The organism is Olsenella sp. Marseille-P4559 (assembly GCF_900605015.1).
Taxonomy (GTDB): Bacteria; Actinomycetota; Coriobacteriia; order Coriobacteriales; family Atopobiaceae; genus Tractidigestivibacter.
On sequence record NZ_LR027575.1, the window covers coordinates 54,690 to 112,360 of the forward strand.

48 protein-coding genes, 1 tRNA gene and 1 pseudogene (1 of these 50 only partly in view) are annotated in these 57,671 nt (G+C 64.0%); 32 read left to right on the forward strand and 18 right to left on the reverse strand.

The window, feature by feature from the left end:
- The 3 genes from E0E00_RS11800 to E0E00_RS11810 form a co-directional block, all read right to left on the reverse strand.
- Positions 1 to 644 (reverse strand): IS30 family transposase (locus E0E00_RS11800; RefSeq protein WP_130813131.1); only part of this gene is annotated, 644 nt, incomplete at its 3' end.
- Between the two features lie 18 nt (positions 645 to 662).
- Entirely contained in the window at positions 663 to 974 is a 312-nt protein-coding gene (locus E0E00_RS15470) for a helix-turn-helix domain-containing protein (protein ID WP_371683404.1), read from the reverse strand.
- Between the two features lie 8 nt (positions 975 to 982).
- Positions 983 to 1,447 carry a hypothetical protein gene (locus E0E00_RS11810; protein ID WP_130812749.1) on the reverse strand — a complete coding sequence of 155 codons (465 nt, stop codon included), beginning with the start codon at positions 1,445 to 1,447 and terminating at the stop codon, positions 983 to 985.
- Between the two features lie 183 nt (positions 1,448 to 1,630).
- On the opposite strand from E0E00_RS11810, the gene E0E00_RS11815 reads away from it, so the two are divergent.
- Genes E0E00_RS11815 through E0E00_RS11825 form a run of 3 tightly spaced genes read left to right on the forward strand, consistent with a single transcriptional unit; the run spans position 1,631 to position 2,759 of the window.
- Positions 1,631 to 2,146 carry a hypothetical protein gene (locus tag E0E00_RS11815; protein ID WP_130812750.1) on the forward strand — a complete coding sequence of 172 codons (516 nt, stop codon included), beginning with the start codon at positions 1,631 to 1,633 and terminating at the stop codon, positions 2,144 to 2,146.
- Between the two features lie 53 nt (positions 2,147 to 2,199).
- Positions 2,200 to 2,475 carry a type II toxin-antitoxin system RelE/ParE family toxin gene (locus tag E0E00_RS11820; protein ID WP_130812751.1) on the forward strand — a complete coding sequence of 92 codons (276 nt, stop codon included), beginning with the start codon at positions 2,200 to 2,202 and terminating at the stop codon, positions 2,473 to 2,475.
- 5 nt (positions 2,476 to 2,480) lie between these two features.
- A complete protein-coding gene (locus tag E0E00_RS11825; protein WP_130813132.1) occupies positions 2,481 to 2,759 on the forward strand; it encodes a HigA family addiction module antitoxin in 279 nt (92 codons plus the stop codon).
- A 623-nt stretch (positions 2,760 to 3,382) separates the two neighbouring features.
- Here the strand turns inward: E0E00_RS11825 and gltA are convergent.
- From gltA to E0E00_RS11865, 8 genes are all read right to left on the reverse strand, one after another.
- The gene (gltA, locus tag E0E00_RS11830) at positions 3,383 to 4,789 is read right to left on the reverse strand and encodes an NADPH-dependent glutamate synthase (RefSeq protein ID WP_130812752.1); all 1,407 of its coding nucleotides are present in this window, start codon (positions 4,787 to 4,789) and stop codon (positions 3,383 to 3,385) included.
- A complete protein-coding gene (locus tag E0E00_RS11835; RefSeq protein ID WP_130812753.1) occupies positions 4,777 to 5,619 on the reverse strand; it encodes a sulfide/dihydroorotate dehydrogenase-like FAD/NAD-binding protein in 843 nt (280 codons plus the stop codon). The genes gltA and E0E00_RS11835 overlap by 13 nt, the downstream gene beginning before the upstream one ends.
- 273 nt (positions 5,620 to 5,892) lie before the next feature.
- Positions 5,893 to 6,465: an aminoacyl-tRNA hydrolase gene (pth, locus tag E0E00_RS11840; protein WP_130812754.1), complete on the reverse strand. Its 573-nt coding sequence runs from the start codon at positions 6,463 to 6,465 to the stop codon at positions 5,893 to 5,895.
- A gap of 118 nt (positions 6,466 to 6,583) precedes the next feature.
- On the reverse strand, positions 6,584 to 7,621 hold the full coding sequence (locus tag E0E00_RS11845; RefSeq protein ID WP_130812755.1) for an asparaginase: 1,038 nt from the start codon (positions 7,619 to 7,621) through the stop codon (positions 6,584 to 6,586).
- 59 nt (positions 7,622 to 7,680) lie between these two features.
- Positions 7,681 to 9,180 carry an alpha-amylase gene (locus tag E0E00_RS11850; RefSeq protein WP_130812756.1) on the reverse strand — a complete coding sequence of 500 codons (1,500 nt, stop codon included), beginning with the start codon at positions 9,178 to 9,180 and terminating at the stop codon, positions 7,681 to 7,683.
- A 7-nt stretch (positions 9,181 to 9,187) separates the two neighbouring features.
- Positions 9,188 to 10,582: a bifunctional UDP-N-acetylglucosamine diphosphorylase/glucosamine-1-phosphate N-acetyltransferase GlmU gene (gene glmU, locus E0E00_RS11855; RefSeq protein WP_130812757.1), complete on the reverse strand. Its 1,395-nt coding sequence runs from the start codon at positions 10,580 to 10,582 to the stop codon at positions 9,188 to 9,190.
- A 428-nt stretch (positions 10,583 to 11,010) separates the two neighbouring features.
- Entirely contained in the window at positions 11,011 to 12,006 is a 996-nt protein-coding gene (locus tag E0E00_RS11860; RefSeq protein WP_130812758.1) for a ribose-phosphate pyrophosphokinase, read from the reverse strand.
- Between the two features lie 224 nt (positions 12,007 to 12,230).
- Positions 12,231 to 12,305, reverse strand: a tRNA-Gln gene (locus E0E00_RS11865).
- Between the two features lie 98 nt (positions 12,306 to 12,403).
- Here E0E00_RS11865 and E0E00_RS11870 point away from each other — a divergent pair.
- The 3 genes from E0E00_RS11870 (at position 12,404) to E0E00_RS11880 (ending at position 15,691) form a co-directional block, all read left to right on the forward strand.
- The gene (locus tag E0E00_RS11870; RefSeq protein WP_130812759.1) at positions 12,404 to 14,020 is read left to right on the forward strand and encodes an alpha-glucoside-specific PTS transporter subunit IIBC; all 1,617 of its coding nucleotides are present in this window, start codon (positions 12,404 to 12,406) and stop codon (positions 14,018 to 14,020) included.
- Between the two features lie 203 nt (positions 14,021 to 14,223).
- The gene (locus E0E00_RS11875; protein WP_130812760.1) at positions 14,224 to 15,033 is read left to right on the forward strand and encodes an HAD hydrolase family protein; all 810 of its coding nucleotides are present in this window, start codon (positions 14,224 to 14,226) and stop codon (positions 15,031 to 15,033) included.
- 22 nt (positions 15,034 to 15,055) lie between these two features.
- A complete protein-coding gene (locus tag E0E00_RS11880; protein WP_130812761.1) occupies positions 15,056 to 15,691 on the forward strand; it encodes a metal-dependent hydrolase in 636 nt (211 codons plus the stop codon).
- Positions 15,692 to 15,853: 162 nt separating this feature from the next.
- Here E0E00_RS11880 and E0E00_RS11885 read toward each other — a convergent pair whose 3' ends face one another.
- The gene (locus E0E00_RS11885) at positions 15,854 to 16,573 is read right to left on the reverse strand and encodes a GntR family transcriptional regulator (protein WP_130812762.1); all 720 of its coding nucleotides are present in this window, start codon (positions 16,571 to 16,573) and stop codon (positions 15,854 to 15,856) included.
- Positions 16,574 to 16,945: 372 nt separating this feature from the next.
- Between E0E00_RS11885 and E0E00_RS11890 the strand changes: the two genes are divergently transcribed.
- The 6 genes from E0E00_RS11890 to glgP all read left to right on the forward strand — a co-directional run bounded on the left by E0E00_RS11890 (position 16,946) and on the right by glgP (position 25,463).
- Complete coding sequence (locus E0E00_RS11890) at positions 16,946 to 18,268, forward strand: ABC transporter substrate-binding protein (RefSeq protein ID WP_130812763.1); 1,323 nt, start codon at positions 16,946 to 16,948, stop codon at positions 18,266 to 18,268.
- 91 nt (positions 18,269 to 18,359) lie between these two features.
- Entirely contained in the window at positions 18,360 to 19,262 is a 903-nt protein-coding gene (locus E0E00_RS11895; protein WP_130812764.1) for a carbohydrate ABC transporter permease, read from the forward strand.
- Entirely contained in the window at positions 19,262 to 20,125 is an 864-nt protein-coding gene (locus tag E0E00_RS11900) for a carbohydrate ABC transporter permease (protein WP_130812765.1), read from the forward strand. The genes E0E00_RS11895 and E0E00_RS11900 overlap by 1 nt, the downstream gene beginning before the upstream one ends.
- A gap of 155 nt (positions 20,126 to 20,280) precedes the next feature.
- The gene (locus tag E0E00_RS11905) at positions 20,281 to 21,489 is read left to right on the forward strand and encodes an ABC transporter ATP-binding protein (RefSeq protein WP_130812766.1); all 1,209 of its coding nucleotides are present in this window, start codon (positions 20,281 to 20,283) and stop codon (positions 21,487 to 21,489) included.
- Between the two features lie 130 nt (positions 21,490 to 21,619).
- Positions 21,620 to 23,128 carry a 4-alpha-glucanotransferase gene (gene malQ, locus E0E00_RS11910; protein ID WP_130812767.1) on the forward strand — a complete coding sequence of 503 codons (1,509 nt, stop codon included), beginning with the start codon at positions 21,620 to 21,622 and terminating at the stop codon, positions 23,126 to 23,128.
- Positions 23,129 to 23,201: 73 nt separating this feature from the next.
- Positions 23,202 to 25,463 carry a glycogen/starch/alpha-glucan family phosphorylase gene (gene glgP, locus E0E00_RS11915; protein ID WP_130812768.1) on the forward strand — a complete coding sequence of 754 codons (2,262 nt, stop codon included), beginning with the start codon at positions 23,202 to 23,204 and terminating at the stop codon, positions 25,461 to 25,463.
- 91 nt (positions 25,464 to 25,554) lie between these two features.
- Here the strand turns inward: glgP and E0E00_RS11920 are convergent, their stop codons facing one another.
- The 3 genes from E0E00_RS11920 to galE are packed head-to-tail and all read right to left on the reverse strand — an operon-like array spanning position 25,555 to position 28,644.
- The gene (locus tag E0E00_RS11920; protein ID WP_130812769.1) at positions 25,555 to 26,478 is read right to left on the reverse strand and encodes a peptidoglycan-binding protein; all 924 of its coding nucleotides are present in this window, start codon (positions 26,476 to 26,478) and stop codon (positions 25,555 to 25,557) included.
- A 43-nt stretch (positions 26,479 to 26,521) separates the two neighbouring features.
- Positions 26,522 to 27,586, reverse strand: coding sequence for a polyprenyl synthetase family protein (locus tag E0E00_RS11925; protein ID WP_130812770.1), 1,065 nt, complete (start codon positions 27,584 to 27,586; stop codon positions 26,522 to 26,524).
- A 2-nt stretch (positions 27,587 to 27,588) separates the two neighbouring features.
- Positions 27,589 to 28,644, reverse strand: coding sequence for a UDP-glucose 4-epimerase GalE (galE, locus tag E0E00_RS11930; RefSeq protein WP_130812771.1), 1,056 nt, complete (start codon positions 28,642 to 28,644; stop codon positions 27,589 to 27,591).
- A 348-nt stretch (positions 28,645 to 28,992) separates the two neighbouring features.
- On the opposite strand from galE, the gene modA reads away from it, so the two are divergent.
- From modA to E0E00_RS11965, 7 genes are read left to right on the forward strand one after another with little or no spacing between them, the layout of a single operon-like run.
- Complete coding sequence (gene modA, locus E0E00_RS11935; RefSeq protein WP_130812772.1) at positions 28,993 to 29,880, forward strand: molybdate ABC transporter substrate-binding protein; 888 nt, start codon at positions 28,993 to 28,995, stop codon at positions 29,878 to 29,880.
- Positions 29,881 to 29,887: 7 nt separating this feature from the next.
- Positions 29,888 to 30,574, forward strand: coding sequence for a molybdate ABC transporter permease subunit (gene modB / locus E0E00_RS11940; protein ID WP_130812773.1), 687 nt, complete (start codon positions 29,888 to 29,890; stop codon positions 30,572 to 30,574).
- Positions 30,571 to 31,695, forward strand: a complete 1,125-nt coding sequence (locus E0E00_RS11945) for a sulfate/molybdate ABC transporter ATP-binding protein (protein WP_130812774.1) — start codon at positions 30,571 to 30,573, stop codon at positions 31,693 to 31,695. Before modB ends, E0E00_RS11945 begins: the two co-directional genes overlap by 4 nt.
- Positions 31,688 to 32,635, forward strand: a complete 948-nt coding sequence (gene moaA / locus E0E00_RS11950; protein ID WP_130812775.1) for a GTP 3',8-cyclase MoaA — start codon at positions 31,688 to 31,690, stop codon at positions 32,633 to 32,635. The genes E0E00_RS11945 and moaA overlap by 8 nt, the downstream gene beginning before the upstream one ends.
- A 3-nt stretch (positions 32,636 to 32,638) precedes the next feature.
- The gene (gene moaC, locus E0E00_RS15475; protein ID WP_130812776.1) at positions 32,639 to 33,601 is read left to right on the forward strand and encodes a cyclic pyranopterin monophosphate synthase MoaC; all 963 of its coding nucleotides are present in this window, start codon (positions 32,639 to 32,641) and stop codon (positions 33,599 to 33,601) included.
- Positions 33,598 to 34,671, forward strand: coding sequence for a molybdopterin-binding protein (locus E0E00_RS11960; RefSeq protein ID WP_130812777.1), 1,074 nt, complete (start codon positions 33,598 to 33,600; stop codon positions 34,669 to 34,671). The genes moaC and E0E00_RS11960 overlap by 4 nt, the downstream gene beginning before the upstream one ends.
- A gap of 5 nt (positions 34,672 to 34,676) precedes the next feature.
- A complete protein-coding gene (locus tag E0E00_RS11965) occupies positions 34,677 to 35,213 on the forward strand; it encodes a molybdenum cofactor biosynthesis protein B (protein ID WP_130812778.1) in 537 nt (178 codons plus the stop codon).
- Positions 35,214 to 35,590: 377 nt separating this feature from the next.
- Here E0E00_RS11965 and E0E00_RS15480 read toward each other — a convergent pair.
- The 3 genes and pseudogenes from E0E00_RS15480 to E0E00_RS11980 all read right to left on the reverse strand — a co-directional run.
- A pseudogene (locus tag E0E00_RS15480) lies at positions 35,591 to 35,872 on the reverse strand (pirin family protein); the annotation flags it as partial.
- A 209-nt stretch (positions 35,873 to 36,081) separates the two neighbouring features.
- Positions 36,082 to 37,308, reverse strand: a complete 1,227-nt coding sequence (locus E0E00_RS11975; protein WP_130812779.1) for a M20 family metallopeptidase — start codon at positions 37,306 to 37,308, stop codon at positions 36,082 to 36,084.
- Between the two features lie 4 nt (positions 37,309 to 37,312).
- Positions 37,313 to 37,963, reverse strand: coding sequence for a transcriptional regulator (locus tag E0E00_RS11980; protein WP_130812780.1), 651 nt, complete (start codon positions 37,961 to 37,963; stop codon positions 37,313 to 37,315).
- A gap of 657 nt (positions 37,964 to 38,620) precedes the next feature.
- Between E0E00_RS11980 and ssnA the strand changes: the two genes are divergently transcribed.
- The 13 genes from ssnA to xdhA all read left to right on the forward strand — a co-directional run.
- Positions 38,621 to 39,976: a putative aminohydrolase SsnA gene (ssnA, locus tag E0E00_RS11985; RefSeq protein ID WP_130812781.1), complete on the forward strand. Its 1,356-nt coding sequence runs from the start codon at positions 38,621 to 38,623 to the stop codon at positions 39,974 to 39,976.
- Between the two features lie 114 nt (positions 39,977 to 40,090).
- Positions 40,091 to 43,084: a putative selenate reductase subunit YgfK gene (gene ygfK, locus E0E00_RS11990; protein ID WP_130812782.1), complete on the forward strand. Its 2,994-nt coding sequence runs from the start codon at positions 40,091 to 40,093 to the stop codon at positions 43,082 to 43,084.
- 80 nt (positions 43,085 to 43,164) lie between these two features.
- Positions 43,165 to 43,635, forward strand: a complete 471-nt coding sequence (locus E0E00_RS11995; RefSeq protein WP_130812783.1) for a 4Fe-4S binding protein — start codon at positions 43,165 to 43,167, stop codon at positions 43,633 to 43,635.
- 12 nt (positions 43,636 to 43,647) lie between these two features.
- Positions 43,648 to 46,446, forward strand: coding sequence for a selenium-dependent xanthine dehydrogenase (gene xdh / locus E0E00_RS12000; RefSeq protein ID WP_130812784.1), 2,799 nt, complete (start codon positions 43,648 to 43,650; stop codon positions 46,444 to 46,446).
- A gap of 74 nt (positions 46,447 to 46,520) precedes the next feature.
- Complete coding sequence (locus E0E00_RS12005) at positions 46,521 to 48,032, forward strand: ABC transporter ATP-binding protein (RefSeq protein ID WP_130812785.1); 1,512 nt, start codon at positions 46,521 to 46,523, stop codon at positions 48,030 to 48,032.
- Between the two features lie 12 nt (positions 48,033 to 48,044).
- Complete coding sequence (locus E0E00_RS12010; protein ID WP_242622262.1) at positions 48,045 to 49,136, forward strand: ABC transporter permease; 1,092 nt, start codon at positions 48,045 to 48,047, stop codon at positions 49,134 to 49,136.
- Positions 49,136 to 50,068, forward strand: a complete 933-nt coding sequence (locus E0E00_RS12015) for an ABC transporter permease (RefSeq protein ID WP_130812786.1) — start codon at positions 49,136 to 49,138, stop codon at positions 50,066 to 50,068. The genes E0E00_RS12010 and E0E00_RS12015 overlap by 1 nt, the downstream gene beginning before the upstream one ends.
- Before the next feature lie 162 nt (positions 50,069 to 50,230).
- On the forward strand, positions 50,231 to 51,355 hold the full coding sequence (locus E0E00_RS12020) for a BMP family protein (protein ID WP_130812787.1): 1,125 nt from the start codon (positions 50,231 to 50,233) through the stop codon (positions 51,353 to 51,355).
- Between the two features lie 77 nt (positions 51,356 to 51,432).
- A complete protein-coding gene (locus E0E00_RS12025) occupies positions 51,433 to 51,930 on the forward strand; it encodes a nucleoside deaminase (protein WP_130812788.1) in 498 nt (165 codons plus the stop codon).
- Between the two features lie 55 nt (positions 51,931 to 51,985).
- On the forward strand, positions 51,986 to 53,074 hold the full coding sequence (locus E0E00_RS12030; protein ID WP_130812789.1) for a BMP family protein: 1,089 nt from the start codon (positions 51,986 to 51,988) through the stop codon (positions 53,072 to 53,074).
- Positions 53,075 to 53,863: 789 nt separating this feature from the next.
- Positions 53,864 to 55,246, forward strand: coding sequence for an NCS2 family permease (locus E0E00_RS12035; protein WP_130812790.1), 1,383 nt, complete (start codon positions 53,864 to 53,866; stop codon positions 55,244 to 55,246).
- A gap of 112 nt (positions 55,247 to 55,358) precedes the next feature.
- Positions 55,359 to 56,642 carry an amidohydrolase family protein gene (locus E0E00_RS12040; protein WP_130812791.1) on the forward strand — a complete coding sequence of 428 codons (1,284 nt, stop codon included), beginning with the start codon at positions 55,359 to 55,361 and terminating at the stop codon, positions 56,640 to 56,642.
- Positions 56,643 to 56,873: 231 nt separating this feature from the next.
- Positions 56,874 to 57,671: the 5' portion of a xanthine dehydrogenase subunit XdhA gene (gene xdhA, locus E0E00_RS12045; RefSeq protein ID WP_130812792.1), read on the forward strand. 1,545 nt of this gene lie beyond the right edge of the window; only the first 798 of its 2,343 coding nucleotides appear in the window; its start codon is at positions 56,874 to 56,876; the stop codon falls past the right edge of the window.

The window sequence follows — 57,671 nt, forward strand, 5'->3', positions numbered from 1 at the left end:
AGGACCCTCCTCGGCCTGTCGTCGATCAGGTCCACCGCATGCTGGACCTCCTCGTCCGTGACCCTGCCGAAGTCGGTGCCCTTGGGGAAGAGCTCCCGCAGGGGCCCGTTGGCGTCCTCCACCGTCGGCTTCTGCCAGGGATGGTGGGGGTCGCAGGAGCAGGACTGCACACCTCCCAAGGCCTTTGTGACATCCGCGTGCCCCGCGGACCCCTTGCCCCCGTCTGGGGTGACCGTCCCGAGGGGGCGTCCCTGCAGCAGCGCGACCTCGGCCCTGCAGACGCTCCCGCTGTCGTGGTGGCATCTCCTCGCGAGGGGCAGCCTCGACGCCCCGTCGGCGGGCGCGGGCAGGCACACGAGCCCGGGGCCGACGACCGTGCCGTCCTCCCAGTCCCCGGGGCGAGACCTCTCATCGGCCTGCTTTGGCCTCTCCTCCACGGTGTGCGAGGCCCTGACCCTGCCCCTCGTCTCGGGCCCCTTCCTGCGCAGGTGGCGCCGCACCTGGCCTTCGGGGCCGGCACCCGGCAGGCCGGGGGCGCCCGCACGGGCCTCCCGGCAGGCCGTCGGGAGGCCCGCGACGCACCTTCCGCCGTTCTCCAGCCTGGGCCTGCCGCCTGTCTCGTCCGGGGACCAGTGGCCGTCCATGATGAGCGAGCGCACCTTCTACGCGAGCGCGGGGCCCGAGAGCCGCCTCTTCGGCCTGCACCTCCCGCGGCGCGCTTCCGCCCTCCCCTGTGCGGCGCATGCCCCATGGCGGCCGTGGCGGCCGTCCCCCTTGGGCTCGCGGCAGACGCTGGAGCTGTCCCTGCCGGTCTCTCTCGCGATGTAGCCGATTGGCCTTCCCCCTGCATGCAGCGTGGCCATGCGGTCCCTCTCCTGAGGGCCAAGATGCCTGTAGTGGCACATTCCTTCCAGCTTCCGACGTTGGCCTGGACAACCAACATCGTAGCCTTCCGGGATGTGCCACGCCTTCATTCGGCGGGCTATCGTGTTGCACTCAGAATGCTAATCCTCCCCTCGCCGGGGCCGGTCTCGTAGCGCCTCCCGCGGTTGCCCCGCGGCTCGGCGGCCCTGCGCTTCGGCGGCACGAGGTCCCTGTGCGCCGCGGCGTAGGTTTTCACCGTCGTGAGGCCGCCCTCGTAGCCCTGCGAGCGGATTCTCTCGAATGTCACCTGCGAGTTGGCGACGCCCCTCCGGAGTAGGTCGTCCACGACCCCGGCGAAGCCGGAGACCACCGTGCTGGCGGCCCGCATGCCCGTCCTGCCGTGGGGGAGCACCTCGAAGCCGTGCCTCCTGGGCGTCCTCGCCCCCTGGCGCGAGATCCCGGTCCTGCGGCAGAGCTCCGCCAGGCTGCAGGTCTGCGGGTCGAAGTCGCCCCCGGCCTCGGTGGCCATCGCCTCAAGGGCCTCGTCTATGATCTCCTGGAGGCCATCGCTCCTGTCAGTCATCGCATCTTTCCCCCCATCGCCGGCGCGTCGACAACACCAGCATAGGAGAGGGCGGGGACGGGGGCGATGGTTGCTTTTCACTGACTGGGATTGGCTGTTTTGCTTCGACTATTCGTGGTTGGAATCACTCGGTGCTAACAGTATGCCCAGAGCACCGCTACCGTCTCGGCCATCAATGCCCATATGCACGATATCAGGCACAAGGTCATGGCAACGCTCCAGGGAGAGGGCGTGGGCGTGACACAGGCAGCAGCGCAGGAGCTCGTGCATGACATCAGCATCTACGATGCTCAGGCCCATATGGGCAGTGCGGCGCTTGATTGCGTGCTGACAGAGAAGAGCTTCATCTGCCAGAAGGAAGGCATAGCACTCACGTGCATGGCAGACGGCAGCATGCTCCGCTTTGTGGCAGACGAGGATGTATATGCCCCCTTCTCCCTCCTGATCGATGCCGGATGCGCTGCTGCATCGACGTTTCCTGCCAAAGACGCCAAGGCCCTGAGCCTTACCACCAGACGGCAGGGCTCCCTTGCTGCGATACACCTCATGGGCAGCTGCACGCCTGAGGCTGATATGGCGCTCCAGGAGGCAGCAGGGCAGCTCTCGACGCTGATCAAACGGTATGGCGGAACAGCGACGGCTGCAGCAGAGGGTAGCAGCTTCTCTATCGACATCCTGTTTCCCCTGGAGCAATCTTGACCCCACCTTCCTATATGTGATACTTCTGTCAACCGGAAGTATAGGAGCCGCCCTTGGAGTTCCGCGACGCTGACATACAGGATTTCTGGGAGGGAACAAACCTCGCGCCCCGAAGGGTTCCCTCTGACGTACGCAGGGCATTGGTGCGCAAGCCGCAGCTTCTGGATGCCGCTCACGCCTTGGATGATCTGAAGGTCCCTCCAGGGAATCGACTCGAGGCGCTCACGGAAGACAGGAGAGGCCAATACAGCATCAGGGTAGATCGTCAGTGGCGTCTACGCTTCAAGTGGATTGATGGCGAAGCGAAGGGGGGGGGTCGAGTTTGTTGACTGCCATGCGTGACCTTATGAGCACCCCAGGCGAGATTCTCAAGGAAGAATTCCTGGGGCCGCTTGGTATTAGCCAGTATCGGCTTGCAAAGGTTATCGGCAAATCGGAATCGGCAGTCTCGGAGATTGTGAACGGCAAGCGCGCCATCACAGTCGAGATGGCATGGCTGCTTGCTGAAGCGCTGGGCACGACGCCCGAGTTCTGGATGAAGCTCCAGACCACCTATGATCTCAAGACTTTTGATCCCTCGGCTCTCCCCGAAGTAGCCGCACTGGCTGTATAGGAAGATGCATTGATCGAAACTGCTGGAGAGCAGGTCTGAAACCGTAGCTTCCCCAGGGAGCTGATGGGCCAGCCGTTACTTTAGAAGGGCAGATTGTCAAGCTGGGTGCGACATCTCCCCGTAGGCCTCGTCGGCCGTCCTGCATCCCAAGGCCTTCCCGGTCTGTCGTTGGTCAGGCCTACCGCATGTCGGACCCCCGTCCGTGGCCCTGCCGAAGCCCGTCTCCTTGGGGAAGAACTCCGCAGGAGCCCGTTCGTGTTCTCCATCGTCGGCTTCTGCCAGGGACGGCGCGGATCGAATCTATCCTGTTGCACTCAGAATGCCAATCCGTCTCCATAAAAAATGATGAGGTTTGGCTGGACATGCTGAGGCTTGGGAACAGTCTCTCTCATATCCACGGGGCTCGCAGAGGATTCGGCTCGCGAGGCTCTGGACGGATTCGTTTCCGCCCTTGCGACTTTCGAGCGGGATGCGTGCGAGGTGGTGGAAAACCTTCCCAGGTAGGTGCCGTGCGGTCTCGATTCCGCGCGTCCAGGACCTTTCCACCACATTGGAGTACGGGCCCGAGGCCGTTTGGCCTCGGGCCCGTACGCGCAAGGCATGCGTTGCCGAGAAGTACCGCGCTACCCTGCGGCGAGCGTCTCGGTGATGCTTGCTGCGGCGGTCTTGCCTGCACCCATGGCCAGGATGACCGTTGCGGCACCGGTGACGATGTCGCCGCCAGCCCAGATGCGGGGGTTGGAGGTGCGGCCGTTCTCGTCAGCCACGATGTAGCCCCACTTGTTGAGGTCCATGCCACCGATCTTCTTGGCGAAGGGGTTGGCGTTGGTGCCAATGGCGGAGATGGCTACGTCGCAAGGAATCTCCTCGATGGCCCCTTCGATGGGCACCGGGCGACGACGGCCGGAGGCGTCGGGCGCGCCAAGCTCCATCTTCTGGACCTTCACGGCACACACGCTGCCGTCCTCGCCGGCGATGAACTCAAGCGGCGAGACGAGTGGCATGACCTCGACTCCCTCGGCCTTGGCGTGGTGAAGCTCGGCGCGACGGGCGGGCATCTCGGCCTCGGTGCGGCGGTATGCGATGATGGCGCGCTCGGCACCCAGGCGCTTGGCCGTACGCACGGCGTCCATGGCGACGTTGCCGCCACCAAAGACCACGACCTGCTTGGCGTGCTTGGTGGGGGTGTCGTACTTGGGGAACTCGTTCGCCTTCATGAGGTTCACGCGGGTGAGGTATTCGTTGGCGAAGAAGACGTTGGGCAGGTTCTCGCCCGGGATGTTGAGGAACTTGGGCAGGCCGGCACCGGTTGCCACGTAGATGGCATCGAAGCCCTTCTCGCCCAGCAGTTCCTCGGCGTTGGCGAGGTTGCCCATGACGGAATTGAACTCGAACTTGACACCCAGCTCCTTGAGGCCGTCGATCTCGCGCTTGACGACCGCCTTGGGCAGGCGGAACTCGGGGATGCCGTAGACGAGCACGCCGCCGCCGGTGAAGAACGCCTCGAAGACGGTGACGTCAAAGCCGTTGCGAGCAAGCTCGCCGGCGCAGGTGATGCCGGAGGGGCCAGAGCCGATGACGGCGACCTTCTTGCCGTTGGCAGGCCTCATCTGGGGCCTGCTCGCAAGTTCCGGCTGGTCGCCCAGGAAGCGCTCGAGCTGGCCGATGGCCACGGGCTCGGACTTCTTGCCGCGTATGCAACGGCCCTCGCACTGGCTCTCCTGCGGGCACACGCGGCCGCAGATTGCGGGGAGCATCGAGTCCTCGTGGATGACGTCGAGGGCGGCGCCAAAGTCCTGCGCACGTATCTTCTCGATGAACTGGGGGATCTTGATGTTGACTGGGCAGCCCTCGACGCAGAGCGGCTTCTTGCAGTCCATGCAGCGCTCGGCCTCGGCCAGCGCCATCTCTTTGGTGAAGCCCTTGTCGACGGGGCGGAAGTCGTGGGCGCGCTCGTCCGCCTGCTCCTCGTTGTCGGGAGTGCGCGGAGACTTCATGTCGGGGGCAAAGCGACCGTTTACCTGTGGCATGCGCACATCGCCTCCTCATAGGCCTTGAGGGACTGGCCCTCCTCGGTACGATATGCGGCCTGACGCGCGCGGAGGTCGTTCCAGTCGACCTTGGTGGCGTCAAAGTCGGGGCCATCGACGCAGGCAAACTTGGTCTCGCCGTCGATTTCGACGCGGCAGCAACCGCACATGCCCGTGCCGTCGACCATGATGGGGTTGAGCGACGCGGTGATGGGGGTGTTGTACTTCTCGGCCGTGAGCGTGGAGAACTTCATCATGGGGACAGGGCCAACGCAGAAGACCTCGTCGACGGCCTTGGCCTGAAGTAGGCGCTCGAGTGGGACGGTGACCACGCCCTTCTCGCCATAGGACCCATCATCGGTGGTGATGTGGATGTGGTCATCGGGCAGGAGTTCGCGGAACTGATCCTCGAGCAGCAGTAGGTCCTTGGTGCGCGCGCCCATGATGGCGTGTACCTCGTGGCCGGTCTTCACCAGCGTGCGGGCAACGGGGTACGCGATGGCCAGGCCAACGCCGCCGCCTATGACGCAGGTGGTCCCGGGAGCCATGACCGTGGGCTGGCCCAGCGGTCCGGTGACGTCCTCGATGGAGTCACCGGGCTCGTAGCCGGAGAGCATCTTCGTGGTCTTGCCAACCACCATGAAGATGAACTCGACCCAGCCCTCTTCGGGGTTCCAGTCCGCAAAGGTGAACGGTACGCGCTCACCGGTCTCGTTGGCGCGAACCATCAGGAACTGGCCAGCGTGTGCGTGCTTGGCCATCTGTGGCGCCTCGATGCGGAACTTGAACACCTTCTCCGAGAACTGCGTCTTTTCGAGGATCTTGTACATGAAGCAAACTCCTCTCCTGAACTGCCTGTTCCGTAGCGCCGCAGTCATCTGCGACGCTGACGTGCCATGCCTTGTCGCGCAGGCTTCCCAACCTACGCAAACACTTCCATTCTACTTAATGAGGTGCTGGCAGGAAGCAGGATTCGTCCTGCGCGGTTACTCCATCTGTTGGGCACGCAGCGGTCCGCAGAGGTGAGCGGTGCGTGCCCGCTTGTCCGCAGAGCATGTGGAGCCAAGCGGCTGCGGGCTGCGTGTGGAGCCGACGGTGCCGCCCTAACGCAGGGCGTCGGCAGGCATGCCATCGTTGATGATTTGGCCGCAAAGCGATGACGCATCCTGGGCCAGAATCTGGAACTCGTCCAGGAAGCCGCCTTTGAGCTCGCGCAGGACGTAGTCTGCCACCTGCATCTTCCCGGGTGGGCGGCCAATACCACAGCGTAGGCGCGAGAAGTCCCTCGTGCCCAGCTTGTTGGCAATGGAGCGCAGGCCGTTGTGGGCGTTGAGGCCGCCGCCCCACTTGGCGCGCACCTCTCCGGCGGGCAGGTCTACCTCGTCGTGCACCACAAGGATCTCTGCGGGGGACAGGTGCTCCTGTCGCATGAGCCTTGAGAGCGGCCCTCCGCTCGTGTTCATGAAGCCTTGCGGCTTGGCGAGAATGACCTCGCGTCCGCCGATGGCCACACGGGCAACCATGCAGCCGGCCTCGCTTTTCCAGTAGCGCGTGCCGGCCCGCTCTGCCAGGGCGTCGACAGTGGCAAAGCCAATGTTGTGGCGCGTGTGCTCGTATTCCTGGCCAGGATTTCCCAGGCCGCACACGAGCCGGATTTCCTTGGGGCGTGCGGGCATGCCGTTCCTCTCGCCGTTGGTGCTTGCGGTCACGGTAAGGGTAGCGCATGGGGGCAGGCCATGCGGGGCGGGATGGCGCCCCGGGGCCCCGGCGTCCTCGGCGTGCCGGAACTCGAATCTACCGCACGGCCCGATCGTGGTTCACAGGCCGATAGAAGAGCTCTGCCACCTCGGCCGGATCGCGCGTCTGTCCCAGCGCCCACATAGTCTTGGCCACCAGGGCCTCTGTGGTCATGTCATCACCGCGAAGTATGGCCGGCTCCTTGGCGTAGGCACTCCCAACCTCGTAGACGCCCAGGTCAAGGCCCTCCTCCGAGACCTGCGTGGTGAGCACGATGGTCTTGCCGCAGTCGATCCAGTCAAGGATCGCCTGCTCGAAGCGGGCATCCTCGCACTCTGGGATGCCGCCGATGCCAAAGGTCTCAAGGATCACGGCGTCGTAGTCTGGCCCCAGCGCGTCAAGGATGTTGGGCCCCAGGCCCGGGGTGAGGCGCACCACTACAACGTGCTCGTCCAGCTGCTCGTAGACGCGCGGGCGTCCCCGGCGCTGTCTCCCCGCCCCCGCGGCTCCGGGGATGGTCATGCCCTCCCGGCCCTCCCGGATGATGCGATTGTTGCGGATGATTGCCGGCAGCGGGTAGTTCACGCTGGTAAACGCGTTGAAGCTCATCGTGCGCTGCTTGTGGGCACGCGTCCCCACGATGACGGAGCCCCCAAACACGATGGACACGTCGTGCGAGGCGTCATCGGTGGCGTAGAGCAGCGACTGGTATAGGTTGAGCTTGGCGTCGGTGAAGGGGTTGGCCATGGGCTGCTGGGAGCCCGTGAGCACGATGGGCTTGGGACTTCCCTGGATGAGGTAGGAGAGCGCCGCTGAGGTGTAGGCCATGGTGTCGGTGCCATGCAGCACAACAAAGCCGTCGTAGTCGTCGTAGGCATCCGTGATCGTTGCCGCGATGCGCTTCCAATCGCGCGGGCGCATGTTGGTGGAGTCGATGTTCATGGGCTGAACGATGTCCAGGTCACAAAGGCCGCGTGCTTGTGGTACGTAGCCGGCCAGCTCCTCTCCGGTGAGCGCCGGTGCAAGGCCGCCACCGTCTGCCTCCGGCATGGAGGCAATGGTCCCGCCCGTGGCGACCATGAGGATTCTCTTCATGCGTCCCTCCGTTCGAGAAGTGCGTCTGCCGAGAGGTGCCGGCCACGCACCCCTCGGCTCTACGCTTCCGGCCTCACCAGGATGGGGATGCTATCCAACTTGTCAGCCGCCGTTGCAGGCAGGTAGACCGTAAGCTTGGCGCCACCGGTGGGAAACTCCGCCCAGCCCTCCTCGCCAATCGCCACGGTGCCCTCGACGCCGAGCACGCAGCGCCACGTCTCGCCTGCGTGACCCGCGCCCACGCACATGCGCTTTGTGGCGTTGCCCGCGCGCGTGGAGAGCAGGATGGCCGTCCCCGAGACTCCGTGTCGAGCGGTGCCCTCGCGCGTCCAGCCGACGAGGTCCTTCTCGTCAAACCAGTCGCGCTGCTCGCCGTAGGCAAAGCGGCGACGGACCTCCATGAGCAGCTCGAGCTCGGGAACGGCCGGAATCTGGTCGTTGGGGAGGCCAAAGAGGTCGCCCATGAAGACGCAGGGATATCCTGCCTCGCGCAGCAGGATGAGCGCGTAGGCAAGCGGCTTGAACCAGGGTTCGACCGTCGACTCGAGGGCCTGGTCGGGCTGGGTGTCGTGGTTGTCCACGAAGGTCACGGCGTGAACGGGGTCGGCGCTCACGAGGCTTCCGTCCAGGATGTGTGCGAGGTCGATGTCGTCACCTGCCGTTGACGCGTGGTAGAAGTTGAAGTGGAGCGGCACGTCGAAGAGGCTCATGGCCCCCTCATGGCCAAGGTACGCCTGAAGCTCGCCTACGCTCTGGGACCAGTACTCTCCCACGGCAAAGAGCTCCTTGCCGGTCTTCTCGCGCATGCGAGAGAGCCAGTCAAGGTAGAACGAGCGGCTCATGTGCTTCACGGCATCCAGGCGCACGCCGTCCACTCCGGTAAGCCCCAGGTACCAGCCGCCCCACGTGGCGAGCTGCTTGCGCACGCGCGGGTCGTCCAGGTCGACGTCAGCGCCCATGAGGTAGTCGTAGTTGCCAAGCTCATGGCTCACCTCGCCTGACCACTGCTTGCCCACAAGGCGGTAGATGCCGTTGCGACCCTCGAGCTCGTCGTAGTCGACGCCCGTGAAATCCGTGATGCCCCACTGGTAGCGGTCGAGCCTCCCGTCGCGGCCGGGGAACTCGAAGCGCGTGTAGGCACGAATCTCGCGCGGGTCGCCCACGGTCTGCATGCGGTCCTGGCCGTCGCATTCCTGTGCCAGCACCAGCTGCGTGCCGTCTGCGCCCATGCGGTGGTTGAGGACCACGTCGGCAAGCACGTTGACGCCCTGCTCCTGGATGGCGCGGATGGCTGCCAGGTACTCGTGGCGCGTGCCGTACTTGGTGCGTACCGAGCCCTTCTGGTCGAACTCGCCGAGGTCCCAAAGGTCGTAGACGCCATAGCCCACGTCCTCGGCGCCCGCCCGCCCCTTGTAGGCAGGCGGCATCCAGACCGAGGTGAAGCCCTTCTCCGCAAAGCGTGGGGCCATCTTGGCGAGGCGGCGCCAGTGCTGGCCGTCTGCTGGCAGATACCAGGAGAAGGCCTGGAGCATGAGTCCGTTCTTCGTGTTGACTGCCATGGGTCTCCTACTTTCGGGGCTTGATACCCAGGCGCTCGCGACGGGCGATGGCGTAGCCCTCGACGTTCTTCTGCTTGCTGCGCTCGATGGCGAGCGCATCGTCGGGCACGTCGTGCGTGATGCAGGAGCTGGCACCTGTAATGGCGCCGGCGCCAATGCTGATGGGTGCGACCATCATGGTGTCAGAGCCGATGAAGGCCCCGTCGCCGATGGTGGTGCGGCTCTTGTGCACGCCGTCATAGTTGCAGGTGATCGACCCGCCACCGATGTTCACCCCGGAGCCCATCTGCGTGTCGCCAATGTAGGAGAGGTGTGGCACCTTGGAGCCCTCGCCGACCACGGAGTTCTTGAGTTCCACGTGCGTGCCGGCCTTGGCACTGCGAAGGAGGTGGGTGTGGCCGCGCAGGTAGGCGCGAGGCCCGCAGTTGACGTCGTCGTCGATAGCGGAGTCTACGATTACGGTCTCGTCCACGGTGCAGTTGTTGCCCACCGTCGCGTCCTCGAGGCGACTGTTGGGGCCAACCACGCATGCCTCGCCCACGGACGTCTTGCCCCAGATGAAGGTCTGGGGGAGGAGGACGGTGTCCTTGCCAACGCGTGCCTCAGGGCCAATCCAGACCTGGTCGGGGTCGAGCATCGAGACGCCGGAGCGCATGAGGCCCTCGTTGGTGCGGCGCTGCATGACCTTGGTGACCTGCGCCAGCTGGACGCGGTCATTCACGCCCAAGAGCTCCTCGTAGTCGTCGCAGTGGACAGCCGAGACGGGCTCGTCCATGTCCGCGTAGACGCCAACCATGTCGGTGAGGTAGTACTCGCCCTGGCTGTTGTCGTTCGTGATCGTGTCGATGCCGGACGAGAGGCGCTCGCCGCAGAAGCAGTAGGCGCCGGCGTTGCACTCAAGAAGCGTCGCGCGCTGCTCGGGCGTGCAGTCCTTGTCCTCGATGATGGCACGCACCTTGCCGTCCTCGATGAGAACGCGGCCGTAGCCCGCAATGTCGGGCGGGGTCATGGTGAGCAGCGTGCAGGCGCTGTGGCTCGCACGGGTGGCGTCAACCAAGGCCGAGATGGTCTGCGGGCGAATGAGTGGAAGGTCGCCGTTGAGAACCACCACGGGCCCGGCAAAGCCGCCCAGGGCGTCGCGCGCCACGCGCACGGCGTGGCCGGTTCCCAGGCGCTCGGTCTGCTCGGCAAACTCGACGCCCTTCTCGTCTGCGAAGCAGGAGCGAACCTCATCGGCGCCATTCCCCACGACAAGCACGATGCGGTCGACGCCGGCCTTGCGGGCGGCGTCGACAACCCACCATGCGAGGGGCTTGCCAAGGACCTCGTGCATGACCTTGGGGTGATGTGACTTCATGCGCGTTCCCTCGCCGGCGGCAAGGACGATCGCGGTGACGGGCATGGCTGCCTCCTACGTTCGTGGTGGTTTAGGGGCTGCAAGGCCACCCCGACCTGTGCCGAGGGGCTGCATGACGGCTCAATGATAGCTCAGGCATATGGTTGAGACGTGCGGCCTGCCATTCCCTTGCCGTGCCCGCGCGCTGCTGCGGTGCGGACGAGCGCCCATCCAATGGGAAGCGCCAGGAGCGCCCAGAGCGCTGGTGTGGGGCGCAAGGTAGTCGATGGGGCCAAGGCGTGACATTCCTGCGGTTGGCCCCAGGGGGCCGAACAGCCGAGAAGCCCCCATAGCGTCCAGCGCAAAGCCCGCGCCGTCAGCGAGTGCCACCAGGAGCATCATGCAGGCTACACGTACGAGAGCGACGCCGCGGGGGCTCTCTCGGCGGCGTTGATGATCCTCTCGCTTGCCTGGGGCTTCTTGTCCGCCATCCGTCAGACCTCGGAGTGGCCCGCCGCGCCTTGGGAGACCGAGTTGTTGGCGTAGACGTTGTAGATGCACGTTGCCAGGGGCTCGGCAATGCTGATCTGCTTGATCTTGGAGCCGGGCTTGTTTGCCGCCTCGCATGGGATGGCATCGGTGACCACGCACTCGACGATGGGCGCGTTCTGCAGGCGCTCGACGGCCTGGCCGGAGAAGATGCCGTGGGTGGCAGAGACGTAGATGTCGCCGGCGCCCATCTCCTTGAGCTTGTTGATGGAGCCCACAAGGGTGCCGCCCGTGTCAATCATGTCGTCGTTGATGATGCAGGTCTTGCCCACGATGTTGCCGATGACGCCCATGACCTCGGCAGCATTGTGCTTGGGACGGCTCTTGTGGGCGATTGCCACCTCGCAGCCAAGGTAGTCCGCAAGCTTCTTGGCAACCTTTGCGCGACCCATGTCGGGCGAGACCACCACGGTGTCGTCCCAGTCGAAGTGCTTGGTCTTGAAGTAGTCACCAAAGTTGTAGAGGGCGGTGAGGTGCGTCACGGGGATGTCGAAGAAGCCCTGAATCTGGCCAGAGTGCAGGTCGAGGGTGATGACGCGGTCTACGCCGGCAGCCTCGAGAAGGTTGGCCACCAGGCGGGCGGTGATGGGCTCGCGGCTTGAGGCCTTGCGGTCTTGGCGCGCGTAGCCGTAGTGGGGGATGACAGCCGTGAAGCTCTCCGCGCTTGCGCGGGTGGCGGCGTCGGCCACGATGAGCGTCTCCATGATGAGGTCGTTCACGTTCTTGCCGGCGATGGTCTGGATGAAGAAGACCTCGTCGCCGCGGACAGACTCCTCAAAGCGAGCGTAGATCTCCCCGTTGGCGAACTTCTCGATCTTGAGACCTTGGAGCTGGAGCTGGAGGATGCCTGCGATGTCCTGGGCGAGCTTGGGGTTGCTTGTACCGGAGTAAAGCTTGATTTCCTTTTGGTAGGTGGTGGGCTTGCTCAGGTCTTCGTACATCGGCTGCCGTCCTTCCGTCTCCTATGCCAGGTTATTCAGGTTGTTCTCGCAGGCACGATGATAGCGTAGCTCATGCGCCTGCCGCTACCTTACATGAGCGCTTCATTCTCATCCCAGGAGGACCTTGGGAAGATCCCAGGGCTGGCGGGGCATGCGTTTTTGCCTGCGGGAAGTGTGGCGCCATGGCTTGGCTGCCGGGCCAAGAGGTGTGTGCGAGAAGGGATTGGCTGGGGTAGTAGGATTCGAACCCACATTCCAGGCACCAAAAACCCGTGTCCTAACCGTTGGACGATACCCCAGTGCGTGTGGCGCCCGCCGAGCGGGCTTCTCGGCTAGTGTATCAGAGTGTGGGTGCGCGGGAGGGTGCGCTCCTCGTGTCGAGAGGGGAGATCACAGCATGATGAAAGCAATTCAGCGGTTTGGCGGTGCCCTCTTCACCCCTGCCATGCTCTTCGCCTTCGCGGGGGTTGTGGTGGGGCTGGGGACGCTCTTCACCACCGAGCCCATCATGGGGCCCATTGCGGCGGCAGGTACCGCTTGGACAAAGTTTTGGACCGTGTTCCTTGATGGTGGGTGGACGGTCTTCAATCAGCTGCCGCTGCTCTTTGCCGTTGCGCTTCCCATCGGTCTTGCCAAGAAGCAGGCCGGCCGCTGCTGCCTTGAGGCGTTTGTCGCATATCTCACGTTTAATTACTTCGTGAGTTCGATGCTCTCGGCGTGGGCACCTGAGCTGGGCGTTGACTTCTCGGCAACCGCCGGGACCTCCGAGGGCATCGTGGCCATAGCCGGCATACGCACGCTCGACATGGGCATTGCGGGTGCGCTTCTCGTCTCCGGCGTGGTCATTGCGCTGCACAACAGGCTCTTTGACACCAGCCTCCCCGAATGGCTCGGGGTCTTCTCGGGCTCGACGTTTGTGTACATGGTCTCGTTCGTCGTGATGCTGCCGCTGGCGGGTGTGGCTGTGCTGGTCTGGCCCAAGGTCCAGTTTGGCATGCGCGTTTTCCAGCAGCTCGTTCTCGATGCGGGCTCGGCGGGCGTGGGGGTCTTCGTCTTCCTTGAGCGCGTGCTCATCCCGTTTGGCCTGCACCACCTGCTCTACGCGCCGTTCTACTACGACAACGTGATAGTGCAGGGCGGCATCTACGCTGCCTGGGCAAACGCCCTGCCCCAGATGGCGGCCTCCACCAGGCCGCTTGCAGAGCTTGCGCCCTGGGCCTCGCTTACGGCGACGGGCTGGTCCAAGCTCTTCGGCATCCCAGGCATTGCGGCCGCCTTCTACGTCACGGCCAAGCCCGAGCGTCGCAAGCGCGTGCTGGCCCTTCTCGTCCCCGTGACGCTCACCTCTATTCTCTGCGGCGTTACCGAGCCCATCGAGTACACCTTCCTCTTTGTGGCACCGCAGCTCTTTGTGGTTCATGCTGCGCTCGCCGCCTGCCTTTCCATGACCATGAACGCCTTTGGCGTGGTGGGCGTCTTTTCGGGCGGGCTCATCGAGATGTCATCGCTCGACTTTGTGCCCCTTTCGGCGACGCACGGTCAGACCTACCTCGTGGCCCTGGGGATTGGCCTGTGCTATACGGTCATCTACTTCCTGGTCTTCCGCCTTCTCATTCTGCGCTTCGACTTCAAGACACCTGGCCGCACTGACGAGGAGGACATCCGTCTGAACACGCAGGACGAGTACCGTGACGCCCATGGCATGCCGCGCGCGCAGGATGGCAGGCGGCTGGGAGCTGCGGGCGAGAAGGCAGACGGCGACCAGACGGATGCCTTTGCCACCCGCCTGGCTGAGCTGCTGGGTGGTGCGGAGAACATCGGGGGTATCACCAGCTGTGCCACGCGGTTGCGCGTGGACGTGCATGACCCCGGACGCGTTGCGGCAAACGGGGCGTTCGTGGCCGCTGGCGCGCGTGGTGCCATATGCAACGGACGTGCGGTACAGGTGATCGTGGGGCTCAACGTGATACAGGTGGCGGAGGGCATCCAGAAGGTTCTGGGGATGGGTGAGTGAGCGTGGCGGGCGTCGGGGGCGCAACAGATGCCGCCATACTGGGTCGCTCTAACTTATTGGATAACATGTCTGATATGTAGGCCCCCTTGTTGTGGGTTTGAACAAGTGGTTGAATGACAGCAGGTAAGTTGCACTGGCGAAGATGCGGTGTCGCGAGTAAGCCCGCCCGCACCCCGCCGTAGGGATGAGAGACGAGGCCTGCCGTGGGCGAGCGCGTGACAGCGTTCTTTGACATCGATGGGACCCTGGGCTGGACCGATCCGGTTTCCCGCGAGCAGATGGGTGACGGGGAGCGCAAGCTCTCACCGGCCCCAAGCCCAGCCGTGGCAGACGCCATCAAGCGCTTTGTGGCCAGGGGCAACCGTGCGTTCATCTGCACGGGGCGCGCGCCACAGGATGTCCACTCTCAGATGGCTGCCCTGCCCTTCTCGGGCATGGCCTGCCTGGCCGGTGCGTATGTGAGGGTAGAGGACCGCGTCCTTCGGGACGCCGCCCTGCCGGCAGAGGTCCTGACCTGCGTTGATGCGGTTCTCTCCCAGACCGGTATGGGTGCCCTTCTGGAGTCCACTCGTGGTTCCGTTGACGTGCGCGGGGGTGCCGCCGGCACACACCAGCCGTCTCCCGCGAACGTGGGCGAGGCCCTGCGGCTCATTCCGGGCGGACGCGTGCACAAAGTCGTGCTGCCAACGTCTGCCGCGAAAGCCGTGGCCGAGAGGCTCTCCGGTGTGGTGGGGCTCTCCGTCACGGGGCTTGAGCTTGGGAACAGCGAGGTAGGGCTGTCGGAGAACTGCAAGTGCGACGCCGTGAAGGCGATTCTCGACTACCTGGGCGACGCGGGCGCCACCTATGGATTTGGGGACTCCGAGAACGACCTTAGCCTGTTCGAACAGGTTGACGTATCCGTGGCGATGGGCAACGCCGCGCCGGCGGTGAGGGAGGCTGCGACCTACGTGACCGATACCGTGGGCAACGACGGCGTGGCCACAGCCCTCGCCAGACTGTGTCTCATTTAGGCGTGTCCGGGCTGGTGTTGCGATGACGGGGAAGACTCACATTGCCGTTGGGGCTGCGGCCGCCCTCGCGGTTGCTAAGCACGTCCCGGTGGCGCTGACGGGTGGGGTCCCGGTGCTTGCGGGCCAGGCTTCGTCGCTGGCATGCCTTGCCGCCGGTGGGGTAGGAGGCCTCCTCCCCGATGCCGACGTTTCGACCAGCGCGGCATCGCAGCAGCTCAGAAGGGCATGGTGGCTTCTCGTTGCCGTGGTTGCTGCCACATTTGCCGCGGATGCGCCCCTCGGGGGCGACCTCGGCGAGCAGGTCGTCGCCTTCGCGCGTGCTGCGGGGATGCACCAGGTTGCAGGGCTTGCCGTGATTGTGGCGGTGCTTGCCTGCGGGCGGGCATCTGGTCATAGGGGCTTCTCGCACTCGCTTGTCGCAACGCTCCTCTTCTTTGCGGGAGCGTATCTCGCGCTGCCGGGGCTTGCCCTTGCCCTTACGGTGGGATATGCGTCCCACCTGGTGATTGACCTTCCCAACAGGATGCCCGAGCGCATCTTTTGGCCCGTGTCAAAGGGTCAGTCGCTGGGTCTGTGCAAAGCCGGGGGCGTGGTGGACGGGCTGCTTCTCGCCCTGGGGGCTCTCGCCACGGCCGCACTGCTCGCGGGGTGGCTGTAGTCGCTGGGCCTGCGCGGCCGTCATCAGGACGTGGGGAATCGCCAGTCAGACGGGCTTAGGCGTCCGGGGGATTCCCAACCGGCGAAGAAGCGCGGTAGAGTGCGCCTTGCGGCGTCAACGCGCCGGGAAGCCATGCAGCCAAGACCTGCGTACCTGCCGTGCCTACCGCCTTGAGACGGTAGTGAAGCAGAAGATCTCCGGATGGTGGCGTACCTGCGTGTACTCGAACATCACGCCGTCAGAGTTGTAGGACTGGCTCTCGACCACGGCTACGCAGTTGTAGGGGTCGAGGTCCATGTAGCTGCAGTCCTCGTCGGTTGCAAGCTGCACCGTGATCCGGCGTCGACTCGTGAGAATGCGCATCCCCAGGTTTTTCTCGAGGTAGCTATAGACGGACTTCTCAGCCTGTTCGGCAGTGAGCCTTGGAACGGCAGACGCCAGGAAGTAGTCGTGGTCGACCTGGCGGGCAACATCATCCAGCGTGCGCACGCGCACAATGCGCACGAGCTCGACGCCCTCGGCAAAACCGGTGCGCCGCGCAAGTCCCGCGCCGCAGGCGACGCGTTCAAATGACTTTACCTGCGTGTCAGGGACAAGGCCGTTTCTGCGCGCATACTCGCCAAAAGACTCGACACCCTCAAGCGAGCCCTGGGCGCTGTGGGACTCGCGCTGCCAGATAACCCGTACCCCCCGCCCATGCATGGGCTGCACGTACGCGTCATCCGCAAGCATGGAGACCGCCCGTCTCAGCGTGTTGCGCGAGCAGCCGTACTCTGTCGTAAGCTCTCCCTCTGAGGGAAGAAGCTCCTGGTAGGAGTAGGTTCCCTCCTGAATCTTGCCCTTGAGGTCACGGTAGATGCCCTCAAAGATTGCCTTAGGCATATGGTCTCTCCTCGATGACGAACTGCTGGCCCGCTCAGGCACGATTGCAACGGAATGCGTGCGGAGCGCAAGCAGGCCACACGCGATACCCGACATCCTAAAGCTCTCAAAGGATGTTTGGACGAGTGACTGGTGAAGCCACAGAAACAGACGGCAGTCTACCTGCAAGAAAGATGTTATCCACTTACACGTGCCTACCGTTTACCACGAAATAGGTACCGTTCAGTCAAAACTTGTTTGAACAAGATTCCTGTCACGCTATCGTCATGCACAGGAAACGGGTCGTTACCTGGGCGAGTTCGTGTAGCGGCTCCGCGATATGCGAGAGCGACGGAGGGTGTCGTTCGAGAAGAAAGCAACGGGAGGATCACGATGGGGAACATTTCGAGGAAGCAGTTCATCACGCTCGGTGCGGCGTCGGCGGCCGTCCTTGGCCTCGCCGGCTGTGGTGGCAGCCCCAGCTCCACCACCAGTAGCTCGAGCAGCGAAGACCGCTCCGGCAGCGTCTACTGGCTCAACTTCAAGCCCGAGCTGGACGACGCCGCCCAGAAGCTTGCCAAGAGCTACATGGAGAAGTACCCCAACGTCAAGGTGAAGGTCCAGACCGCCGCGTCCGGCACCTACGAGCAGACGCTCACCTCCGAGATGGACAAGACGGACGCCCCCACGCTCTTCAACATCGGCACCACCGCCGGCGTCAAGGAGTGGGGCCCCAACGCCATGGACCTCTCCGGCACCGACATCGAGAAGGCCCTCTCCACCGACGAGTACACCTACAAGGATGACCAGGGCCGCCTTGTCTGCGCTGGCCTCTGCTACGAGTCCTACGGCATCGCCGTCAACTCTGACCTGGTCGAGAAGGCCGGCCACAGCGTGGACGACATCAAGGACTTCGACTCCCTGAAGACCGTCGCCGAGGACATCCACAAGAACGCCTCCACCCTCGGCTTCGACGCCTTCGCGGCCACCGACCTCGACGACTCCTCGTCTTGGCGCGTGACTGGCCACCTCGCCAACCTCGAGTACTACTACGAGGAGAAGGACGCCGGCGGCTGGACCGAGACCCCCGCTGCCATCAAAGGCACCTACCTCCCCAACTACAAGAACATCTTCGACTTGGCCATCAACAACTCCGCTGAGGACCCCTCGACCCTCTCCACCGGCGGCCACGATCCCTCGACCGAGTTCACCAGCGGCAAGGCCGCATTCTTCTTCACCGGCTCCTGGGACTACGCCACCATCGCCGCTGCCCAGAAGAACACCACGATGATCCCGTACTACTGCGGCGTCTCCGGCGAGGAGAAGGCCGGCCTCAACAACGGCACCGAGAACCGCCTCGCCATCAGCGACGCAGCCTCCGACGAGGACAAGAAGGCCACCATGGACTTCTGGCTCTGGCTCGTCACCGATCCCGAGGCCTCCAAGGAAATGGTCGCGCAGCTGGGCGTCCTCCCCTACACCAACGCCGCCAAGGGCGACAACGGCTACCTCAACAAGGCCGAAGAGCTCTCTAAGGCTGGCAACTACACCATGGACTGGGCTACGAACTACCAGCCCAACGTCGACCAGTACCGCAAGGCCCTCGTGTCTGCCCTCAACGCCTACACGGCCGACCAGTCCGACGCCAACTGGGGCACCTTCGCGACCGCGTTTGTCGACGGCTGGGCCCAGAACTACAAGGTTGAGAACGCCTAGAGCCTCATCCGACCCTTGACAGGCACACGGGGCCGGGTGTGATTGCGGCGCCTGGCCCCCCGTTTCTTTTCTCACGCGGGAGTGGAGAAGCATGAAAAGCAAAGCCTTAAAGCGGAGCTCCCAGATATCGTCAGCCAGACACTTCTGGTGGCTCTTCCTCCTGCCCGTGACGGCCGCGTTCTGCATTGGCTTCGTCTGGCCGTTCCTCCAGGGCATCTATCTTTCCTTCTGCAAATTCAAGACCATCTCGAGCGCACAGTTCATCGGCCTCTCCAACTACGCATCCGCGTTCTCGGACGAGTCCTTCCAGCACTCCTTCTGGTACACGGCACTCACGGCGGTCGTGTGCCTCGTCCTTATCAACGTGGTCGCGTTCGCCATTGCCTACGCGCTCACGCAGAGCATCAAGGGCTCAAACATCTTCCGCACGGTGTTCTTTGCGCCCAACCTCATCGGCGGGATCGTGCTTGGCTATATCTGGTCGATGATCTTCGACGGCATCCTGCAGCAGTACGGGACGTCGGTGGTCCTTGAGACGAGGTATGGCTTCTGGGGTCTCATCATCCTCATGTGCTGGCAGCAGATCGGCTACATGATGATCATCTACATCGCCGGCATCCAGTCCGTCCCCGAGGACATGGTCGAGGCCGCCAAGATCGACGGTGCGACCAAGGCGCAGACGCTCTTCAAGGTAATCATCCCCAACGTGATGCCCTCGATCACCATCTGCACGTTCCTCTCCCTCACCAACGGCTTCAAGCTCTTCGACCAGAACCTCGCGCTTACGGGTGGCCTGCCATACCAGCAGCTTGCCGATGGCACGACCATCAATACAACCGAGATGATGGCCCTGAACATCTACAACACGTTCTACTCGGGTACCGGTGCGTCGCGCGGCGTGGCCCAGGCGAAGGCAGTCATATTCTTCGTCCTTGTGGCAGCCATGGGGCTCGCGCAGCTCTCGTACACCCGTAAGAGGGAGGTGCAGCAGTAATGGCAAACCAGCCACAGACGCTCGCATCCGAGGCGCGTCACAAGAAGATCTTGACCGTCGTGTTCGCCATCATCTGCGTCATCTGGGTCCTGCCGGTCGTGTGCGTGGCGATCAACTCCTTCAAGCTGAACACCTTCGTCAAGACCGAGACCTTCGCCCTGCCCACTGAGGAGAGCTTTGCCGGGTGGTCCAACTTCGTCACCGGCATGACCTTCGGCAACTATCCGTTCTGGAGCGCGTTTGGCTACAGCGCCCTCATCACCGTGCTCTCCGCCGCGCTGATCCTCATCTGCTGCTCCATGGCGGCCTGGTACATCGCCCGTGTGAACTCCAGGTTCTGCAAGGTCATCTACACGCTCTGCATCTTCTCGATGGTCGTGCCCTTCCAGATGGTCATGTTCACGCTGTCCAAAACGGCCGATACGCTGGAGCTCAACACGCCCTTCACCATACCCATCGTCTACCTGGGCTTTGGCGCTGGCCTCGCAATCTTCATGTTCGTCGGCTTCGTGAAGTCCATCCCGCTGGAGATCGAGGAGGCTGCCGCAATCGACGGCTGTGGCCCGGTGCGCACCTTCTTCCTGGTGGTGCTTCCCATGCTCAAGCCCACGCTCATCTCCGTCGGCATCCTCGAGATCATGTGGGTCTGGAACGACTACCTCCTTCCGTACCTGGTCCTGGACATCAACAAGTACCGCACCATCCCCATCCAGATCCAGTACCTCAAGGGCAGCTACGGAACGGTCGACCTCGGTGCGACCATGGCGATCATCCTCATGGCCATCATCCCCGTCATCGTGTTCTACCTCGCCTGCCAGAAGTACATCATCAAGGGTGTTGCGGCCGGCGCCGTCAAGGGTTAGGCCAAAGGCCCATGCTCGTCTGAGTTTGTCCCCTCTTTCCCACCCCCTTCGCGGGGTCAACGCGGCCCCGCGAAGGGGGGGACCTCCTTGAAGACATGCAGCCCGATACGGGGGCGCGGGCCCCGGCTGCGACCTACGGAAGGAATCCGAGAGCCATGGCAGAAGTCAGCCTGAAGCACATCACAAAGATCTATCCGAACATCGAGAAGACCGCGAAGCATCGCCTCGGCAAGAGGGGCCCAGAGCCCGAGAAGAAAAAGAGCAACCTCAAGGTTACCGACGAGGGCGTCGTGGCGGTCGAGGACTTCAACCTCGACATCACAGACCGCGAGTTCGTCGTCCTCGTCGGCCCCTCCGGCTGCGGCAAGTCCACGACGCTGCGCATGGTCGCCGGCCTCGAGAGCATCTCCGGCGGCGAGCTCACCATCGACGGCAAGGTCATGAACGAGGTGGCCCCCAAGGACCGCGACATCGCCATGGTCTTCCAGAGCTATGCCCTCTACCCCCACATGACCGTGTACGACAACATGGCCTTCCCCCTGAAGCTCCGCAAGGCCCCGCAGGACCAGATCGACCAGAAGGTCCGCCAGGCGGCAGAGACGCTGGGCATCACCCAGTACCTCGACCGCAAGCCCAAGGCCCTCTCCGGCGGCCAGCGCCAGCGTGTGGCCATCGGCCGCGCCATCGTGCGCGACCCCAAGGTGCTCCTCATGGACGAGCCCCTCTCGAACCTGGACGCCAAGCTCAGGAACCAGATGCGTGCCGAGATCATCAAGCTCCGCAAGCGCATCAACGCGACCTTCATCTACGTCACGCACGACCAGACCGAGGCCATGACCCTGGGCGACCGCATCGTGATCATGAAGGACGGCGTGGTCCAGCAGGTCGGCACCCCACAGGAGGTCTTCAACGAGCCGGCCAACCTCTTCGTGGCCGGCTTCATCGGCGTCCCGCAGATGAACTTCTTCGACGGCCGTCTCGAGAAGACCGCTTCGGGCTGCGTCCTGCACGCGCTGGACACCCAGATTGCCGTCTCGCGCGAGACGGGCAAGGCCCTCGCTGCTGTTGGCATCACCTCTGCCGATGTCACCGCAGGCGTGCGCCCCGAGCAGATCCAGCTCGCCAGCGCAGGCGAGCCCGGCACCATCTCCGGCACCATCGACGTCTCCGAGCTCATGGGCTCTACGGTCCATGTGCACGCCAGCGTCAAGGGATATGACTTCGTCCTGGTCATCCCCACCATCGATTTCGACGGCGCCCTTGGCAGGTCCTTCGCCGACGGCGCACCCATCTCCTTCAAGTTCGAGCCGAACGCGGTCCACTTCTTTGACAAGACGTCCGGCAAGAACATCATCAAGCCGTAGCCTTCCCTCCCTCCCGCGACATCGGCTTGATGCGGCCCCGGCCCGCTTTTCTCGGACGGGTCGGGGCCCTTTTGCGGGAGTGCCCAAGGTGACGGCGTGCGTATGTGCGCAAGAGAGAAGGAGGCCACACATGGAGAGAGCAAGCGGCGTGCTCATGCCCGTCTCGTCGCTTCCGGGCATCGTGGGCATTGGCACCTTTGGTCGAGAGGCGTACGACTTCGTCGACTTCCTGGCTCGTACCCACCAGCGCTACTGGCAGGTGCTGCCCCTCACCACCACGAGCTTTGGAGACTCGCCCTACCAGTCATTCTCCGCTTTTGCGGGGAATCCGTACTTCATAGACGTCGAGGACCTGGTGCGCCTGGGCTACCTCTGCGAGAAGGACCTTGTCGTTCTGCCCTTTGGCGACAACCCGGAAGACGTTGACTACGGGACCCTCTTCCGTGGCCACCGTGCCCTGCTCGAGCGCGCGCTCCCGAGCTTCTCGGCAGCGCCTCCCGCAGGCTTCGATGCCTTCCGCGAGGCGAACGACCCCTGGCTTAAGCCCTACTGCGAGTTCATGACCACCAAGGAGGAGTTTGGCCTCAAGGCCTACTACGAGTGGCCGCGCGAGTACCGCAGGCGTGGCAAGGTGAGCGCGGAGCTCTGCGCCGAGCGTCCCGAGCGCATGCGCTACCACGAGATGACGCAGTACCTCTTCTACCACCACTGGAAGGGCCTGAAGGATTACGCCAACAAGCGTGGCGTCCTTATCGTGGGTGACATCCCCATCTACGTGTCCCGCGACTCGGTCGAGATGTGGGCCACGCCAGAGCTTTTCCGCGTGGACGCGACCGGCAACCCCACCTGCGTTGCCGGCACGCCGCCCGACCAGTTCTCTTCCACCGGCCAGTACTGGGGTAACCCCATCTACGACTGGGCTGGCATGGCTGAGGATGGCTACAGCTGGTGGCTCGAGCGCCTGCGTGCGAACCTCAAGCTCTATGACATCCTGCGCATCGACCACTTCCGCGGCTTTGAGTCCTACTGGTCTGTGCCCTTTGGCGCACCAGACTCGAGCTTTGGCCGCTGGGCCAAAGGCCCTGGCAGCGATGTCTTTGATGCCGTGGCCGAGCAGCTGGGCAAGCTTCCCATCATCGCGGAGGACCTGGGCTTCATGACATCCGAGGTCATTGCCATGCGCGAGCACACGGGCTTTCCTGGCATGAGGATCCTCCAGTTTGGCCTTGATGCCGAGGGGGACTCGCTTGACCTCCCGCACCGCTATGTTGCCAACACCGTTGCCTATGTGGGAACGCACGACAACGAGACGGCCATGGGCTGGCTCAAGGACACGGCAACGCCCAACGCCCGCGAGAAGGCCGCCCGCTACCTCGCCCTTGCGCCGGGAGAGACCGTGGCACAGGGTTGCAACCGCGCCATTGCCGCCTCGGTGAGCGACACCTGCATCTTCCGCATGCAGGACCTTCTGGGGCTGGACAACTCCGCCCGCATCAACACACCCTCGACCGTTGGGAAGAACTGGCGCTGGCGCATGCTTGCGGATGCCGTGACGCCCGAGGTCGAGGCAGAGCTCTCCGACCTGACCACCACCTACTACCGGGTCCCCGGCACGAAGGGGCCCGAGCTTCCCGAATAGGGGAGCACGGTTGCGCTGCGCAACCGTCGCCCGTCCTGCCATGTCAACGCGACATTTGGAGGTATCGCATCGCATGAAGACCGATCTTGAGGCACGCTCCCAGGAAAAGTATGGTCGTCCGCTCTCCGAGCTCGATGACTCCACCATCTGCACCATGCTCGAGGGCCTCGTTCGCGAGCATACGGCGACCATGCCGCTCAACGAGGGCAAGCGCCGCCTGTACTACCTCTCCGCCGAGTTCCTTATCGGCCGTCTGCTCACCAACAACCTCATCGAGCTGGGCGTGTACGACGAGGTCAAGTCCCAGCTGGCCGCTGCTGGCCACGATCTGGGTGCCGTGGAGGAGTGCGAGGTTGAGCCGTCCCTGGGCAACGGAGGCCTGGGTCGTCTCGCCGCATGCTTCCTGGACTCCATCGCCACGCTGGGCCTCCCCGGCGACGGCGTGGGCCTGAACTACCACTACGGCCTCTTCCGCCAGCACTTTGTCGACCTGCAACAGGCAGCGGAGCCCGATGGCTGGCTGGACCGACAGGGCTGGCTCGCGAGAGACGAGAGGGCCTATACCGTGGAGTTCGGCGGCTTCGCCGTAAAGTCTCGCCTCTACGACATTGACGTCTTGGGCTATGGGCGCACCACCAAGAACAGGCTCCGCCTCTTCGACCTCGAGGGCGTTGACGACTCCCTGGTACCGGTGAACTCGATTGACTTTGACAAGGGGGGGCTGGCCAAGAACCTCACGCTCTTCCTCTATCCCGACGACTCCGATGACGCTGGTCGGCTGCTTCGCGTGTACCAGGAGTACTTCATGGTCTCCAACGCGGCCCAGCTCATCCTCGATGAGGCCGTCGCGCGCGGCTCCAACCTGCATGACCTGCCCGACTACGCCGTGGTGCAGATCAACGACACGCACCCCTCGATGGTCATTCCCGAGCTGGTGCGCCTGCTCGTAGACGTTCACGGCTTCGAGCTTGACGAGGCCGTCTCGGTCGTGCGTCGCATGGTTGCCTACACCAACCACACCATCCTTGCCGAGGCACTCGAGAAGTGGCCGCTCGCGAGCCTTGAGACCGTGGCTCCGCGCATCGCGCAGATCGTGGTCAAGCTCGACGAGCTCGAGCGTGCCGAGCATGGCGACGATGACGCCGTGGCCATCGTATGCGATGGCCTGGTGCACATGGCCCACATGGCCATCCACTACGGCTTCTCGATCAACGGCGTGGCGGCGCTGCACACCAAGATCCTCGAGGACACCGAGCTTCACCCCTTCTACGAGCTGTATCCCGAGAAGTTCTCCAACAAGACCAATGGCATTACCTTCCGCCGCTGGATCATGGATGCAAACCCGGCCCTCTCGGGCGTGCTCGACGACGTCCTGGGCACGGACTGGCGCAACACCTGCGACCTCTCCGGGCTTCTCGACTTCACGGATGACGAGGCGGTGCTTGCCCGCCTGGATGACGCAAAGGCTGAGGCCAAGGCCGGCATGCGCGAGTTTCTCATGCAGACGCAGGGCGTGAGCATCCCCGAGAACGCCATCATCGACGTGCAGGTGAAGCGCATCCATGAGTACAAGCGCCAGCAGATGCTCGCGCTCTACATCATCTGGAAGTACCTCGACATCAAGAACGGAAACGTCCCCGCGCGTCCGCTCACCATCGTCTTCGGCGGCAAGGCCGCGCCCGCCTACACGATTGCGCAGGACATCATCCACCTCATCTTGCTGCTCTCCCATTGGATTGCGGCAGACCCGGTCGTCTCGCCGCACCTTCAGGTGGTCATGATCGAGAACTACAACGTGAGCGCGGCCGAGCGTGTGATTCCCGCCGCGGACATCTCCGAGCAGATCTCGCTTGCCTCCAAGGAGGCCTCGGGCACCTCGAACATGAAGTTCATGCTCAACGGTGCCGTGACCCTCTGCACGCTCGATGGTGCCAACGTCGAGATCGCAGACCTTGTGGGAGACGAGAACATCTACACCTTTGGCGCCTCCTCCAAGGAGGTCGAGCGCCTGTATGCCGAGCGCGCCTACGACGCGCATGCGCACTACCTGCGCCCGGGCGTGAAGCTTCTGGTCGACTTCATCGCCAACCCGGCGTTCCTCGCACTGGGCAACGCCGAGCGCCTGAGGCGCCTGCACGACGACATGGCGTGGAAGGACTGGTTCATGGCGCTGCTCGACATCGAGGAGTACATCCAGAGGAAGGAGCAGATGCTCACCGACTACGAGGACCGTGGTGCCTGGCGCAGGAAGTCGCTGATGAACATCGCCAAGTCCGGCGTGTTCTCGTCCGACCGCACGATTCGCCAGTACGACGAGGACATCTGGCACCTGTAGGACGCGCGGCCTCAGGCAGCCAGCCGGTAAGCGAAGGGCCCCGAAGCATCGCCGCTTCGGGGCCCATCCTGTGATACGTCGCGGTGCCCTTTCACAGCTGGATGCCCTCAAACGCGGCACAGATGGCGTCGAGCATCAAGACGGCGTAGGTCTGGGCGTCGCTCGTCGTGAAGGTGCCCTCGAAGTTGGGGCCCACGGGCAGCTCGATGCGTACCACGGGCACGTCCTCGCGCGAGCTCTCGACGGCGGTGCGCAGGCGCAAGGGGAGCGTATCGACGTCGTCCATGATCACGTTTGAGGTGGTGGAGCCGTCTGGCAGGGGTGCGGCCGAGAGAACGAGTACGGCCTGGGCCCCCTTGCAGGCGGCAGGGGCCGAGGAGTCGACAAGCTCAAGGCCCGAGGCATCGGTTGTGGCACTTGCCAGGTTCCAGATGCGACCCGCGACGTTTCTCGAGATGGGGTCCTCGCCGGTGATGCAGAGCTTGACGACTTCGAGCACGCCGGCTGCGCGGGCAAAGCCCATGCCGCCCTGTGGGTGCGGTCCCACCGCGGGGTTTCCGCCCCATACATGCCTCAGGCGGTCGATGGCGTCAAAGGTGTCGGGGAAGGCCATGCCGTCTGCCAAGAGCCCTACGCTCTCCTGGAACTGCTTGACTGCGGCTTCGGTGTGGGCGCCGTATTGTCCATCCACCGCGCCGCAGGAGAAGCCAAGCACGTTGAGGCGCTCCTGGAGCTGATGCACGTCGTTGCCGTGGAAGTTGGGGAGACGCAGGTAGAGGGTGCGGTCACCGATCTGGTAGCACTCGTCCACGAGTGCCGCCCACGTAGCCGTATCGATTGCCTCGCCCAGCTGGAGGCCGTGGTCAAGCCGGAAGCGCGCAACGGCGGTGGCAGTCGAGCGGCCAAAGGCCTTCTCGTCAGTCTCTGCCCTGTCGATCTTGTATCCCAGCGACCCCAGGCGCTCCTGGATGTCCTCCACAGCGGCGCCTGACGCGCCCTCGCGAATAGGTTCCATACCCTAGTTCCCCCCGATATCGCGGGCGCAAGGCGTCATCCGGCTAGCCCCTGCGCTCCACAAAGAAGTCTGCCATAGAATCGAGGACCGCGCGCGTGTCTCCGGCAAGCTCGACGCCCTCGAGGCGCCCCTGCGCGCTGCCCGCGAGGGCGCGTGCGCGATCCTGCACGGCATCGATGGCCCCTGCCCCCTCCATGAGCCTGACGGCACGGGCAAGCACCCGCGTATCTGTGGCATGCGACGAGAGGATGCCGAGAAGCTCGCCCCTCTCGGCCCCCGACAGGTGCTCGAGTGCCCAGCACACGGCCATGGTGCGCTTGCCCTCGGTGATGTCGCTCCTGAAGTCCTTGCCCTGTGCCTCGGCGCTGCCAACAAGGTTGAGCAGGTCATCCTGCAGCTGGAAGGCGAGGCCCGCGTCCATGCCAAAGGCCCTCAAGGCGTCCGTCTGCTCTTGGGTGCCCCCGCCGCAGATGGCACCCATGGCAAGCGGCGTTGCCGCCGAGTAGAATGCGGTCTTGCGTGTGGCCATGCACAGGTAGTCTGCGACGGATACGTCCCAGCGCCCGTCGCGGACCCAGCCCAAGTCGAGCGCCTGGCCCTCGAGCGTGCGGCGCTCCATCTCGACCAGCTCGCGCACTATGCGCAGGCGGCATGCGTCATCAAGGGCGGGGTCTGCCACAACCTTGCCGACGACCTCGACAAGCGCGAGGTCGCCCACGTTGATGGCGATGCCCGTGCCCTCGGCGCGGTATGTGCAGGGCTGGCCGCGGCGCACCTCGCCCTCATCGGCAATGTCGTCATGGATGAGGGCGGCAGACTGGAAGTCCTCGATGGCCGCGGCTGCCGCGAGGGCACGCGAGGCGTCCCCTCCCACAGCCTCGCAGCCGAGCAGCACCAGCGCGGGGCGAGTGCGCTTGCCGCCCGAGCGCGTGAAGCGCGCGAGCGGGGCATAGAGGTAGCGGGAGAGGTCTTGCTCCGCACCCTGTCCTGCGATGGACTGGGGCAGGTGTGCGGAGATGTAGTCCTCGATGCGAGGCCGGCGCTCGGTGAGCCAAGCGGCAAAGAGCCCGCCCCCGTCGCCGGCGGTCGTGGTGCCGCGTGTTGCCATTGCTAGCCCTCGTAGCCGTTGGGGTTCTTGGACTGCCAGTTCCAGGAGTCACGGCACATGTCGCCGATGTCGTACTTGGCCACCCAGCCCATCTCGCGCTTGGCCTTAGAGCAGTCGGCGTAGTTGGCGTCCACATCGCCGGGGCGGCGCGGGTCAATCTGGTAGGGGAGGTCCTTGCCGCAGGCGAGCGAGAAGGCCTTGATGATCTCGAGGACCGAGGTGCCCCTGCCGGTGCCGAGGTTGAAGATCTCGACGCCGGTGCGGCCATTCATCCAGTTGAGGGCCGCAGCGTGGCCGGTTGCGAGGTCGCATACGTGGATGTAGTCACGCACGCCGGTACCGTCGGGCGTGTCGTAGTCGTTGCCAAAGACGTGTACGCACGCGCGCTTGCCAATGGCCACCTGTGCGACGTAGGGCAAGAGGTTGTTGGGAATGCCCTTGGGGTCCTCGCCCATGAGTCCCGAGGGATGCGCGCCAATGGGGTTGAAGTAGCGGAGCAGCACGACGTTCCACGCGGGGTCTGCGGTGTGGAGGTCGGTCAGGACCTGCTCGATCATCCACTTGGTCCAGCCGTACGGGTTGGTTGCGGGCTTCTTGGGGCTCTCCTCGGTAAGCGGGAGGCTGTCCGGGTCACCGTAGACCGTGGCGGAGCTGGAGAAGATGATGTCCTTGCAGCCATGGTTGCGCATCACGTCGACGAGGGTGAGCGTGTTGCCAAGGTTGTTGGCGTAGTACTCGATGGGCTTGCTCACAGACTCGCCCACGGCCTTGAAGCCAGCGAAGTGAATCACACGGTCGATGTGGTCCCCGTCGAAGACCGCGCTCATGGCCTCGCGGTCGTTGACGTCGGTGCGGTAGAAGGTGAGGCGGGCGGCCGCCGCGTCACCCACGATGGTCTTGATGCGGTCGATGACCCTCTCGGACGCATTGGAGAGATCGTCGACGACGACCACCTTGTAGCCGTCCTGCAAAAGCTCGACCACGGTGTGGCTTCCAATGAAGCCCGCGCCGCCGGTGACGAGCACGCAGGTGTCCTGGGGGTCTTTTGCCTCGCTCATGGGTTTCCTTTCGGGTCTTGTGCCAAGGTACCTCGCGGCGAATAAGCCAAGAAGACAGTATACGTTGCCGATGTGTGCACATCGTTGGGTTTGCCAGGTGGCTTGGGGGCTCGTCGTCCATCCTGCCCCGCCACAGCCCTACCGTCCGCGTCGCAACTTCTCCGCCTGCCACCTTTCCCAAACTTTTTGTTTGCATAGCGTTATAGTCTGTAAGCAAGAACGCCGTCGTTGGACAGGCTTCACATCCTCGGCGGCGAAGTCCACAGGCACCACATGGGCGGCACGTGAAAAGCATCGCTCCAGAGATGCGCCCCAGGCAGGCATCACACCCAGGGAAAGGAAAGTACCATGGCAGGAACAAGCGTTACCAGGCGTTCGTTTGTGTCGGTGGCAGTTGCTGCGGCAGGCCTCGGGCTGGCGGCATGCGGAGGCACGCAATCGCAGACCGCTCAGTCGGCCAGCTCGGCCACAGCGGATACGACGTCTGCGGCAGAGGCAAGGACGCTCACCGTCTTTGCTGCCGCATCGCTCACCGAGTCGCTCACCGAGGCCGGCGACCTCTTCAAGGCCGCCAACGATGGCGTAGACATCAGCTTCAACTTTGATTCCTCGGGCACCCTCAAGAAGCAGATTCAGGAGGGCGCAGACTGCGACGTCTTCATCTCTGCAGGCCAGAAGCAGATGAACCAGCTCGATGCCCAGGCCGCATCCGGCAACGACGACGGCCTCGACTACATCGACCACGCCACCCGCTTTGACATCCTCGAGAACAAGGTCACGCTCTGCGTGCCCGATGGCAACCCCAAGGCCGTCCAGAACTTCGACGACATGGCATCCAAGCTCCAGGCACACGACGTCCTTCTCTGCATGGGCAACTCCGATGTCCCCGTGGGCCAGTACACCCAGAAGATCCTTGCGTACTACAACCTCGACGAGACGGAACTCGCCAACGCCGGCTGTATCACCTACGGCAGCAACGTGAAGGAGGTCACCTCGCAGGTATCCGAGGCCACCGTCGACTGTGGCGTCATCTACAAGACCGATGCCACCTCCGCCAGCCTCACGATGGTCGACGAGGCCACCGAGGAGATGTGCGGCCGCGTGGTCTATCCCGCGGCAGCAACGAAGTCTGCGCTCGAGCCCGAGCTTGCCAAGTCCCTCCTCGACTTCCTCAGGACGAAGGACGCAAGCGATTGCTTCGAGAAGGTCGGCTTCACGCCGCTTGCCGAGGCATAGCCTTGCCATGGACTGGTACCCACTCCTTAACTCGCTGAGGATTGCCGCCGTCTCGACGGTGGTGGTGTTTCTCCTCGGCGTGTGGCTCGCAGATGTGGTGGCCCATGCCCACCGCGTGGTGAAGGGCGTGCTCGACGTCGTCCTCACCCTTCCCCTGGTGCTGCCGCCCACCGTCGTGGGATACATGCTGCTGGTGCTTCTCGGTCCCAGGCGTCCCGTGGGCGCCTGGGTGCTCTCCGCCTTTGGCATCAAGCTCACCATGACATGGTACTCGGCCATCTTCGCCACCGTGGTCGTGAGCTTCCCGCTCATGTACCGCACGGCGCGTGGCACCTTCGAGAGCTTTGACCAGAGCCTCGCCAGCGCTGCGCGCACGCTGGGCAAGTCGAATGCCTGGGTGTTCTGGCGGGTTAAGATGCCTTGCTGCAGGCAGGGGGTCATCGCTGGCTCCGTTCTGGCCTTCGCCCGCGCACTGGGCGAGTATGGCGCCACCTCCATGATCGCCGGCTACACGCCAGGGTCTACGGCCACCATCTCCACGACGGTCTACCAGCTGTGGCGCACGGGCGATGACGCGCAGGCCTTCCAGTGGGTTCTTGTGAACCTTGCGATAAGCGCCGTGGTGCTGCTCGTCCTCAACCTCTTTGAGGGTCGCCAGCGCTCGGGCGCGGCGCGAGCGGGGGCGGCATCATGACGGTCTTGGAAGTTGACATCGAGAAGCGCCTGCGTGGCTTTACGCTGGGCGTCTCGTTCTCCCTGGAGCGCCCGGAAGAGATCATGGCCCTTCTGGGGCCATCGGGCTGTGGCAAGTCCATGACGCTCAAGTGCATTGCGGGCGTCGAGCGACCAGACGCCGGCCGCATCGTGCTGGGTGAGCGCACGCTCTTTGACAGCGAGGCAAAGGTAGACCTCCCACCGCAGAGGCGCCACGTGGGTTACCTCTTCCAGAGCTATGCCCTCTTCCCAACCATGACGGTCGAGCAGAACGTGCTCTCCGGTGCCTTTGGCGCCACGAGGGAGGAGCGCCTTGCTCGCGCGAGGCGCGAGATGGCGGCCATGCGCCTGGATGGCCTCGAGCGCCATCGCCCGCGCGAGCTCTCTGGCGGGCAGCAGCAGCGCTGCGCCATGGCACGCATCCTTGCGAGCGACCCAGAGCTCATCCTCTTGGACGAGCCCTTCTCGGCGCTTGACGGCTATCTGCGCTGGCAGCTTGAGCTTGAGCTGGCAGACGTCCTGCGTGGGTTCCCGGGCGGTGCGGTGTACGTCTCTCACAATCGCGACGAGGTCTACCGCATGTGCGATACGGTCTGCGTGCTGGACCGCGGCCGCTCTGACGCCAAGGTGGGCGTGCACTCGCTCTTCGACGCCCCCTCCAGCGTGGCGGCGGCCCTGATCAGCGGCTGCAAGAACGTGAGCCGTGCGCGCATGGCGGGCGAGGCCGGCGCGCTTGCCTGCGACGACTGGGGCGTCACGCTTGCCACGTCGATGCCGTGCCCCAAGGATGTCTCGCACGTGGGGATCCGTGCGCACTACTTCACCATCACCCCGGGCCTGCACCCCGGCGGGCCAAACGCAATCCCCTGCGAGGTGGACCGCGTGATTGACTCCACGTTCTCGACCATCGTGATGGCAAGGACCCCTGCGGGCGCGCTGCTGCGCTATGAGTGCGACAAGGACGCATGGGCCAGTCTCGAAAGTCCGACCCAGGTCACGCTGGGCATTGCTCCCGAGAAGGTCATGCCGCTCGTCTCCGGGGGCGCTTCGCAGGAGGCCGGCAACGCCAAGGCCGCCACGGAGGACGCGCCTCATGCATGACGACCTTGGCCGTGACATACGCTACCTGCGCCTCTCCGTAACGGACCGCTGCAACTGCCGCTGCATCTACTGCATGCCCGAGCATGGCGTGCCCATGCTGTCGCATGCCGACATCCTCTCGTTCGAGGAGATGCGCGGCATCGTTGCCGCGGCGGCGTCCCTGGGCGTGCAAAAGGTGCGCCTTACGGGTGGCGAGCCTCTGGCGAGGCGCGGCATCGTGGACCTCGTGGGCATGGCCTCCTCTGTTCCTGGCATCGAGGAGGTGGACATGACCACCAACGCCACGCTGCTTGCACCCGTGGCAAAAGACCTGCGGGCTGCGGGGCTCTCCCGTCTCAACGTGAGTCTCGACACGCTGAATGCCGAGCGCTACGCGCGCATCACGCGACGCGGCTCGCTTGCGGACGCGCTTGCAGGGCTCGAGGCCGCGCACGATGCGGGCTTCTCGAACACCAAAGTCAACTGCGTGCTCGTGGGCGGTGTGAACGACGACGAGCTTCGTACCATGGCGCTTCTCGCGTGCGACCACGACCTCACGGTGCGCTTCATCGAGCTCATGCGTATGGGGGAGTGCGCCCGGTGGCCCAAGGGGCGCTTCGTCTCTGCCGATGCGGTATTAGATGCCGTGCCCGAGCTTGCCCCCGTTGGGAAAGAGGGCGTCTCGGAGCTGTACCATGCCCCCGGCTGGCGTGGTAGCGTTGGGCTCATACGGCCCATGACGCACAGGTTCTGCTCGGGCTGTGACCGCATTCGCGTGACGGCGGACGGTCGCCTGAAGCCGTGCCTTCACTCCTCGGTCGAGGTCAGCCTACGTGGGCTTACCGGCCAGGAGCTGGTTGAGGCCATGCGAGGCGGCATCGCGTCAAAGCCTCGGGGACACCGGATGGACGACGGTCGTGCGAGCGACTCCGCACGGCCCATGAACGAGATAGGGGGCTGAGCCATGGGGCTCACGCACTTCAACGGGGAGGGACGCGCCCGCATGGTGGACGTGTCCGCCAAGCCAAAGACGCAGAGGGTCGCCCGCGCAGCGGGCAAGGTCCTCATGCGTCCGGACACGCTGGAGCTGGTGCGCGCGAGCGGCATCCACAAGGGCGATGTGCTCGCCGTGGCGCAGGTGGCGGGCATCATGGCCGCAAAGCGCTGCTGGGAGCTGGTGCCCATGTGCCACCCCATCCAGCTCACGGGTGCCGACGTGTCGTTCTCATACGAGAAGGACGGCATCGCCTTCACGGCAACCACGCGCTGCTGCGGCGAGACGGGCGTCGAGATGGAGGCGCTCACGGCTGCCTCGGTCGTGGGTCTCACGATCTACGACATGTGCAAGGCGCACCAGCGCGACATGGTCATCACCGAGGTGCGCCTGCTTGAGAAGGACGGCGGCAGATCCGGGCACTTCGTGCGGACCGCGGGTGACGCTCCCGCGGCATCGGCGGAGGCCGCCACGGCGTCTCTGCCGCACGGCACCGTGGTTGCCACCTGCATATCCGAGAAGAAGGGCACGCGCAAGCACACCGTTGACGCTATCGAGCTCAAGGTGGGCAAGGGCGTCGAGGGCGACGCTCACGCTGGCGGCTGGCACCGCCAGGTGAGCCTTCTCGCCAACGAGTCCGTGGACCTCATGCGCGCCAAGGGCATCGAGCTTGCGCCGGGGGACTTTGCCGAGAACGTGCTCACGCAGGGGGTCGATGTCAAGAGCCTGCCCGTGGGCACCACGCTTGCCGTGGGCCCTGCCCGCATGGTGGTGACGCAGATCGGCAAGGCCTGCCACAACGATTGCGAGATACGGCGCCTTACGGGTGCGTGCGTGATGCCCACCGACGGCATCTTCTGCGTGGTGACGCGCGGTGGAACCGTGCGCGCCGGTGACGAGGTTCGCGTGATGGGAGAGGGCGAGCTGGCATGAGGCTTGTAAAGACCGAGGACGCCATCGGGCACGTGCTGTGCCACGACATGACCCAGATTCTGCCCGGTGACCGCAAGGGTTCGCCGCGCTACAAGGGGCCTCGCTTCAAGAAGGGCCACAGGGTCACGGCCGAGGACGTGCCGGTGCTGCTCTCCATGGGCAAGGAGCACCTCTACGTGTGGGAGACCGGACCCGGCATGCTCCACGAGGACGATGCCGCCCGGCGTCTGGCCGCGCTCTGCCTGGGCCCGGGCTGCGTGGCGTCGGGCGAGCCCCGCGAGGGCAAGATCGGCATCAAGGCCGCGCACGACGGCGTCTATCTTGTCGACTCGGGGCGCCTTGTGGCGGTGAACGGCTGCGAGGAGGTCATGATTGCCACGCGCAAGGGCGGCTTTGCCGTATCCGCAGGCGACGACCTTGCTGGCACACGCGTGGTCCCGCTGGTCGTGAGGGAGTCTGTGGTCGAGGCGGCAGAGCGCGCGGCAGACATCGGGAGGATGGGCCCGCTCATGCGCGTGGAGCCGTGGCGCCTGGGGACGGCGGCCATCATCGCCACGGGATCCGAGGTGGCCAAGGGCCTTATCGAGGACCGCTTCACCCCTGTGGTGGAGGCCAAGCTCGCACGCTACGGCGTCAAGACGACCTGGCACGCCACGCCCGGCGACGATATGGACGCGCTGGTGGCGGCCATAGGCGAGGCGCGCGAGACCGGGGTCGACATGGTTGTGTGCACGGGTGGCATGAGCGTTGACCCAGATGACAACACCCCCGGCGCCATCAAGCGTGCGGGTGCGCGCATCGTGACCTATGGCGCGCCGGTCCTGCCGGGCGCGATGCTTCTCGTGGGCTACTTTGACGAGAGCGATGCTGCTGGCGAGCCGCGCGCGGTTCCCGTGGTGGGTCTGCCGGGCTGCGTCATGTACAGTGCCGCCACGGTCTTTGACCTGGTGCTGCCTCGCATTGCGGCCGGCGTGGAAGTGCGCCGACGCGACGTTGTGCAACTGGGCGAGGGCGGCCTGTGCCTGCATTGCGAGCCCTGCACCTTCCCCGTGTGCCCGTTTGGAAAGTAGGAGCCATGAGCCATAGCGAGACAGACAAGCAGCAGGCTACAGCAAGTGAGGCCTACACGGCAGTTGTGATTACCGTGAGCGACCGCTGCTCGCGCAAGGAGCGCGAGGACGCCTCTGGACCGGCGCTCGTAGCGCTTCTCGGCGAGAGGGGCTACCGCGTGGTGGCAACGCGCGTGGTGCCCGACGAGCAGCCACAGATAGAGGCGGCCATCAGGGCGGCGGCAGAGCGGGATGCGGCGCTCGTCCTCACCACGGGTGGCACGGGCTTCTCGCCACGCGACGTGACGCCCGAGGCAACTGCGGCCGTGTGCACGCGCATGGCACCAGGGATCCCCGAGGCCATGCGTGCCGCCTCGATGGCCATCACGCCGCATGCCTGCCTCTCGCGCGAGGTGGCTGGCATCCTGGACCGCACGCTCGTGGTGAACCTGCCGGGGAGCCCCAAGGCCGCAATCGAGAACGTCTCCGCAGTCATCGGGCCCATCGCGCACGGGATCAAGATGCTGCGTGGCGGGCAGGCGGACTGTGCGGCCGAGAAGTGACTTCTGCCCCGCCGATGCCGCAAGGCGCGTTTGCGCAGGCCTTCTCGTGATGTCTTGCCGTTTAGGGCTTTGCGGACCTGAGCCCTCACTCCAAGTGCAACGTCCCGTGAGCTGTGGCGGCCCATGGCCGAGCGGTCCTCGCCCACGGGAATCCCTGCCGTGCGACCTGGCTCGATGGCAAGCTCGTAGTAGTCGAGTGGTAGGTACCCACCAACGAATCCCTGGCGAGAGGTGCCGTCGCCCTCGGTGAGGCTGCCCGCGGGCAGCCGCAGCACGTCTCTCTCGAGCTTCACGGGCTCGATGGTGCCGCGCTTCACGGCGTGGTAGGTGGGATGTGCCATCCTGTCCGCCCGGGGCAGGCTGAGCCACAACTGCACACCAGGCAGGCACCGCGCGATGGGAACTCTCCTCGTGCTCGGCACCCGACCCGCACGCATCCACCGCACCTCGCCCGAGGTCACCATGTCTTCGAAGCCTATGCTGTCACGGTGGTGCATCGACCCCTCGCGCACGTGGCTCACGGTCCCGATGCCGCGGTGGGGGTGGAGCGGAAAGCCTGCCGTGTAGTCGTCCAGTCGTTCGGGTCGATGCTGTCGAACGAGTCCAGCATGAGGAAGGGGGGCCAAAGCCGTGCGCGGTCTGGTCCCCGGAATCCGCACAAGGCTCGCGCCCGCGCCATCTTGTCCGGTATCCCCTTACAACGTTGGTCGCGTGTCCGAGCACGCGCCCCTCCTCTGCTCGACCGCGATGCGGGCCTGGTCACTGGGAGCCTTATACCCTACCTGGCAGATAGCATTGAAGTGCGCCCGTGACCGGCTGGCCAATCACAGTATGAACACGGGCTACGCAAGGTGCCGCCTTGAGTGGACTACCCCCACAGCACGTCTGCGGCGAGGCGCGAGAGAACCGCACGCACGCGAGCGAGGTCGGCCACAGGTACGTGCTCGTTGGGCTTGTGCGCAAGCTCAAGGCTGCCCGGGCCATACGAGAGGCACGTAGGGTTTCCGCAGGTGCCAGCCACCACGGCAGAGTCGGTGTAGCCGGTGAAGACGTCTGTGGCTGGCACAATGCCCCATGCCTCCTCGCTTGCGCGCGCAAGGGCGGCCAAGAGAGGGGAGGCAGGGTCAAGCTCGATGGGCGGCCTGTCTCCGGCACAGCGTACGTCGGCGTGCGTGCCCGGGATGGAGGCCTCTGCTATGGCAACGGCCTCCTGCACGACCCTCTCGGCAGCTTGAGAGCCCGTAGGCGGCACAAGCCGCATGTCGATGGTGACGTGGCACTCGTCCGGCACCACATACGGGCTGTAGCCGCCCTCGACCTGCCCAAACGTGACTGTCGAGCGGCCAAGCTCGGGGTGCGTGGGAAGTGCGGCAACGGCAGCGCGTATGTGGCAGATGGCCTCTGCCATGGCAGCGATGGCGTCTGCGCCGCGCCATGGCGTGCTTGCGTGGGCAGTGGCCCCGTGCATATCGATTGCATACCACGTGCGCCCCTTGTGGGAGCCACGTGCGCGGCCATCGGTGGGCTCGGTGTCAAGCACCCAGCCCGCAGCACCCAGCCAGCCGGCGCGGATGGCGGCCTCGGAGCCGCGCATCCGGTCCTCCTCGTCCACCGTGCAGACGATCGCCAGGGAATGCGCGGGCAGGCAACCGCGCCGCCCCACCTCGTCAAGCGCGTCCGAGAACGCCAGCAGGGCGCAGGCCAGGCCGCCTTTCATGTCGCATGAGCCGCGACCATAGAGTTCGCCGTCGCGCAGTGTGGGCGAGAGGGCCGGCGTGCCATCGCCCCATCCTGCACCCACGCGGACGGTGTCCATGTGGCAGAGAAGCGTGAGGTCCGCTGGCGTGGACGTGGCATCGGCAGGCCCGGCGGTGGGGATCACCGCCCGGATGCAACGGCGGCCAGGCAGTGCCTCGAGCTCCTCGATGCGTACGGCATCGGCGAGGTCGCCCGCCCTCTTGCGACGCCTTTCCAGCCACGAGTGAACAAACTGCTCGATGGCACCCTCAAAGGCCCCGGGATCTGTGCTCTCCATGCCCACGAGCCGTGCTGTGAGCCCTGTCGCCTCGTCATCGGTGCGGCGTCGAGCGCACATGCGCCTACTCCTCCCCGTGTGACTTGGCCTCGTCCATGTAGCTGTAGAGCGTGTACTTTGAGATGCCAAAGTAGCTGCAGATCTTCTGCCCGGCCTTAGTGATGAGAAATGCGCCGGAGTCGTTGAGAAAACCTATGGCCCTGACCTTGTCGTCCCTGGTCATGAGCGCCACCGGCTTGCCCACCACGCGCACGCTCTGGTCTATGAGTTCGTCGAGAAGGTCGTTCACGTTATGGGGGATAACGTCTGGCTCGTCCGAGGCCGTGCTGGCGAGCGAGGTGAAGTCCTTGAGCATGTTCTGGAGCGCCATGATGGGCGTGGAGTCGAAGTTAATGGCAAAGATGGCCACTGGCTTGCCAGTCTCGTCGCGGAAGAACACCGTGCTCGAACGCAGCTCTCGACCGTCCTCGGTGCGCGTGTGATACGCAAGGTGGTCCTGCAGCTTGTCTGGGCCCGAGCTCAGGGCCTTGAGAACCACGTTCGATGGACCGTCGCCGAGCTTTCTGCCCGAGACCTGGCCGTTCTCTATGGCCACGATGGTGCTGTCGGGGTCTTTGGACTCAAGGTCATGAACGACAACCTCGCAGTTGCTGCCGAACTGCGCAGCGATGCCCCTTGCAAGGCGAGAGAGAAACTCGATCTCTGACTTCTTCATGTGTCCTCGATCCCTTCATGACGGGTCCTGCCCATCGGCCGCGCACCCTTTCGGCGCGTCGAGTCAAGCCGCGAGGTACGGTCACGCACAGACGGGGAGGTCAACAACGAGCACATACTAGCACCTAAACCCTAATAAAATGTAAGGTGAGCCATTATTTGACAAAGACGGGAGGGAGCGGCGTGCCCCAATGGGGCAGACGGCATTGCATCGCCGCTTAGCGGCACCCAATGCCGTTTTCGTATTGCAGAGAGCAAAGACCCAGTTAGAGACCGCATCCAACCAGGCAATGCGCTTCTCGGCGGACGTTTTGGGCCCACGTTATACAACGAAAAATATAACGTTACCGTCCACACCGGCAATCGACCGTACGCCGATGTTCTCCAGACCGCGGCACGCCAGACGTCAATTTGAAGCAAAATATTTGTTAGGTTGTATTACAAGATGTGCGAAGATTTGCCAAAAGGGTGATTCGCGAGGAGAGGCCAACGGGGAGGGGCCTCGTACCTGCGCTTCGTTTGCAGCTGGGTAGTCGGGTGCCCATGCGGCGCAGTCACGTTCGCGCAATGCCCGGCCGCTGCGGCATGAGAGGGCTGCGGCGAACACAGGTTTGGCCGTAGCTGATCTGCGGCATGCAGCGAGGAGGAGAGAGGTCCTATGCTACTTGTTGGAAACGGTCGGGTCGTGACCAGGGACCCCGAGAAGCCCTTCGTCGAGAACGGCGCCGTTGTCATCGACCGCGACAAGATCGTGGCCGTTGGCACTCGTGCGGAGATGGGCGCCGCCTACCCCACGGCCGAGTTCGTCGACGCCCATGGCGGCCTCATCATGCCCGGTCTCATCAACTGCCACACCCACATCTATTCCGGACTGGCGCGCGGCCTTGCCATCAAGGGGTGCAATCCCACCAACTTCCTCGAGAACCTCGAGCAGCAATGGTGGAACATCGACCGTCACCTCACGCTTGATGGCACGCGCGCCTGCGCATACGTGACCATGATGGAGTCGTTCCGCAATGGCGTGACCACCATCTTTGACCACCACGCGAGCTTCTGCCAGATTCCCGGGTCCCTCTTTGCCATCAAGGACGTCGCGCAGGAGATGGGCATGCGTGCCTGCCTGTGCTACGAGGTGTCGGACCGCGATGGCAAGGAGAAGCTCGCCGAGTCCATCCAAGAGAACGCCGACTTTGCCCGCTGGGCTACCAACCAGGACTCTGACATGATTGCCGCCATGTTCGGCGGGCATGCCCTCTTCACGCTGTCGGACGAGACGCTCGACCGTATGGCAGAGGCCAACAACGGCCTCACCGGCTTTCACATCCACGTGTGCGAGGGCATGGATGACGTCTATGACTCCGCCCAGAGGCACGGCTGCACCTCGATCCACCGCCTCCTTGACCATGGTGTCCTGGGCGAGAAGACCATGCTTGGCCACTGCATCCACATCACCCCTGCCGACATGGACGTATGCGCCGAGACCCACACCAAGATCGTCAACAACCCGCAGTCCAATGCCAACAACGCCGTGGGCACCGCGCCGGTGCTCGAGTTCTTCAGGCGTGGCATCACCGTGACCATGGGAACCGATGCCTACACCCACGACATGCTTCAGTCCCTCAAGGCCTTCGTGCCGCTGCAGCGCCTCAACTCCGCGCTGCCCAACGTGGCCTGGGGTGAGGCCATGACCATGCTCTTCAAGAACAATGCTGAGGTCGCGAACATGTACTTTGCAACCAAGCCGCAGGGCAAGCCCCTAGGCGTGCTTGCGCCCGGTGCCGCGGCGGACGTTGCCGTGTTCGACTACCCCGCGCCTACGCCCATCGGCGCGGAGAACATCGACGGCCACATCCTCTTTGGCGTCGAGGGACACGACTGCCGCACTACCATCGCGAATGGCCGCGTAGTCTACCGCGACCATACGTTCACAGACATTGACAAGGAAAGGATCGACGCCTTCGTGCTCGACCAGGCAAAGAGGCTCTGGGGAGAGCTTAACGGCTGCGAGCACTAGGCGTCTTTCCGGCAGTGGCATCCTTCGGGCGCCACTGCCATGACGTGCGCGGATCCCGTGGCGCCGCGCACGCCTCACGTCCCCACGGAAATGCGTTTCTGGAGAGGAATCGCAATGAGCGACATCATGCGCCCCATTCCGTTCGGCCAGCTCATGGACTGGATCCTAACCGAGAAGAAGGCCCAGGGAACCGTCTTTGGCGAGTCTCGCCTCGCCAAGCTCGGCGGTCATGCCCGTCCCATCTTTGGCGAGAGGGTCGAGTCGCCCGTTGGGCCGGCGGCGGGCCCCAACACCCAGCTTGCCCAGAACATCATCGCCTCCTACGTTACCGGCGCCCGCTTCTTCGAGCTCAAGACCGTCCAGAAGATGGATGGTGCCGAACTTTCCGCCTGCGTGAACAAGCCCTGCATCCTCGCAGCCGATGAGGGCTACAACTGCGAGTGGTCCACCGAGCTCACCGTACCCGATGCCTTTGATGAGTACGTCAAGGCCTGGGTTGCCTGCAAGCTCCTCGCGCGCGAGTTCGACTTGGGCGACCCGGATGGCTTTGTCTTCAACATGTCGGTTGGCTACGACCTTGAGGGCATCAAGGGCGAGAAGGTCAACACCTACATCGACAGCATGAAGGATGCCTCGGGCACCCCCGTCTTCCAGGAGGCCATTGCCTGGGCCAAGGCCAACCTCGATCACTTCCAGAACGTTGACGCCGCCTTTGTCGACTCCATCTCGCCGCATGTGTCCCGCTCGGTTACCGAGTCCACACTTCACGGTTGCCCGCCCGCAGAGATCGAGCGCATCGCGACGCACCTCATCGCCGAGAAGGGCCTGAACACCTACATCAAGTGCAACCCCACGCTCTTGGGCTACGAGTATGCCCGCAAGACCCTGGACTCGCTGGGCTTCGATTACATCGTCTTCGACGAGCACCACTTCAACGAGGATCTGCAATGGGCAGATGCCGTACCCATGCTCCGGCGCCTTATCGCCCTGGCAGCCGAGTGCGGCGTGGAGTTTGGCGTCAAGCTCACCAACACCTTCCCCGTTGACGTCACCCGCTCCGAGCTTCCCAGCGACGAGATGTACATGTCCGGCCGCTCGCTCTACCCGCTCACCACCTCGCTTGCCAAGCGCATCGCCGACGAGTTCGATGGCCACCTGCGCATCTCCTTCTCCGGCGGCGCGGACGCGCTGAACATCCGCGCGCTCGTCGACGCCGGCATCTGGCCGGTCACCATGGCGACAACGCTGCTCAAGCCGGGTGGCTACCAGCGCCTGGTCCAGGTTGACGAGTCTCTCTCCGGCATCGATGACGCCCCGTTCTCGCGCGTTGACCTCGCCAAGGTTTCCGCCATCGTGGACGACGCCCTCACCAACCCCCGCTACCGTAAGCCCGTCAAGCCCATGCCCGAGCGCCACGTGGGCCACGAGCTGCCGCTCATCGACTGCTTCACGGCACCCTGCCGCGAGGATTGCCCCATCGAGCAGGACATCCCGGGCTACCTGCGCGCCTGTGGAGAGGGCCGCTATGCCGACACCCTCCGCATCATCCTCGAACGCAACGCCCTGCCCTTCACGACGGGCACCATCTGCCCGCATACCTGCGGCGACTCCTGCATGCGCAACTACTACGAGGAGCACGTGCACATCCGCGAGTTCAAGCTCCTGGCTGCCGAGAAGGGCCTGGCCGAGGTGCTTCCCACGCTCTCCCCGCGTGGCACCGTGGCCAATCGCAAGGTTGCCGTTGTGGGCGCCGGTCCCGCCGGCCTTGCTGCGGCATCGTTCCTCTCTCGCGCGGGCGTCGACGTCACCGTGTTCGAGCGCACCGGTGAGCTCGGTGGCATCGTGCGCCATGTGATCCCGGGCTTCCGCATCTCTGACGAGGCCATCGACCACGACGTGGAGCTCTGCTCGGCATATGGCGCCACGTTCAAGACGGGTGTCGGGGTCACCAACGCGCGCGACCTTCTCGACCAGGGGTTTAGCGATGTCGTGGTGGCCATTGGCGCTTGGGCGCCAGGCCGTCCGGCGCTCCGTAGCGGCGAGGCGCTCGACGCCATCGACTTCCTCCGTGACTTCAGGGACGATCCTGCGCAATGCCGGCTTGGCACCGACGTCGTGGTCATTGGCGGTGGCAACACGGCCATGGACGTGGCGCGTGCCGCCAGGCGCGTGCCCGGCGTCGAGCACGTGCGCCTGGTCTATCGCCGTACCCGTCGCTACATGCCTGCCGACGAGGAGGAGCTCGTCATGGCGCTCGAGGACGGTGTGGAGTTCATGGAGCTCCTCTCGCCGGCAGACCTTGCTAACGGCGTGCTGACCTGCGAGGTCATGCGCCTTGGCGCGCCGGATGCCTCTGGTCGTCGCGCCCCCGAGCCTACGGGCGAGACCGTGAGCGTGCCCGCCACCGCGGTCATCACCGCCGTTGGCGAGCGTATCGAGCAGGGGCTTTACCTGGCAACGGGCTGCGATCTTGACGGGAAGGGCCGCCCCGTGGTGAGCGACTCCCTCGAGACCAGCGTGCCGCACGTCTTTGCCGTAGGCGATGCGCGCCGCGGCCCCGCTACCGTGGTCAAGGCCATCGCCGATGCCATGACCGTCACGCGTGCCATCTCCGGCGCCTCCTTCGACGGCATGGGGGAGTCCAACGTTGACCCCAGCTACGAGTCGTCGCTTGCGTCGCGTGGCAGCCTCGAGGCCGACGTCCAGTCGCTTGCCCACACGCGCTGCCTTGGCTGCGCAACCGTGTGCGAGACCTGCTGCGAGGTCTGCCCCAACCGTGCCAACGTGGCCGTCCGCGTACCCGGCATGCGCGAGCGCCAGATTGTCCACGTGGATGGCATGTGCAACGAGTGCGGCAACTGCGCCGTGTTCTGCCCGTACTCCGGGGGTCGCCCGTACAAGGACAAGCTCACGCTCTTCTGGAGCCGCGAGGACTTCGACGACTCCACCAACGAGGGCTTCCTGCCTGCCGAAGGCGGTATGCTCGTGAGGCTGGATGGCACCACCGCGGTCTATAACGTGGACGATGCCGAGTGTGGCCTTCCCGAGGCGGTCCGCGCCACCATCGTGGCGGTGCGTGACAGCTACGGCTACCTTCTTGCAAGGTAGTCAGGCATGCGCCGGTAAGAGCCCACTGGCGGGACGGCCGCACGGCCGTTCCGCCGTAGTACACACGGGGGGATTAGTTCATGGCACGAAAGAGGGACAAAGTCGCGGTCGTGAGGTGCGCAGGCGGGGTCGCGCCCGACCGCTGCTCGGAGGGTTGCATCGGGTGTGGCGCGTGCGTCGCCGCCTGCCGCATGCACGCGATCCAGCTTGACGGGAACGGCGTGGCGGTTGTCGACCGCGACGCATGCATAGGATGTGGCCTCTGCGCGCGCATGTGCGAGCAGCACATCATCGAGATCGTTCCGCGTCATCAGCGCATACAGGTGCTCTGCTCTAATCACGAGGTGGGGACCGCTGCACGCCAGATATGCCAGGCAAGCTGCATTGCCTGCGGCGCCTGCGAGCGCGTCTGCACGTCTGATGTCGTTCATGTTATCGATAACCTCGCCATCATTGACCAGCAGGAGTGCGTCTCCTGCGGCATGTGCGCAACCAAGTGCCCGCGCGGGGTCATCCACGATGCCTTTGGCGTCGTCGCCGGGCAATTCTAGGAAGGAGGGAAGATGGCAACCTACGGCTTCTTTGTGAACGGTCAGGAGGTCGCATGCGAGGAGAACAAGCCGCTCCTGCGCTTCCTGCGCGACGACCTGCATCTCACCTCCGTGAAGGATGGCTGCTCGGAGGGTGCGTGCGGCACCTGTACCGTGGCTATCGACGGCATTGCCACCAAGAGCTGCGTCATGACCACCAAGTTTGCCCAAGGCAAGCACATTCTCACCGTGGAGGGGCTTGAGCCCGCCGAGAAGGAGGCCTTCGTCTACGCCTTTGGCGCCGTGGGCGCCGTGCAGTGTGGCTTCTGCATCCCTGGCATGGTGATGAGCGGTGCGGCCTTGGTGCGCCGGAACCCCAACCCCACAGATGACGAAGTCAAGTGGGCCATACGCGGCAACATCTGCCGCTGCACCGGCTACAAGAAGATCATCGAGGGCATCCGGCTTGCCGCCGCCGTCCTGCGTGGTGACGCGCAGATAGACGAGGACCTCGAGCGCGGTGACGACTACGGCGTGGGCAAGCGTGCCTTCCGCGTGGACGTGCGCCGCAAGGTCCTGGGATACGGCAAGTACCCCGACGACCTCGACGAGCGCGACTTCCCCGGCATGGTATACGGCTCATGCGTGCGCTCCAAGTACCCTCGCGCCCGCGTCCTCAAGATCGACACGTCCAAGGCAGAGGCCCTGCCGGGCGTCCTTGGCGTCCTTACGGCCAAGGACGTGCCGGTAAACCAGGTTGGCCACCTCATCCAGGACTGGGACGTCTTCATTGCCGAGGGCGACATCACGCGCTTCGTTGGCGACGCCATCTGCCTTGTTGTCGCCGAGGACACCAAGACGCTCGAGCGTGCCAAGCGCCTCGTGAAGGTCGACTACGAGCCGCTCGAGCCCGTGCGCAACATCGGCGAGGCAAAGGCCCCGGGCGCGCCCATCATCCACAAGAGCTTCAACGCATTCGGAAACCTCGTCGAGCTCCATGACAACGTCTGCCAGAGCCGTCACGTCACGCGCGGCGATGCGCATGCGGCGCTCGCCGCCTCCGCGCACGTGGTAACGCATTCGTTCGAGACGCCGTTCACTGAGCATGCGTTCCTCGAGCCCGAGTGCGCCGTGGCCATCCCCTACAAGGACGGCGTCAAGGTCTTCTCCACAGACCAGGGTGCCTATGACACACGCAAAGAGGTCGCCCACATGTTTGGCTGGGATAAGACCCCAGAGCGCGTCGTTGTCCAGACCATGCTGGTGGGCGGTGGCTTCGGCGGCAAGGAAGACGTCACCACCCAGCACATCTCGGCGCTTGCCGCCTACCGGTTCAAGCGCCCTGTGAAGTGCAAGTTCACGCGTCAGGAGTCCCTGAACTTCCACCCCAAGCGCCATGCCATGGTGGGCACGTTCACCCTGGGGTGCGACGAGGAGGGCAACTTCACCGCTCTCGACTGCGAGATCAACTTTGACACGGGTGCCTACGCAAGCCTCTGCGGGCCCGTTCTCGAGCGCGCCTGCACGCACGCCGTTGGCCCCTACACCTACCAGAACACCGACATCCGCGGCTTTGGCTACTACACAAACAACCCGCCCGCCGGGGCCTTCCGCGGCTTTGGGGTGTGCCAGAGCGAGTTTGCCCTCGAGTGCCTCATCGACCTGTTGGCCGACGAGGTGGGGATAAGCCCATGGGAGATTCGGTACAAGAACGCGATCGAGCCCGGCAAGGCCTTGCCCAACGGCCAGATCGCAGACTGCTCCACCGCGCTCAAGGAGACGCTCCTCGCGGTGAGGGACGTCTACGAGAGGAACGCGGACCACGCGGGACTCTCCTGCGCCATGAAGAACTCGGGCGTGGGCGTGGGCCTGCCCGACGCAGGCCGCGCCAACATCCGCGTTGAGGGCGGCCGTGCCGTCATCTACTCTGCCACCTCCGACATTGGCCAGGGCTGCAACACCGTCTTCCAGCAAGACGTCGCCGAGGCGACGGGGCTCCCCAAGAGCGCCATCGAGAACGGCGAGTGCTCCACCGAGGCCGCGCCCGACTCTGGCACCACCTCGGGTTCGCGCCAGACGGTCATCACGGGCGAAGCCGTGCGTGGCGTGGCCTTCCTTCTGCGTGACGCCATGCTTGCCGTGGAGGCGGGCTGCCCCGTGCCGGACGAGCCCGTATGCGCCCACGGTGACGGCAAGACCGTGGAGTACGATGACGGGAACCCCTACGTGGACGAGCATCCGGAAGACCTCATGGCGGGCCATGCCCTGCGTGCAAAGGACCCGGTTGCCGCCCTCGCTGCCCTCGAGGGGCACGAGTTCCGCTACGTCTACTTCGAGCCTACCGACAAGCTGGGCGCCGACAAGCCCAACCCCAAGAGCCACGTGTGCTACGCCTATGCCACGACCTGCGCCGTCCTTGACAGGAACCGTCGCGTGAGCGACATCTATGCCGCGCATGACTCCGGCAAGGTCGTGAACCCCATCGCCATCCAGGGCCAGATTGAGGGGGGCGTCCTCATGAGCATGGGCTACGCGCTCACCGAGCGATTCCCGCTCAAGGACTGCGTGCCGCAGGTCAAGTACGGAACGCTCGGCCTTCTCCGCGCCAACCAGACCCCCGAGATTCACGCCGACTACGTCGAGAAGGAGCGCCTGCTCTCCGTGGCGTACGGTGGCAAGGGCATAGGGGAGATCGCCTCCATCCCCACGGCGGCGGCAATCCAGAATGCCTATCGCAGGGTCGATGGTGTGCTTCGAACAAAGCTCCCGCTCGAAGGCACGCCGTACTCCAAGAAGAAGACGAATGGCAAGGAGGCAGAAAAGCCCCTGTAACGGGGTGGCACAATAATTGGTTTGACTCGCGTACAGTTTGTTTGTTCGGCACCCGTAGGCGAAAGGCGGCAAGCATGGCCGAGTTGCTGAGAATGGAGAACATCAGCAAGCGCTTCGGTTCGTTCTATGCGAACAAGGACGTCTCACTTGACGTGCAGGAGGGCGAGGTCCACACCCTCCTTGGCGAGAACGGCGCAGGCAAGTCCACACTCATGAATGTCCTCATCGGGCTCTACCAGCCCACTGATGGAAAGATTTTCATGCGCGGCCAGGAGGTCCAGATAAGCTCACCGCGCGTGGCGGTCGAGCATGGCATTGGCATGGTGCACCAGCACTTCATGCTCATAGATGCCATGACGGGCCTCGAGAACATCATCCTGGGCGACAAGCGCCACGGCTCCCCCACGCTCCAGGAGGCGGACGACCGCAAGGCCATCGAGGAGATCATGGACCGCTACGGCCTGGAGATTGACCTCGACGAGAAGGTCTCCGACATGTCGATTGGCATGCAGCAGCGCGTCGAGATCATGAAGGTGCTGTTCCGCGGCGCCGACCTGCTCATCCTGGATGAGCCTACGGCAGTCCTCACCGACCTCGAGGTCGAAGGGCTCTTCGACATCATGCACTCGCTCACCGATGAGGGTAAGTCGATCATCTTCATCTCCCACAAGATGCGCGAGGTCATGCGCATCTCCGATCGCGTTACCGTGCTTCGCCGTGGCGAGACCGTCGAGACCGTGTGCGTTGCCGATACCACCGAGCAGGAGCTTGCCGACCTCATGATCGGCCAGAAGTTCGTCGAGAACACCTACGACAAGGTCACGGGTGCCGACAAGACGGAGTTCGAGCTTGAGGGCGTCTCGTACCACCCCGAAGCGAAGCATGGTGGCCTGAAGGACGTCTCTCTCACCATCCACCAGGGCGAGATCCTCGGCGTGGCGGGTATCGACGGCAACGGGCAGACGCCTCTGGCCGAGGTCGTGACTGGCCTCGTGAAGCCTGAGTCCGGCAGGGTCATTGGCCCGGACGGCTCCGAGATCGCGATCTTCTCGCCCGAGACCTTCATCGAGGCCGGCCTGGGCAACATCCCCGAGGACCGCAACAAGATGGGCCTTGTGGGCGACATGACGGTTGCCGAGAACCTCGTGCTCAAGCAGACCGAGAGCGGCCAGTTCTCCCTTGGCCACGGTAAGTGGCTCAAGATGGCCGAGATCCACTCGTACGCGGACAGGCTTCGCGAAGAGAACGACATCCGCTGTACCTCTGTCGACCAGACGGCGCGCAGCCTCTCCGGCGGCAACCAGCAGAAGGTCATCCTCGCGCGCGAGCTTGAGGGACGCCCAAGGCTCCTCGTGGCCGTCTATCCCACGCGCGGCCTAGACATTGGTGCCACCGAGTTCATCCACAACCAGATCGTGGCGCAGCGCGACGCAGGATGTGCGGTGCTTCTCATCTCGGCTGACTTCGACGAGGTGCTCAAGCTCTCAGACCGCATTGTGGTGCTCTTCGAGGGCCAGGTCATGGGCACGTATCCGGGTGCGAACCCTCCCATCAAGGAGATCTCGCTCGCAATGGCAGGAAAGTAGGAGGGGGACAACGTGGTAAAGAAAGCTCTGAGCCCGGAGGAGCGCAGCGAGAAGAGGCTGATGATTCTCACGCCTGTCGTCTCGGTGCTCCTGGCTCTCATCATTGGCGCAATCATCATCGCCTGCCTTGGGAAAAGCCCGTTCGAGGGCTATGCGGCCATGATCCAGGGTTCGCTTGGAGATGCCGCCAAGATCAGCAAGACGCTTGAGCGCGCCTGCCCGCTCATCTTCACCGGTCTGTGCGCCGTGTTTGCCTACAAGTGCGGCGTCTTCAACCTCGGCGGCGAGGGGCAGTTCATCATGGGCGGCTGCGCTACGGCCTCGGTCATCCTGGGCCTTGGCCTTGACGGTCCGCTCGGCCTTGCGCTGGGGCTTCTCGCAGGCATTGTGGCGGGCGCCGTCTGGGGGCTTCTGCCTGGCATCATGAAGATCACGCGTGGCCTCAACGAGATGATCACCACGATCATGCTCAACTACGTGGCCATGTACTTCATGGAGTACATCTACAAGAACGTCTACTCGGATAACGGGCTGCCCAAGACCGTTGCCGTCCCGCAGGGCGCACGCCTTCCCGAAGTCGCGGGCACGCACATTGGCGTCATCGTCGCAATCGCGCTCGGCATCTTCGTGTGGTATGTGATCTTCCGCACCTCGTTTGGCTTCAAGATTCGCGCCGTGGGACTGAACCCCATCGCCTCGAAGGTCAACGGCTTCCCCGTGAGGAGGCTCGTGCTGCTCGCCTTCATCATCTCTGGCGCCATCGCCGGCATGGGTGGTGCCGTCGAGCTTCTCGGCAAGACGCCCTACCGTCTGGCAGACGGCTTTGGCTCCGGCTTTGGCTTTGATGGCGTGGCCATCGCGCTCATCGCACAGCTCAACCCCATTGCCGCACTCTTCGTGGCCCTGCTGTTTGGCATCCTCTCGACGGGCGGCACCATGATGCAGAGCGTCATCGGCGTACCCACCGCCATCGTCGAGATCATCCGTGGCCTCATCATCATCTTCGCCGTTGCCGGAATGGCTGCCGTGAAGCTCCCCAAGATCAAGGCGTTCGTTGCCGCAAGGCAGGACGCCAAGGCCAAGAAAGCCGAGGTGACTGCATAATGGATTTCATGATTGCGCTCCCCACCATCCTCAAGGCGATGACCATGGGCGCCGTGCCCATCCTTCTCGCCGCGCTTGGTGAGGTCTTCTCAGAGCGTGCCGGCCTCGTGAACATCGGTCTCGAGGGCATCATGGCAGTCGGTGCGTTTGTGGGCTTTGCCGTGGCCAAGATGACGGGCAACCTCTGGGTGGGACTTTTCGTGGGCATGCTTGCCGGCGTGCTCGTGAACATGCTCTACGCCTTCTGCACGGTCACGCTCTGTGCCGACCAGGTGGTCACCGGCATGGCCATCAACATCCTGGCCCCCGCCGTGGCGCTCTTCGGCTACAACCTCTTTGTGGGGTCTAACTCCGCAAACGCGACTGGCTCGCAGATGGCGAGCATCGCCATACCGGGGCTCTCGCAGATACCCTTTGTCGGTGACGCCTTCTTCAACCAGACGCTCTTGGCCTACCTGGCCTTCATTCTCGTGCCACTCGTGAGGTACTTCTTCAAGCACTTCCGAGCGGGGCTTTCGTTCCGCTCTGTGGGCGAGAACCCCCATGCTGCCGAGACGCTCGGAATCGACGTCGTGCGCGTGAAGTACATCGCCTGCATCGCGTGCGGCGCGCTCGCCGCGGCTGGCGGCGCGTTCCTCACGCTGTGCTACACGCCCATCTACACCGACGGAATCGTGATGGGCCGCGGATTCATCGCGCTGGCCACCGTAATCTTTGGTCGCTGGAGCGCCCTGGGCGTCCTTGGCGCAAGCATGCTCTTCGGCTTTTTCGACGGCCTCAACGTGGCCCTGCAGGCGCAGTTCCAGTCTGCTCCGGTCATGTTCTTCAAGATGATCCCGTACATCTTCACGATAGTAGCGCTCATCTTCTTTGGGTCGAGGCATGCCGGGCCCAAGTCCAACGGTCAGCCGTACTTCCGCGAGCAGCGCTAGGGCGGCGCGCTCCCGGGTGGAGCGCTGCCTGTCACCGAGGAAGGTGCCTCACCTGGGAGTTGTTCGGTTCCACCCTCATTGCGTGCGGCTAACGTCGTGAGGTGCGGGTCATTGGGAGGGGGTGCGCGACGCATCCCCCATGGAGGAAGGAAAGGGTACATCATGAGTGAAACCAAGAAGTCTCTGTCCAACGTCATGCTCGACAGGCGCCAGGCAATCGCTCTGGGGCTTGGCAGCGTGGGCGCCCTTGCCCTTGCGGGCTGTGGCGGGTCCGGCAGCAGCCCCAGCTCGTCTGGCAGCTCCCCCTCTGGGGCCAGCTCCGAGCAGTCGAGCTACAAGGTCGCCATGATCATGAGCGGCATCATCACCGACGGCGGCTGGGACCAGGGCCACTACGAGTCCCTCAAGAGGGCCATCGAGTCCCACCCCAAGTGGGAGATGCTCGAGCCCAAGGAGAACACGGCCGATGCCGATGCCGCCACTGCGGCGCAGTCCTACGTCGACCAGGACGTCGACCTCATCATTGGCAACGGGAACCAGTTCGCCTCCGACTGGGCCGAGGTTGTGGCAGATGCGGCGGGCAGCCACCCCAAGGTCCACTTCCTCATCACGAACACCGATCCCGCCACCGAGATGACGGACTACGAGACCCTCGATTCCGTCGAGACGGTGCTTCCGGACTTTAAGCAGACCGGTGCCCTTGCCGGCGTTGTCGCTGGCCTCATGACCCAGACCAAGAGCATCGGCTTCATCGGTGGCATGAAGCTTCCGTCCACCACCACGAAGTACTCCGCGTACCTCGCAGCGGCGCAGAAGGTCACGCCGGGCGTCCAGGGCCAGTACAACTTCGAGGCCGGCTTCACCGATGCCTCCCTGGGCACGAACCTCACCCAGCAGTGGATCAACTCCAACAACGTCGACGTCATGTGGGGCGACGCCTCCGCCGTCGACAACGGTGCGCGCAAGGTCCTTGAGTCTGCCGGCGCCGACACGCACTTTGACATTGCCCAGCCCATCGACATCGTAGGCGACGACCAGCCCACCGTTGTGACCTCCACCGTCACGGACTGGATGATTGGCCAGGCCATGGACGAGATCGAGGCCGGCTCCTTTGGCGGCGGCAAGGCCATCACCGGCAACATGAGCAACGGCGGCGTGTCCCTCGGCAAGTTCTCCGACAAGGTCTCCAAGGACGTGCAGGACAAGATCAACGAGTATGCCGAGCAGATCAAGGCCGGCACCTTCCTCACCGATGACGAGGTCTCGGCCATCTCCAAGACGCTGTAAACGACGGTTCGTTCTTCGTAGGTCTATCGGGGGCGAGACACATGCGGGTGTCTCGCCCCCTCTGGAAAGGTTCTTGTATGTCGCGAAAGCAGTTCACTCGCGAGAAGGACGTCGCGCTTCTCGAGCGCGCCATCGAGGTCTCCCGAGCGTCACGCGAACATGGCAATACGCCGTTTGGCGCGATTCTCGTCTCGCCCTCTGGCGACGTCCTTCTCGAGCAAGAAAACGTTGAGATTGGGACACACAAGTGTACGGGCCACGCCGAGACCCAGCTCATGGAGCATGCGAGCCAGCTCTACGACAGGGACTATCTCTGGGACTGCTCGCTGTATGCCTCCGCCGAGCCCTGCTCGATGTGTGCGGGCGCCATCTACTGGGGAAACGTGGGTCGCGTGGTCTATGCCATGACGGAGCGGCGCCTGCTTGAGCTTACGGGGTCAAACGAGCAGAACCCTACGTTTGACCTGCCCTGCAGAAGGGTATTCGCGGCAGGGCAGAAGCCCATCGAGGTCGTGGGGCCGTTCCCGGAGCTGGAGGCCAAGGCGGCCGCCGTGCACGAGGGGTACTGGGACTAGGTGCTTCAGAGCCTGTCGCGGAGCAGAAGTGTCGGTTGCAACTGGGGAGGAAGCTATGAGAATGAACATAACGCGTAGGAACGCGCTATCGCTTGGGCTGGGAGGGGCTGCCGTGGCCTGCGGGCTCTCGCTTGCGGCATGTGGCTCGTCCTCGAGCCCAAGCTCGACGGACTCTGCCGAGAAGTCAAGCTACAAGGTGGCTCTGGTCATCAGCGGTCCCAAGAACGACGGTGGCTGGGGACAGGGCCACTACGAGTCGCTCCAGAAGGCAATCGAGTCCCACCCCAAGTGGGAGATGCTCGAGCCCAAGGAGAACACCGCCTCGGCGGACGCGGCCTCTGCGGCACAGTCCTATGTCGACCAGGACGTCGACCTCATCATTGCCGCTGGCAACGAGTTTGTCTCTGCGTGGGGTGACGTGGTTGCCGAGGCGGCCGATTCCAACCCCAACGTGCACTTCCTCATGACCAACACCGATCCCGCAACGGACCTCGCGGACTACGGGACCCTGGTCAAGGTGGAGACCGTCCAGGTAAACCTCAAGCAGACGGGTGCGCTTGCCGGTGTGGTGGCTGGCCTCATGTCCAACACGGGCCATATCGGCTTCATCGGCGGCATGCGCCTTCCCACCACGCTCACCAAGTACGCGGCCTACCTCGCCGCCGCGCAGAAGGTGAATTCCAAGATCGAGGGCCACTACAACTTTGATGCTGGCTTCACGGATGCCTCGTTTGGCACCAACATCACAAACCAGTGGATCAACTCGAACAACGTCGACGTCATGTGGGGTGACGCCTCCGCCGTCGACAATGGTGCCCGCCAGGCGCTCGAGGAGGCAGGCGTCGACACGCACTTCGATATTGCGCAGCCTATCGACTCCGTTGGCGCGGACAATCCCAGCGTTATCACCTCGACCGTCACGGACTGGATGTTTGGCCAGGCCATGGATGAGATCGAGGCCGGTTCGTTTGGAAGCGGTGCCATCATCGAGGCAAACATGGACAACGGTGGCGTCTATCTGGGGAGCTACTCCGACAAGGTCTCGCAGGGGGTTCAGGACAGGGTAAAGGAGTACTCCGAGAAGATTCAGGCGGATGCCTTCCTCACCGATGGCGAGATCGATGCGGTGAAGGGTACGTTGTAGGTGGTCACCACAGATCCTCTGCCGACGGCCGCGGTTCCAGTGGGACTGCGGCCTTTGTCGTCCTAATTCCCAGAAGGGGTCAGGTGGCGAGAATCCTCTGTCGTGCGTGCGCACACGTGAGACTGTCTGCCCGATTGGCCCTTCTGAGGCGGGACTGTGGCAAGAAGGCGCGATTCTGCGTACGCACGAACGGGGTTATCTGACAAGGCCCCGGTGTTTGCCCAGTTGGCTGAGAGGTGCTTGTCAGGGAAGTGCGATTCTGCGTACGCACGATGGCGCAATCCCACCATGGGACGGGCCCTGCGGCCGAGTGGTGATAACAGGTCATTGTAAATGCAATGCACACAAGGGTTAGCTGTTCAGATGCATAACGGTATATAAAATTTCAAATCAAGAATTACCGTTGGCGATACGGGTTCAACCGTTCGCCTGTATTGGGGGCCACTTCCAGGGAGCACGGGGATAACATCCGTATAGCAAAAAATAAATAAGCAGATAAAAAAACTCTTTGGCAGATTCACCGATGAGAACACCGTGGCCTTCGGGCTTATCACCAATGGAAACCAGGGCCACCCTCCCGGCGTCTGCCAATGAGAGCAAACACCCCGCATGTCAGTTCAACCGCGCACCTGCCGGCAGTCACGATGGCTGCATTGGCGAGCTCCGATAGCTCGCTGAGAGCGCGGCACCTTCAGACAACACATCAGCGAAAGCGCACCCGCTGGAACCGCATCCGGTTCCCGGCGGGCGCAAGCAGTCGGTTATCCGAGATAAGGAGTGATGCGCTGTATGGAGAAGACGCTGGACAAGATCTTCCACCTGAGGGAGCGTGGGACAAACGTGAGGACCGAGCTTCTCGCCGGCCTCACAACGTTTGTCACCGCTGCCTACATCCTTGCGGTCAACCCCTCAGTCCTTGCGGCTACGGGCATGCCTCAGGACGCCCTCTTCACGGCAACGGTCCTCATCTCGACCATCGGCACGCTGCTCATGGCAGCACTCACGAACTACCCGTTCATCCTGGCGCCGGGCATGGGCATCAACGCCTACTTCGCCTACACGGTCTGCCTGGGCATGGGCTACTCGTGGCAGGTGGCGCTCACGGCAATCTTCGTCGAGGGCATCATCTTTGTGATCCTGTCGCTCACCAACGTACGAGAGGCGATATTCAATGCGATTCCGGTGAACCTCAAGTACGCGATCACCGTCGGCGTGGGCCTCTTCATCACCATCATTGGCCTCAAGAACTCTGGCCTCGTGATCTCGAACGAATCCACGCTCGTCTCGATGTTCTCGTTCCACGGCTCGATCGAGGCAGGGACGTTCTCCACGGCCGGCATCTCTGCCCTTCTGGCCCTCGTCGGCATCGTGATCACCGCCATCCTCGTGTGCAACGGCGTGAAGGGCAACATCCTTCTGGGCATTCTCATCACGTGGGGGCTTGGCATCATCTGCCAGCTCACGGGCATCTATGCGCCCAACCCCGAGGCCGGCTTCGCAAGCCTGCTGCCGGACTTCTCGACCGGCCTCTCTGTCCCCTCGATTGCGCCCATCGCCTTCAAGCTCGACTTCTCGAACTTCTTCACGGTTGGGTTTGCCTCGGTGGTATTCGCGTTCCTCTTCACGAACCTCTTCGATACCATCGGCACGCTAATCGGCGCTGCCTCCAAGGCAGACCTTCTCGACGAGAATGGCAAGCTCCCCAACGTCAAGGGCGCCCTGCTTGCCGAGTCCTGCGCCACCACGCTGGCGGGCCTTATCGGTACCTCCTCCACTGCCACGGCTGTCGAGTGCACCGCCGGCATTGCCCAGGGTGGCCGTACGGGCCTCACCGGTGTCACGACCGCCCTCCTGTTCCTGCTATCGCTGTTCCTCTCGCCGATCTTTTTGGCCATCCCGTCGTTTGCCACGGCTCCCGCACTAGTCATCGTCGGCTTCATGATGTTTGGCGCCGTCACGAGGATTGACTGGGGGACCGCAACCGAGGCGCTCCCTGCGTTTGTGGCCATCGTCGCCATGCCCTTCATGTACTCCATCGCCGAGGGCATCTCGCTTGGCATCATCTCCTACGTGGCGATCAACGCCTGTTCAGGTGCCGAGAACCGCAAGAGGATCAGCGTTGTCATGTGGGTCCTGTTCGTCCTGTTCTGCCTGAAGTACTTCTTCATTTAGGGCATCGCTTGGGTATGGACCGCCTGCTGGCATGATGGACGCGCCTGCGTGCCGGCAACGGGCACAATAGGTGTGGGCGCCTGGACGCCCACCCAAAGGAAAGAGGCTTTACATGTCTGAGAAAACCTTCGCGATTCATGGTGACATCGTCTGGTCGCGCGACCGGGCAAACCTTCAGTGGGCGAAGGACGGCTACCTCGTGGTGGTAGGCGGCGTCTCCAAGGGCGTCTTCCAGGAGCTTCCCGCCGAGTATGAGGGGATCGAGGTCATCGACCACGCCGGAAAGCTCGTGATTCCCGGCATGACCGACATCCACGTCCACGCGCCGCAATATGGCTTCCGCGGCCTGGGCATGGACCTCGAGCTGCTCGAGTGGCTCAACACCCACACCTTCCCCGAGGAGAGCAAGTACGCAAACCTCGAGTACGCCGACAAGGCCTACGGAATCTTTGCCGGCGACCTTCTGCACTCGCCGACGACGCGCGCCGTGGTCTTTGGCACCATGCACGTCGAGCCCACAGAGCTGCTCATGGACAAGCTTGAGTCCACGGGCCTCAAGACGTATGTGGGCAAGGTCAACATGGACCGCAACAGCCCCGACTACCTCTGCGAGAAGGACGCTGCCACCTCGCTTGCCGACACGGTGCGCTGGCTGGATGACGTCGAGGCCAAGGGGTATGGCAACACCCGTCCCATCCTCACGCCGCGCTTCACGCCCACCTGCTCCGATGAGCTCATGGGGGGTCTCGGCAAGCTGAAGCAGGAGCGTGGCCTGCCGCTGCAGTCCCACCTCTCCGAGAACCTCTCGGAGATTGATTGGGTCCACGGCCTGTGCCCCTGGTCGTCCTGCTACGGACAGACCTACGAGCACTTTGGTGAGATGGACGGCGAGGGCAAGGTCGTGATGGCCCACTGCAACTACTCGACGGACGAGGAGGTTGCCATCCTCAAGCGCCACAACGTCTTCGTGGCCACCTGCCCGCAGTCCAACATGCAGCTCTCGAGCGGCATCGCGCCCATTCGGCGCTATCTCGTGGAGGGCGTGCACGTGGGTCTCGGAACGGACGTGGCCGGCGGCGCCACGCTCTCGATGTTCCGTGCGGTGGCAGACCTCGTCGGCTGCTCCAAGCTGCGTTGGCGCCTCGTCGACCAGAACCTCAAGCCCCTCTCGACCGCCGAGGCCCTCTACATCGCCACGGTAGGCGGTGGCTCGTTCTTTGGGAAGGTGGGCAGCTTCGAGCGCGGCTTTGAGGTCGATGCCCTGGTGCTCGATGACTCGGGGATCCGCACGCCGCTCGACTGCGACCCCGCGGAGCGCGTTGAACGCTACATGTACCTTGCCGAGGAAGGTGGGCGCATCGTTGAGAAGTACGTCGCGGGCGTGCGCGTGCTCTAGCGGCCCTTCTGGCTGCCGGCGTCTCATGCGGACGCCTGCAGTCCGTCGTTTTGGGAGTGTTGGCTGTTTACTGAATGATGACCAGCTTGGAGGGGTTATGCAAGGATATGGTGAACGAGTGCGCCCATCCGTTCTTTCCGGGCCGCTCGCCGCATTCTCCGTGCGGCATGCTGTATTGGAACTAACATTTTGTAATGAGGCATTACATCTTTCTATGAGAGGGGGCACGTCATGGAGCAGCTGAAGGAGGTTGGGCGTCCCGCCAAGCGTGTTGACGCGTATGACAAGGTCACGGGACGTGCGATGTTTGCCGATGACCTCTGTCCCAAACCCTGCCTGGTGGCGAAGATCCTTCATTCCACAATCGGCAATGGACGCGTGGTCTCCATCGATACCGAGGAGGCCAAAAGGGTGCCGGGCGTCATCGGAGTCTTTACCTGCTTTGACGTGCCAGATATCAAATATCCCGTGGCCGGGCACCCCTGGTACTCAGACTCCGCTGCCGAAAAGCGCGACAAGGCCGACAGGAGGCTGCTCGATGACCGCGTGCGCATCTACGGTGACAACATCGCGGCCGTGGTTGCCGAGGACGACGTGACCGCCGACCGCGCGCTACGCAAGATCAAGGTGGAGTACGAAGAGTACCCGGTTGTCTACGACGCGCGCGAGTCTCTCAAGGGCACGAACCCGCCCGTGCAGGACCGCTGGCCGGACAACCTCGCGGCGCACACGCTTGTCGAGACGAGCAAGGAGGACCTCGAGAAGCTGGGCTACGCGTCCTTCGACGAGGCGCTTGACGACCCTGCCTACCATCGCTTCTCCATCAAGACCTTCACGGGCGATCAGAGCCAGGCGCACATCGAGGTGTGCGTCTCGTACTGCTATGAGGAGAACGGCAAGATCACCTGCGTCTCGTCCACCCAGATTCCCCACATCTGCCGGCGCATCATTGGACAGGCGCTTGGCATCCCCTGGGGCCGCGTGCGCGTGATCAAGCCCTATATCGGCGGCGGCTTTGGCACGAAGCAG

Bases quoted from the DNA above. Each gene is read 5' to 3' on its own strand.
- E0E00_RS12005 (WP_130812785.1), top strand. From the start codon at position 46,521: ATGGCCGAGTTGCTGAGAATGGAGAACATCAGCAAGCGCTTCGGTTCG.
- E0E00_RS11945 (WP_130812774.1), top strand. From the start codon at position 30,571: ATGACGGTCTTGGAAGTTGACATCGAGAAGCGCCTGCGTGGCTTTACG.
- malQ (WP_130812767.1), top strand. From the start codon at position 21,620: ATGGAGAGAGCAAGCGGCGTGCTCATGCCCGTCTCGTCGCTTCCGGGC.
- E0E00_RS11925 (WP_130812770.1), bottom strand. From the start codon at position 27,586: ATGGCAACACGCGGCACCACGACCGCCGGCGACGGGGGCGGGCTCTTT.
- E0E00_RS11890 (WP_130812763.1), top strand. From the start codon at position 16,946: ATGGGGAACATTTCGAGGAAGCAGTTCATCACGCTCGGTGCGGCGTCG.
- E0E00_RS11880 (WP_130812761.1), top strand. From the start codon at position 15,056: ATGACGGGGAAGACTCACATTGCCGTTGGGGCTGCGGCCGCCCTCGCG.
- E0E00_RS11975 (WP_130812779.1), bottom strand. From the start codon at position 37,308: ATGTGCGCTCGACGCCGCACCGATGACGAGGCGACAGGGCTCACAGCA.
- E0E00_RS11905 (WP_130812766.1), top strand. From the start codon at position 20,281: ATGGCAGAAGTCAGCCTGAAGCACATCACAAAGATCTATCCGAACATC.
- E0E00_RS11900 (WP_130812765.1), top strand. From the start codon at position 19,262: ATGGCAAACCAGCCACAGACGCTCGCATCCGAGGCGCGTCACAAGAAG.
- glgP (WP_130812768.1), top strand. From the start codon at position 23,202: ATGAAGACCGATCTTGAGGCACGCTCCCAGGAAAAGTATGGTCGTCCG.
- E0E00_RS11845 (WP_130812755.1), bottom strand. From the start codon at position 7,621: ATGAAGAGAATCCTCATGGTCGCCACGGGCGGGACCATTGCCTCCATG.
- E0E00_RS11885 (WP_130812762.1), bottom strand. From the start codon at position 16,573: ATGCCTAAGGCAATCTTTGAGGGCATCTACCGTGACCTCAAGGGCAAG.
- E0E00_RS11835 (WP_130812753.1), bottom strand. From the start codon at position 5,619: ATGTACAAGATCCTCGAAAAGACGCAGTTCTCGGAGAAGGTGTTCAAG.
- E0E00_RS11825 (WP_130813132.1), top strand. From the start codon at position 2,481: ATGCGTGACCTTATGAGCACCCCAGGCGAGATTCTCAAGGAAGAATTC.
- xdh (WP_130812784.1), top strand. From the start codon at position 43,648: ATGGCAACCTACGGCTTCTTTGTGAACGGTCAGGAGGTCGCATGCGAG.
- moaA (WP_130812775.1), top strand. From the start codon at position 31,688: ATGCATGACGACCTTGGCCGTGACATACGCTACCTGCGCCTCTCCGTA.
- E0E00_RS11980 (WP_130812780.1), bottom strand. From the start codon at position 37,963: ATGAAGAAGTCAGAGATCGAGTTTCTCTCTCGCCTTGCAAGGGGCATC.
- E0E00_RS12015 (WP_130812786.1), top strand. From the start codon at position 49,136: ATGGATTTCATGATTGCGCTCCCCACCATCCTCAAGGCGATGACCATG.
- glmU (WP_130812757.1), bottom strand. From the start codon at position 10,582: ATGCCCGTCACCGCGATCGTCCTTGCCGCCGGCGAGGGAACGCGCATG.
- E0E00_RS11870 (WP_130812759.1), top strand. From the start codon at position 12,404: ATGATGAAAGCAATTCAGCGGTTTGGCGGTGCCCTCTTCACCCCTGCC.
- E0E00_RS12035 (WP_130812790.1), top strand. From the start codon at position 53,864: ATGGAGAAGACGCTGGACAAGATCTTCCACCTGAGGGAGCGTGGGACA.
- E0E00_RS11895 (WP_130812764.1), top strand. From the start codon at position 18,360: ATGAAAAGCAAAGCCTTAAAGCGGAGCTCCCAGATATCGTCAGCCAGA.
- E0E00_RS12030 (WP_130812789.1), top strand. From the start codon at position 51,986: ATGAGAATGAACATAACGCGTAGGAACGCGCTATCGCTTGGGCTGGGA.
- galE (WP_130812771.1), bottom strand. From the start codon at position 28,644: ATGAGCGAGGCAAAAGACCCCCAGGACACCTGCGTGCTCGTCACCGGC.
- ssnA (WP_130812781.1), top strand. From the start codon at position 38,621: ATGCTACTTGTTGGAAACGGTCGGGTCGTGACCAGGGACCCCGAGAAG.
- E0E00_RS11810 (WP_130812749.1), bottom strand. From the start codon at position 1,447: ATGACTGACAGGAGCGATGGCCTCCAGGAGATCATAGACGAGGCCCTT.
- E0E00_RS11995 (WP_130812783.1), top strand. From the start codon at position 43,165: ATGGCACGAAAGAGGGACAAAGTCGCGGTCGTGAGGTGCGCAGGCGGG.
- E0E00_RS11850 (WP_130812756.1), bottom strand. From the start codon at position 9,180: ATGGCAGTCAACACGAAGAACGGACTCATGCTCCAGGCCTTCTCCTGG.
- E0E00_RS12025 (WP_130812788.1), top strand. From the start codon at position 51,433: ATGTCGCGAAAGCAGTTCACTCGCGAGAAGGACGTCGCGCTTCTCGAG.
- E0E00_RS12020 (WP_130812787.1), top strand. From the start codon at position 50,231: ATGAGTGAAACCAAGAAGTCTCTGTCCAACGTCATGCTCGACAGGCGC.
- E0E00_RS11960 (WP_130812777.1), top strand. From the start codon at position 33,598: ATGAGGCTTGTAAAGACCGAGGACGCCATCGGGCACGTGCTGTGCCAC.
- gltA (WP_130812752.1), bottom strand. From the start codon at position 4,789: ATGCCACAGGTAAACGGTCGCTTTGCCCCCGACATGAAGTCTCCGCGC.
- moaC (WP_130812776.1), top strand. From the start codon at position 32,639: ATGGGGCTCACGCACTTCAACGGGGAGGGACGCGCCCGCATGGTGGAC.
- E0E00_RS12040 (WP_130812791.1), top strand. From the start codon at position 55,359: ATGTCTGAGAAAACCTTCGCGATTCATGGTGACATCGTCTGGTCGCGC.
- pth (WP_130812754.1), bottom strand. From the start codon at position 6,465: ATGCCCGCACGCCCCAAGGAAATCCGGCTCGTGTGCGGCCTGGGAAAT.
- E0E00_RS11965 (WP_130812778.1), top strand. From the start codon at position 34,677: ATGAGCCATAGCGAGACAGACAAGCAGCAGGCTACAGCAAGTGAGGCC.
- E0E00_RS15470 (WP_371683404.1), bottom strand. From the start codon at position 974: ATGAAGGCGTGGCACATCCCGGAAGGCTACGATGTTGGTTGTCCAGGC.
- modA (WP_130812772.1), top strand. From the start codon at position 28,993: ATGGCAGGAACAAGCGTTACCAGGCGTTCGTTTGTGTCGGTGGCAGTT.
- E0E00_RS11815 (WP_130812750.1), top strand. From the start codon at position 1,631: ATGCACGATATCAGGCACAAGGTCATGGCAACGCTCCAGGGAGAGGGC.
- E0E00_RS11860 (WP_130812758.1), bottom strand. From the start codon at position 12,006: ATGTACGAAGACCTGAGCAAGCCCACCACCTACCAAAAGGAAATCAAG.
- ygfK (WP_130812782.1), top strand. From the start codon at position 40,091: ATGAGCGACATCATGCGCCCCATTCCGTTCGGCCAGCTCATGGACTGG.
- modB (WP_130812773.1), top strand. From the start codon at position 29,888: ATGGACTGGTACCCACTCCTTAACTCGCTGAGGATTGCCGCCGTCTCG.
- E0E00_RS11920 (WP_130812769.1), bottom strand. From the start codon at position 26,478: ATGGAACCTATTCGCGAGGGCGCGTCAGGCGCCGCTGTGGAGGACATC.